This window comes from Pseudomonas sp. PA-1-6B, from assembly GCF_021609545.1.
GTDB lineage: Bacteria > Pseudomonadota > Gammaproteobacteria > Pseudomonadales > Pseudomonadaceae > Aquipseudomonas > Aquipseudomonas fluorescens_BV.
Map to the genome: position 1 here is coordinate 1 of NZ_WJZM01000022.1, position 57,494 is coordinate 57,494.

The 57,494-nt window shown below is 60.8% G+C and carries 49 protein-coding genes, 4 tRNA genes and 1 pseudogene (1 of these 54 running past the window's edge); 22 read left to right on the plus strand and 32 right to left on the minus strand.

What is annotated here, in order from left to right; all coding sequences use genetic code 11:
- Positions 1–296: 296 nt before the first annotated feature.
- From GIV35_RS12670 to GIV35_RS12680, 3 genes are all read right to left on the minus strand, one after another.
- Positions 297–2,171, minus strand: a complete 1,875-nt coding sequence (locus tag GIV35_RS12670) for an MFS transporter (RefSeq protein WP_236264519.1) — start codon at positions 2,169–2,171, stop codon at positions 297–299.
- Between the two features lie 59 nt (positions 2,172–2,230).
- A complete protein-coding gene (locus GIV35_RS12675) occupies positions 2,231–3,379 on the minus strand; it encodes a TDT family transporter (protein ID WP_236264520.1) in 1,149 nt (382 codons plus the stop codon).
- Positions 3,380–3,490: 111 nt separating this feature from the next.
- Positions 3,491–4,678, minus strand: coding sequence for an MFS transporter (locus tag GIV35_RS12680; protein WP_198716217.1), 1,188 nt, complete (start codon positions 4,676–4,678; stop codon positions 3,491–3,493).
- A 91-nt stretch (positions 4,679–4,769) separates the two neighbouring features.
- On the opposite strand from GIV35_RS12680, the gene GIV35_RS12685 reads away from it, so the two are divergent.
- A complete protein-coding gene (locus GIV35_RS12685) occupies positions 4,770–5,309 on the plus strand; it encodes a TetR/AcrR family transcriptional regulator (RefSeq protein WP_213154136.1) in 540 nt (179 codons plus the stop codon).
- A 174-nt stretch (positions 5,310–5,483) separates the two neighbouring features.
- Here GIV35_RS12685 and GIV35_RS12690 read toward each other — a convergent pair whose 3' ends face one another.
- The 4 genes from GIV35_RS12690 to GIV35_RS12705 all read right to left on the minus strand — a co-directional run bounded on the left by GIV35_RS12690 (position 5,484) and on the right by GIV35_RS12705 (position 8,661).
- The gene (locus tag GIV35_RS12690; protein ID WP_005786689.1) at positions 5,484–6,263 is read right to left on the minus strand and encodes an ABC transporter permease; all 780 of its coding nucleotides are present in this window, start codon (positions 6,261–6,263) and stop codon (positions 5,484–5,486) included.
- Positions 6,260–7,192 carry an ABC transporter ATP-binding protein gene (locus tag GIV35_RS12695; protein ID WP_223024396.1) on the minus strand — a complete coding sequence of 311 codons (933 nt, stop codon included), beginning with the start codon at positions 7,190–7,192 and terminating at the stop codon, positions 6,260–6,262. The genes GIV35_RS12690 and GIV35_RS12695 overlap by 4 nt, the downstream gene beginning before the upstream one ends.
- Before the next feature lie 135 nt (positions 7,193–7,327).
- Positions 7,328–7,945: a glutathione S-transferase family protein gene (locus GIV35_RS12700; RefSeq protein ID WP_032892575.1), complete on the minus strand. Its 618-nt coding sequence runs from the start codon at positions 7,943–7,945 to the stop codon at positions 7,328–7,330.
- A 56-nt stretch (positions 7,946–8,001) separates the two neighbouring features.
- Complete coding sequence (locus GIV35_RS12705) at positions 8,002–8,661, minus strand: transglutaminase-like domain-containing protein (protein ID WP_054897863.1); 660 nt, start codon at positions 8,659–8,661, stop codon at positions 8,002–8,004.
- A 191-nt stretch (positions 8,662–8,852) separates the two neighbouring features.
- Between GIV35_RS12705 and GIV35_RS12710 the strand changes: the two genes are divergently transcribed.
- Together GIV35_RS12710 and GIV35_RS12715 are read left to right on the plus strand one after the other, a co-directional pair.
- On the plus strand, positions 8,853–11,300 hold the full coding sequence (locus GIV35_RS12710; RefSeq protein WP_223024394.1) for an acyl-CoA dehydrogenase: 2,448 nt from the start codon (positions 8,853–8,855) through the stop codon (positions 11,298–11,300).
- Positions 11,301–11,375: 75 nt separating this feature from the next.
- Positions 11,376–11,783: a PA2817 family protein gene (locus tag GIV35_RS12715; protein ID WP_003190109.1), complete on the plus strand. Its 408-nt coding sequence runs from the start codon at positions 11,376–11,378 to the stop codon at positions 11,781–11,783.
- A gap of 148 nt (positions 11,784–11,931) precedes the next feature.
- Here GIV35_RS12715 and GIV35_RS12720 read toward each other — a convergent pair whose 3' ends face one another.
- A complete protein-coding gene (locus tag GIV35_RS12720; protein ID WP_236264521.1) occupies positions 11,932–12,864 on the minus strand; it encodes a LysR family transcriptional regulator in 933 nt (310 codons plus the stop codon).
- 89 nt (positions 12,865–12,953) lie between these two features.
- Between GIV35_RS12720 and GIV35_RS12725 the strand changes: the two genes are divergently transcribed.
- The gene (locus GIV35_RS12725) at positions 12,954–13,598 is read left to right on the plus strand and encodes a hypothetical protein (protein WP_105229107.1); all 645 of its coding nucleotides are present in this window, start codon (positions 12,954–12,956) and stop codon (positions 13,596–13,598) included.
- Positions 13,599–13,735: 137 nt separating this feature from the next.
- On the opposite strand, the gene GIV35_RS12730 is transcribed toward GIV35_RS12725, so the two are convergent.
- On the minus strand, positions 13,736–15,310 hold the full coding sequence (locus GIV35_RS12730) for an alkaline phosphatase D family protein (protein ID WP_105226322.1): 1,575 nt from the start codon (positions 15,308–15,310) through the stop codon (positions 13,736–13,738).
- Positions 15,307–15,861, minus strand: a complete 555-nt coding sequence (locus GIV35_RS12735; RefSeq protein ID WP_223024391.1) for a GNAT family N-acetyltransferase — start codon at positions 15,859–15,861, stop codon at positions 15,307–15,309. The genes GIV35_RS12730 and GIV35_RS12735 overlap by 4 nt, the downstream gene beginning before the upstream one ends.
- Positions 15,862–16,051: 190 nt before the next feature.
- Here GIV35_RS12735 and GIV35_RS12740 point away from each other — a divergent pair, with 190 nt between their 5' ends.
- The 6 genes from GIV35_RS12740 to GIV35_RS12765 all read left to right on the plus strand — a co-directional run bounded on the left by GIV35_RS12740 (position 16,052) and on the right by GIV35_RS12765 (position 23,276).
- Positions 16,052–16,459, plus strand: a complete 408-nt coding sequence (locus GIV35_RS12740; protein WP_014717774.1) for an ExbD/TolR family protein — start codon at positions 16,052–16,054, stop codon at positions 16,457–16,459.
- 2 nt (positions 16,460–16,461) lie between these two features.
- Entirely contained in the window at positions 16,462–17,190 is a 729-nt protein-coding gene (locus tag GIV35_RS12745) for an energy transducer TonB family protein (RefSeq protein WP_236264522.1), read from the plus strand.
- Positions 17,191–17,214: 24 nt separating this feature from the next.
- Complete coding sequence (locus GIV35_RS12750; protein WP_236485918.1) at positions 17,215–19,494, plus strand: TonB-dependent receptor; 2,280 nt, start codon at positions 17,215–17,217, stop codon at positions 19,492–19,494.
- Positions 19,495–19,519: 25 nt separating this feature from the next.
- The gene (locus GIV35_RS12755; protein WP_105226319.1) at positions 19,520–20,167 is read left to right on the plus strand and encodes a MotA/TolQ/ExbB proton channel family protein; all 648 of its coding nucleotides are present in this window, start codon (positions 19,520–19,522) and stop codon (positions 20,165–20,167) included.
- A 56-nt stretch (positions 20,168–20,223) separates the two neighbouring features.
- The gene (locus GIV35_RS12760; RefSeq protein WP_236264524.1) at positions 20,224–21,441 is read left to right on the plus strand and encodes a phospholipase D-like domain-containing protein; all 1,218 of its coding nucleotides are present in this window, start codon (positions 20,224–20,226) and stop codon (positions 21,439–21,441) included.
- 95 nt (positions 21,442–21,536) lie between these two features.
- Complete coding sequence (locus GIV35_RS12765) at positions 21,537–23,276, plus strand: dipeptidase (RefSeq protein ID WP_236264525.1); 1,740 nt, start codon at positions 21,537–21,539, stop codon at positions 23,274–23,276.
- A 752-nt stretch (positions 23,277–24,028) separates the two neighbouring features.
- Here the strand turns inward: GIV35_RS12765 and GIV35_RS12770 are convergent.
- Entirely contained in the window at positions 24,029–25,690 is a 1,662-nt protein-coding gene (locus tag GIV35_RS12770; RefSeq protein ID WP_236264526.1) for a M24 family metallopeptidase, read from the minus strand.
- A gap of 77 nt (positions 25,691–25,767) precedes the next feature.
- Here GIV35_RS12770 and pdxR point away from each other — a divergent pair, with 77 nt between their 5' ends.
- A complete protein-coding gene (gene pdxR / locus GIV35_RS12775) occupies positions 25,768–27,258 on the plus strand; it encodes a MocR-like pyridoxine biosynthesis transcription factor PdxR (RefSeq protein ID WP_236264527.1) in 1,491 nt (496 codons plus the stop codon).
- A gap of 5 nt (positions 27,259–27,263) precedes the next feature.
- Here pdxR and gltS read toward each other — a convergent pair whose 3' ends face one another.
- The 3 genes from gltS to GIV35_RS12790 form a co-directional block, all read right to left on the minus strand.
- A complete protein-coding gene (gltS, locus tag GIV35_RS12780; protein WP_198716229.1) occupies positions 27,264–28,475 on the minus strand; it encodes a sodium/glutamate symporter in 1,212 nt (403 codons plus the stop codon).
- Positions 28,476–28,639: 164 nt separating this feature from the next.
- The gene (locus GIV35_RS12785) at positions 28,640–28,927 is read right to left on the minus strand and encodes a hypothetical protein (RefSeq protein WP_234452307.1); all 288 of its coding nucleotides are present in this window, start codon (positions 28,925–28,927) and stop codon (positions 28,640–28,642) included.
- A 22-nt stretch (positions 28,928–28,949) separates the two neighbouring features.
- Positions 28,950–30,053, minus strand: a complete 1,104-nt coding sequence (locus GIV35_RS12790) for a polyamine ABC transporter substrate-binding protein (RefSeq protein ID WP_200649151.1) — start codon at positions 30,051–30,053, stop codon at positions 28,950–28,952.
- 137 nt (positions 30,054–30,190) lie between these two features.
- Here GIV35_RS12790 and GIV35_RS12795 point away from each other — a divergent pair, with 137 nt between their 5' ends.
- Positions 30,191–30,982, plus strand: a complete 792-nt coding sequence (locus GIV35_RS12795; protein ID WP_236264528.1) for a helix-turn-helix transcriptional regulator — start codon at positions 30,191–30,193, stop codon at positions 30,980–30,982.
- Positions 30,983–31,060: 78 nt separating this feature from the next.
- Here the strand turns inward: GIV35_RS12795 and GIV35_RS12800 are convergent.
- From GIV35_RS12800 to GIV35_RS12815, 4 genes are all read right to left on the minus strand, one after another.
- Positions 31,061–31,136 (minus strand) — tRNA-Gly (locus GIV35_RS12800).
- Between the two features lie 3 nt (positions 31,137–31,139).
- Positions 31,140–31,215: transfer RNA gene (locus GIV35_RS12805), tRNA-Glu, on the minus strand.
- A 105-nt stretch (positions 31,216–31,320) separates the two neighbouring features.
- Positions 31,321–31,396, minus strand: a tRNA-Gly gene (locus GIV35_RS12810).
- A 3-nt stretch (positions 31,397–31,399) separates the two neighbouring features.
- Positions 31,400–31,475, minus strand: a tRNA-Glu gene (locus tag GIV35_RS12815).
- Positions 31,476–31,834: 359 nt separating this feature from the next.
- Here GIV35_RS12815 and GIV35_RS12820 point away from each other — a divergent pair.
- Positions 31,835–32,605, plus strand: a complete 771-nt coding sequence (locus tag GIV35_RS12820; RefSeq protein ID WP_034127216.1) for a hypothetical protein — start codon at positions 31,835–31,837, stop codon at positions 32,603–32,605.
- Positions 32,606–32,900: 295 nt separating this feature from the next.
- On the plus strand, positions 32,901–33,713 hold the full coding sequence (locus GIV35_RS12825; protein ID WP_236264529.1) for an alpha/beta fold hydrolase: 813 nt from the start codon (positions 32,901–32,903) through the stop codon (positions 33,711–33,713).
- 36 nt (positions 33,714–33,749) lie between these two features.
- On the opposite strand, the gene GIV35_RS27490 is transcribed toward GIV35_RS12825, so the two are convergent.
- The 4 genes and pseudogenes from GIV35_RS27490 to GIV35_RS12840 form a co-directional block, all read right to left on the minus strand.
- Positions 33,750–34,631: a methyl-accepting chemotaxis protein gene (locus GIV35_RS27490; RefSeq protein WP_370721009.1), complete on the minus strand. Its 882-nt coding sequence runs from the start codon at positions 34,629–34,631 to the stop codon at positions 33,750–33,752.
- Positions 34,608–35,750, minus strand: a pseudogene (locus tag GIV35_RS27495) (HAMP domain-containing protein); the annotation flags it as partial. The pseudogene GIV35_RS27495 and the gene GIV35_RS27490, both read right to left, overlap by 24 nt.
- Positions 35,751–35,830: 80 nt before the next feature.
- Positions 35,831–37,243 (minus strand): aminotransferase-like domain-containing protein, encoded by a 1,413-nt coding sequence (locus GIV35_RS12835; protein ID WP_213153074.1) that lies wholly within the window; start codon positions 37,241–37,243, stop codon positions 35,831–35,833.
- A 200-nt stretch (positions 37,244–37,443) separates the two neighbouring features.
- Positions 37,444–38,205 carry an SDR family oxidoreductase gene (locus GIV35_RS12840; RefSeq protein ID WP_003190072.1) on the minus strand — a complete coding sequence of 254 codons (762 nt, stop codon included), beginning with the start codon at positions 38,203–38,205 and terminating at the stop codon, positions 37,444–37,446.
- A 228-nt stretch (positions 38,206–38,433) separates the two neighbouring features.
- Here GIV35_RS12840 and GIV35_RS12845 point away from each other — a divergent pair, with 228 nt between their 5' ends.
- Entirely contained in the window at positions 38,434–39,441 is a 1,008-nt protein-coding gene (locus GIV35_RS12845; RefSeq protein WP_089042713.1) for an NADP-dependent oxidoreductase, read from the plus strand.
- A gap of 122 nt (positions 39,442–39,563) precedes the next feature.
- Here the strand turns inward: GIV35_RS12845 and pyrF are convergent, their stop codons facing one another.
- Entirely contained in the window at positions 39,564–40,262 is a 699-nt protein-coding gene (pyrF, locus tag GIV35_RS12850; protein ID WP_003190068.1) for an orotidine-5'-phosphate decarboxylase, read from the minus strand.
- A 259-nt stretch (positions 40,263–40,521) separates the two neighbouring features.
- Here pyrF and GIV35_RS12855 point away from each other — a divergent pair, with 259 nt between their 5' ends.
- On the plus strand, positions 40,522–41,286 hold the full coding sequence (locus GIV35_RS12855; RefSeq protein WP_034127268.1) for a response regulator: 765 nt from the start codon (positions 40,522–40,524) through the stop codon (positions 41,284–41,286).
- Positions 41,286–42,317 (plus strand): sensor histidine kinase, encoded by a 1,032-nt coding sequence (locus GIV35_RS12860; protein WP_089042712.1) that lies wholly within the window; start codon positions 41,286–41,288, stop codon positions 42,315–42,317. The genes GIV35_RS12855 and GIV35_RS12860 overlap by 1 nt, the downstream gene beginning before the upstream one ends.
- 156 nt (positions 42,318–42,473) lie before the next feature.
- On the opposite strand, the gene GIV35_RS12865 is transcribed toward GIV35_RS12860, so the two are convergent.
- The 9 genes from GIV35_RS12865 to GIV35_RS12905 form a co-directional block, all read right to left on the minus strand.
- Positions 42,474–43,538 (minus strand): AI-2E family transporter, encoded by a 1,065-nt coding sequence (locus GIV35_RS12865; protein WP_105226306.1) that lies wholly within the window; start codon positions 43,536–43,538, stop codon positions 42,474–42,476.
- A gap of 72 nt (positions 43,539–43,610) precedes the next feature.
- Positions 43,611–44,429 carry a DUF4892 domain-containing protein gene (locus GIV35_RS12870; RefSeq protein ID WP_105226305.1) on the minus strand — a complete coding sequence of 273 codons (819 nt, stop codon included), beginning with the start codon at positions 44,427–44,429 and terminating at the stop codon, positions 43,611–43,613.
- A gap of 102 nt (positions 44,430–44,531) precedes the next feature.
- Positions 44,532–45,386, minus strand: a complete 855-nt coding sequence (locus tag GIV35_RS12875) for an alpha/beta hydrolase (RefSeq protein WP_198716236.1) — start codon at positions 45,384–45,386, stop codon at positions 44,532–44,534.
- Positions 45,383–46,186, minus strand: a complete 804-nt coding sequence (locus tag GIV35_RS12880; protein ID WP_057976723.1) for an alpha/beta fold hydrolase — start codon at positions 46,184–46,186, stop codon at positions 45,383–45,385. Before GIV35_RS12880 ends, GIV35_RS12875 begins: the two co-directional genes overlap by 4 nt.
- Positions 46,187–46,284: 98 nt before the next feature.
- Entirely contained in the window at positions 46,285–46,728 is a 444-nt protein-coding gene (locus tag GIV35_RS12885) for a hotdog fold thioesterase (protein ID WP_014717751.1), read from the minus strand.
- A gap of 30 nt (positions 46,729–46,758) precedes the next feature.
- The gene (locus tag GIV35_RS12890; RefSeq protein ID WP_236264499.1) at positions 46,759–48,411 is read right to left on the minus strand and encodes an AMP-binding protein; all 1,653 of its coding nucleotides are present in this window, start codon (positions 48,409–48,411) and stop codon (positions 46,759–46,761) included.
- A 330-nt stretch (positions 48,412–48,741) separates the two neighbouring features.
- Positions 48,742–49,191, minus strand: a complete 450-nt coding sequence (gene sixA / locus GIV35_RS12895) for a phosphohistidine phosphatase SixA (protein ID WP_200648984.1) — start codon at positions 49,189–49,191, stop codon at positions 48,742–48,744.
- On the minus strand, positions 49,188–49,535 hold the full coding sequence (locus GIV35_RS12900; protein WP_198715458.1) for a DUF4389 domain-containing protein: 348 nt from the start codon (positions 49,533–49,535) through the stop codon (positions 49,188–49,190). The genes sixA and GIV35_RS12900 overlap by 4 nt, the downstream gene beginning before the upstream one ends.
- A 10-nt stretch (positions 49,536–49,545) precedes the next feature.
- The gene (locus GIV35_RS12905) at positions 49,546–50,571 is read right to left on the minus strand and encodes an NAD(P)H-dependent glycerol-3-phosphate dehydrogenase (RefSeq protein WP_116667546.1); all 1,026 of its coding nucleotides are present in this window, start codon (positions 50,569–50,571) and stop codon (positions 49,546–49,548) included.
- A gap of 193 nt (positions 50,572–50,764) precedes the next feature.
- On the opposite strand from GIV35_RS12905, the gene GIV35_RS12910 reads away from it, so the two are divergent.
- The 5 genes from GIV35_RS12910 to fabB form a co-directional block, all read left to right on the plus strand.
- Positions 50,765–52,885 (plus strand): TonB-dependent receptor plug domain-containing protein, encoded by a 2,121-nt coding sequence (locus GIV35_RS12910; RefSeq protein WP_202691398.1) that lies wholly within the window; start codon positions 50,765–50,767, stop codon positions 52,883–52,885.
- Between the two features lies 1 nt (position 52,886).
- Positions 52,887–53,816, plus strand: coding sequence for an ABC transporter substrate-binding protein (locus GIV35_RS12915; RefSeq protein WP_105226297.1), 930 nt, complete (start codon positions 52,887–52,889; stop codon positions 53,814–53,816).
- Positions 53,813–55,714 (plus strand): ATP-binding protein, encoded by a 1,902-nt coding sequence (locus GIV35_RS12920; RefSeq protein WP_054899022.1) that lies wholly within the window; start codon positions 53,813–53,815, stop codon positions 55,712–55,714. Before GIV35_RS12915 ends, GIV35_RS12920 begins: the two co-directional genes overlap by 4 nt.
- A gap of 249 nt (positions 55,715–55,963) precedes the next feature.
- Positions 55,964–56,479, plus strand: a complete 516-nt coding sequence (fabA, locus tag GIV35_RS12925) for a 3-hydroxyacyl-[acyl-carrier-protein] dehydratase FabA (RefSeq protein ID WP_003190035.1) — start codon at positions 55,964–55,966, stop codon at positions 56,477–56,479.
- Positions 56,480–56,490: 11 nt separating this feature from the next.
- Positions 56,491–57,494 carry the 5' portion of a beta-ketoacyl-ACP synthase I gene (gene fabB, locus GIV35_RS12930; RefSeq protein ID WP_003190033.1) on the plus strand. Its footprint extends 217 nt past the window's final position, so 1,004 of the gene's 1,221 nt are visible here — the first part of the coding sequence; its start codon is at positions 56,491–56,493; its stop codon lies beyond the right edge, outside the window.

The window sequence follows — 57,494 nt, forward strand, 5'->3', positions numbered from 1 at the left end:
CGTGTACATATCCATTCCTGCGGTAACGGCCACTTAGGGTTCCGCCCTGACGGCGGCTCACTTTCGAAAAGCCGGAATGCCGGCCCAGACAAAAGTAAGCAAAGCGCTCTTGCCCCACCACTCGGCATCTCGCTTAGGCTCGGTGTGCCCGTAATCCGCCAGTGATTTGGGGGGTCGCCTAAGATCAAAAGCAGATCAAGATCAAGAGCGGCTCGCTTCGCATCGTGGTTACCGTTGAGCTAACAGAGTTATGTAGATACCTATGCTGCGATGAGGCCCTGATAAACAACAAAAAACTACCTGGCACTCCCCCGCAAACCGCCCACCACAGCGTGCAACTGCTCAGGCGTTGCCGCCTCCACAGCCACCGGCTCGCCCGCCACCAACACCACCCGCGACCAGATCCGATGAAACACACCCTTGTTCGGATCACGGCTGAAGAAACTCCCCCACAACCCCTGCAATGCCATCGGGATCACCGGCACCGGCGTCTCCTCCAGGATGCGCGTCACCCCACCGCGAAACTCATTCATCTCGCCATCAGCTGTCAGCTTGCCTTCCGGGAAGATGCACACCAACTCGCCATCCTTGAGGTACTGGGCAATGCGCGCGAACGCCTGTTCGTAGATCTGAATGTCTTCATGGCGCCCGGCAATCGGAATAGCCCCGGCGGTGCGGAAGATAAAATTGAGCACCGGCAAGCGGTAGATCTTGTAGTACATGACAAAGCGAATCGGCCGACGTACTGCGCCGCCAATCAACAGCGCATCGACAAACGACACATGGTTGCACACCAGCAACGCCGCGCCTTCATCCGGAATGGCTTGCAGGTTGCGATGCTCCACGCGGTACATGGAATGGCTGAGCAGCCAGATCATGAAGCGCATGGTGAACTCGGGGACGATTTTAAAGATGTAAGTGTTAACCGCGATGTTGAGCAGCGACACCACCAGGAACAACTCGGGGATCGACAGCTTGGCCACGCTCAACAGCAGAATGGACACGATGGCCGAGACCACCATGAACAGTGCATTGAGAATGTTGTTCGCCGCGATCACCCGTGCCCGTTCGTTCTCGGCGGTACGCGACTGGATCAGCGCATACAGCGGCACGATGTAAAAGCCGCCGAACACACCCAGGCCGAGGATATCGAGCAGCACCCACCACGCCTGGCCGTAGCTGAGCACAGCGAGCCAATCGTTGGCTTGCACGTTCTGCGGGAAGCCGCCGGAGTGCCACCACAGCAGCAAGCCGAACACGGTCAGGCCAAATGAGCCAAACGGCACCAGGCCGATTTCCACCTTACGCCCGGAGAGCTTTTCGCACAGCATCGAGCCCAGGGCGATGCCCACCGAGAACACCGTGAGGATCAAGGTCACCACGGTTTCGTCGCCGTACAACCATTCCTTGGCATAGGCAGGGATTTGCGTGAGGTAGATCGCGCCGACAAACCAGAACCATGAGTTGCCGACAATCGAGCGCGACACCGCCGGCGTCTGCCCCAGGCCCATGCGTAAAGTCGCCCAGGACTGAGTGAAGATATTCCAGTCCAGGCGCAGCTGCGGTGTCGAAGCCGCTGCGCGGGGGATGCTGCGGCTGGCCAGGTAGCCCAGCACCGCCACGGCCACAATCGCCACCGCCACCACCGGCGCGTAATGGGTGGAAGACATCATGATCCCGGCACCGATGGTGCCGGCCAAAATTGCCAGGAACGTGCCCATCTCCACCAGGCCGTTACCGCCGACCAACTCATCGTCGTGCAATGCCTGGGGCATGATCGAGTATTTCACCGGGCCGAACAACGCCGAATGAGTGCCCATGGCAAACAGCGCCAGCAGCATCAGTTCAAGATGATTGGTCAGAAAACCCGTCGCGCCCACTGCCATGATCACGATCTCGCCGATCTTGATCGCGCGGATCAACGCGTCCTTGTTGAATTTCTCACCAAACTGCCCGGCCAACGCCGAGAACAGGAAGAACGGCAGGATAAACAACAAAGCACACAGGTTGACCCAGATGGAGCGGTCGCCCTCGATGGTGAGCTTGTAAAGGATGGCCAGGATCAGCGACTGCTTGAAGATGTTGTCGTTGAACGCGCCTAGCAACTGGGTGATGAAAAACGGCAAGAAGCGCCGCGTGCGCAGCAAGGTGAATTGGGAAGGATGGCTCATCGTCGTCCGTGTTCCTGCGTGGCCTTTATTTATCAGGCCACGACTTTACCTAATCCTGCTTACTTATTCGCTAGCCCGGCAATACAAGGCGAAACAAAAAGCTCGCCTTTATAAGCACCCTGCACGGTGCGCTTGGCCACGATCAGCCACATCAGCGCCAGCGCAACCACCAGCACACTGCCAAACACACTGAAAAACGCCAGCTGCAACAGGCTCGCCAATTTAAGCGTGGCCAAGGCGTAAACCCCCAATGGGAAGGTGAAGCCCCACCAGCCCAGGTTGAACGGGATACCGGCGCGCAGGTAACGCAGGGTGATCAACACCGCAATCAACATCCACCACAAGCCGAAGCCCCACAGGGTGATGCCCGCAATCAGGCCCAGGCCGTGGGCCATTTCACCGACACTGGCCAGGCCATTGGCGGCAAAGATCCCAGGGGCATCCGTACCGAGCAGCAACATGCCCAGGGCACCGGTACCGATCGGGCCTAGGGCCAACCAGCTCGACGCTGCCATATTGGCGTGAGGCAACTTATGCAAGGCCATGCGCAGCATCAGGATGGTCAGGATGCTGAACGCTACCGGCAGGGAAAACGCCCACAGCACGTAGCTGGTCACCAACATCACCAGTTGCGAATGGGCATCGGCCAAGTGCGGCGCGAGCAAGCCGCCGCTGGCCGCCGCCACTTCGGCCGCCACCACAGGCAACAGCCAGACAGCGGTCATCTGGTCGATGCTGTGCTCCTGGCGGGTGAACATCATGAACGGGATCAGTACGCCGCAGGCCAGGGACATGGCGACGTCCAGCCACCACAAGGCCTCGGCCAACGGGATCACATCACCGCCCCAGCGCGGCAGGCCGAACAGCAGCAAGCCGTTGAGAATGGTCGCCAGCCCCATGGGGATGGTGCCGAAGAACATCGAGACCGTTGAGTGCCCGAAGATGCGTCGCGCCTCGTGGAAAAACATCACCCAGCGGGCGGCATACAGCACGCTGAACAGCACAAACAGGCCAATGGTGAACAGCCACAGGCCCTCGGCGACGGCATGCAAGCCAGGCAGGTTGACTGGCAGCTGGGCCAAGGCCAGGGCCAGCACACCGGTGCCCATGGTCGCGGCAAACCAGTTCGGGGTGAACTGGCGAATCACTTCCCGGGGACGGGCCAGGTGACTGAAGGGTTTGTAGCGGTGAGTGGTCGAGCAGGTCATGGGTTAATCCTCTTCCTCATTTGAGGTTGAGGCCATGATAGAACCTGATCGAATATCTATATAACGGGTAATATCTCTAACTGTTATCTGTTTCATCTATATTAACCACGATCATGCCCTCGCCCTTGCTGGCGCCGAGTCCCGCCACCACAACCCACCAAGGGCCCCGAGAGACAGCAAGATAAGCACCGCACCGTAGCCGTCCGTGGTCGCGACCAGGCCAAACACGCGGCTCAGGTTACCCGCCAACAACGCCGGCACGCAGAACGCCAGGTAGCTCAATACATAGAATGCCGACATCAGGCCCGCCCGCTCATGGGGCAACGCCAGGCCCACGATGCTGCGCACACTGCCCATGAAGCCGCCGCCGAACCCCAGGCCTGCGATCACACTGGCGACAAAGAACAGCCACAGGCTAGCGGTGTTTACGGCAACCAGCAGCAACCCCACGCCCACGGCCAGCAGTGCAGCCGACACGCTCATGACCCTGTCAGCCGCGTAGTTGCGCAGACTGTAGATCATCACCGCGCCGCTCAAGGTCACCACCGCCACCAGCCCGCCGCCGACCAAGTGCGAGGTCGACCCGGTGGCGACACGCACCAACGACGGTGCCAACGAGGAAAAGAACCCACCCAGCGCCCACACGGCCACATTCAATGGCATCGCAAGCCACAACGCGCGGCGCGCCTGCGGCGGCACATGCAGGGTTGGCGCCAGGGACTTCAAGGCGCCGGGTATGCGACTGACCGTTTCAGGCAGGCGCCACACATACAGAGCCTGCAACACCATCAAGCCCAGCAGGGTGTAATAGATCAATTGGGTTGGCCACGGCGCGAACTCCACCAGCAGCCCGCTGCCCAGGCCACCACTGGCCATGCCGAGCATCGGTGCAAGGCTGTTGAGCATCGGGCCGCGGACGCGGTCGGTATCGAGCAGCGTCGCACTCAATACCGCTGTGGCAGTGCCAGTCGCGAAACCCTGCAGCGCGCGGGCGGCCAGCAGGCAGGCGGTGCTGTCCGCGTGGATAAACAGCAGCATCGCCACACTATTGAGCAGCAGCGCGGCGAAGATCACCGGCTTGCGCCCCAGGTAATCCGAGAGCGACCCCACCGTCAGCAGGGCCGCCAGCAGGCTCACGGCATAGACACCAAAGATGGCCGTGAGCATGGCCGCCGAAAAATGCAGGTGGTCTTGATATACCTGGTACAACGGCGTCGGCGCGCTGGAGGCGGCGAGAAAGGTCAGCACCATGATCACTAGAAACGCCAGGCTGGACCGCTGAGAGATGACACTGGACATGGGCACGCTCCGCTAAAGCTAATATTTTGCTTTTATGCAGTGTGCTATTCGCTGGCGCTTAAAGCAAATTCTTTGTGTTAAGGTCTTGCCCATGGCGATCAAAGAAGGCCTTCGCCCGGGGGGCCGTAGTGCCCGGGTACAAGAATCCGTCCACAGGGCGGTGCGCGAATTGCTGCAGGCCCATGAGCGTTCCAGCGTCACCGTGCCGATGATTGCGGCATGTGCAGGCGTCACGCCGTCGACCATTTACCGGCGCTGGGGCGATCTGTCAGTACTGCTCGCCGACGTCGCCCTGGCCCGTATGCGCCCCGATACCGAACCGGCCAACACCGGCAGCCTGCGTGGCGACCTGCAAGCCTGGGCCGAGCAATACCTGGATGAGATGAGTTCGGACGTAGGCCGCAACATGATGCGCGACGTGCAAAGCAGCCCGACGCCAGGGTATTGCGTGAGCATCCTGAGTGGGCAGTTGCAGGTGATTGTTGACCGCTACCCGCAGGAACAGCCTCCGAGCGTTGACCATCTGATCAACCTGCTCGCCGCACCGACGGTGTTTCGTATTCTATTTTCGGCAGAGCCTTTGGCGGTAGAAGAACTGCATGCCCTGATCGAACTGGCACTGAAAATCTAAGGCACGTGCGCCGACCAGAATGTGGGAGCTGGCTTGCCTGCGATGCAGACACCTCCGTACACCCGTCAAGCGAAGTCGATACCATCGCAGGCAAGCCAGCTCCCACATTTGTTCTGTGTGCATCCAATAAAAAACGGCCTCTGATGAGGCCGTTTTGTTATTTCCAATCCCACATCATGTACGCATCCCACGCCCACTCACCAGCAATCGCGCACAACCGATATACAGCACCACAGTCGCAACGATCATAAAGGTGATCGCCACACTGATCTTGATATCCGACACGCCCAAAATGCCGTAGCGGAAGGCGTTGACCATGTGCAGTACCGGGTTAGCCAGGGACACCGTCTGCCAGAACGGCGGCAGCAAGGTGATGGAATAAAACACCCCGCCCAGGTAGGTCAACGGCGTGAGCACGAAGGTCGGGATGATGGAAATATCATCGAAGTTGCGTGCGAATACGGCGTTGATAAAGCCCAGCAGCGAGAAGATTGTCGCCGTCAGCACGACCACCAGAATGGTGACCCCCAGGTGATGCACCTGCAGGTGGGTAAAGAACAGCGACAGCAGCGTCACGATCACTCCCACCATCAGGCCACGCAACACGCCGCCCAAGGTGTAGCCGATGAGGATGGTGTGCGGTGACACCGGCGAGACCATCAGCTCTTCAATGGAGCGCTGGAACTTGCTGCCAAAGAAACTCGACACCACGTTGCCGTAAGAGTTGGTGATCACCGACATCATGATCAGGCCCGGCACGATGTATTCCATGTAGGTGAAGCCACCCATGTCGCCGATCTGCCGGCCGATCAGGTTACCGAAGATCACAAAGTACAGGACCATGGTGATCGCCGGTGGCAGCAGGGTCTGCGGCCAGATCCGGGTAAAGCGCTTCACTTCGCGATAGACAATGGTTTGCAGCGCGACGAGGTTGGGTTGCAGTTCGGAACTCATAACGCCACCTTCGCCAGATTTTTCTCCACCAGGGACACGAACAACTCCTCCAGGCGATTGGTTTTATTACGCAGGCTCAGCACTTCGATGTTCTGAGTCGCCAACTGGGTGAACAGCGCGGTAATGCCCATGGCCTTATCCACCTGCACCTCCAGGGTGTGGCTGTCCACCAGCCGGCTTGGGTAGCCGAGCAACTGGGGCGCCACCGACAGGTTGTTCTTCAGGTCGAGCAGGAAGGTTTCCACATGCAACTGGCCCAGCAGGTTGCGCATGCTGGTGTTCTCGACAATGGTGCCGTGGTCGATGATGCCGATGTTGCGGCACAGCTGCTCAGCCTCTTCCAGGTAGTGGGTGGTGAGGATGATGGTGATGCCCTTCTCGTTCAGTTCGGTGAGGAAGGTCCACATCGAGCGGCGCAGCTCGATGTCCACGCCGGCGGTAGGTTCGTCGAGGATCAACAGGCGCGGCTCATGCACCAGGGCGCGGGCGATCATCAGGCGTCGCTTCATGCCACCGGACAGCGAGCGCGAAGGTACGTCACGCTTGTCCCACAGGCCCAGTTGAGTCAGGTACTGCTCGGCGCGTTCCTTGGCGACTTTCGCCGGAATGCCGTAGTAGCCGGCCTGGGTCACGACAATGTCGAAGGTCTTTTCGAACTGGTTGAAATTGAATTCCTGGGGCACCACGCCAATGGATCGCTTGAGCGCCGCCGGGGATTTGTCCAGGTCATGCCCGAAGATATTCACCGTGCCGCTGGTCTTGTTGACCAGGGTGGAGAGAATGCCGATGGTGGTGGATTTGCCGGCACCGTTGGGGCCGAGCAAGGCGAAGAAGTCACCTTCGGCAACGTCCAGATCGATACCACTCAGGGCCTGGAAACCGTTGCCGTAGGTTTTGGTTAGCTGCCGGATGGACAGAGCGGAACTCATATGGAAGTACGCACCAAAGAAGGGAATAGAAAGAATAGATGAAGGCACACCGCAGGTAGTTCAACCTGCGATGCAGTGCGAGCATGGTGCGTGCCCATGCCGCACAAGTACAGTCACCCGTATTAATAGTGTGTATTAAGTCAACGCGGTCATCACCGCCTTGCGGTAGGCCGGGCGCTGTTGCAAGCGCTGGTACCAGGCCTCCAGATGGGGCATGGCAGGGCGTTCGATGGGCATCTCGAACCAGGCGTAGATGAAGCAGCCCAAGGGAATATCGCCCATGCCGAACGCCTGGCCGGACAGGTAGGGTTGCTCGGCGAGGGCTTGTTCGACGGTTTTGAGCGCGTCGATACAGGCTTGGCGCCCGGCATTGATGCTGTCCCAGTTTTGCTGGTCAGCCGGGGTGCGCACGATGCCCCAGAACACCGCTTTGAACGGATCGGCGAGCGTGGAAGTGGTCCAGTCCATCCACTTTTCGGCGTTGGCCCGGGCTTGCAGGTCGCTGGGGTAAAAGTCCGATGCCTGCTTGGCGCACAGGTAACGCACGATGGTGTTGGATTCCCACAGCACAAAGTCGCCATCTTCGATCACCGGCACCCGGCCATTGGGGTTCATGGCCCGGTATTGCGGGGTATCGACCACACCAAAAGCCCCGCCCGCATCAATTGCTTCATAGTCCAGGCCGAGTTCCTCGGCGCACCACAGTGCTTTCCTGACGTTTGATGAATTTTTACGCCCCCAGATCTTCAGCATGACCGCGCCTTATCGTTGATGAACATGGCTTGATGAACGCAGCAGCATACGCCGGTTCAGCCGCGGCTTAAATCGCCCTGCATATCGCCGAGCAAGGTGGGCGCGTCGTCGCCAAACAGGTGCGGGTAGCACTGGCGGATATGCCCGAAGAAAAATGCTTCGGGCACGTCAGCAAATTGCCCGTGGTCCACCACGTACTCCATAGAACGCTGGCCCTGGCGATTGAACGCGTGGAACACGCTGTCGTGCAGGCCATCGAATTCCAACGGCGGCACGTCGAACACTTCGCACAGTTGCTGGTTGAACGCCGGAGTGGCCTTGACCCAGCGGCCGTTCAGGTAAAGCTCGGTATAACCGTGCATGGCGAACACGTCACTTTTGAGCAGAGCGAGCAGTCGCGGTGTGGACAGGTGGTTGCGCACGTCCGCCAGGCCAATGCGTGCGGGAATGCCGCAGTGGCGCGCGCAAGCGGCGAGCAACGTAGCTTTGGGCACACAGTAGCTTTCGCCGGCCGCCAGGGCGAAGCTGGCGCTCAAGGTGTTGGGGTCACGGCTGAAGGTATAGGGGTTGTAGCGAATGGCCTCACGCACCGCGTAGTAAAGACTGACTGCCTGGTCACTTAAATCCGGGCGGGTTCCGCGATGTTTCTCGGCGAACTCCACCACCACAGGGTGGTCACTATCGATGAAGCGGCTGGGACTCAAGTACGTATTCATGAGCTTGATCTCCGAGGGGAGCCTGGAGTTTAACCACCAGGCCCGCCAGAGAGATAACGACGATTCGGCCAAATGCCGGCGCCGGCTGATGGGTTGCCCAGTACACCTTGTTACACCCTGATCACCCGGCTTGTTCGGATGCCGACTAAGCTCCCTGGTGGTTTCGCCCCTGGTTTCACGGAGGATTGCATATGCTGTTGTTGTGGATACTGGTGCTGGTGGTCGGCATTGCCTACCTGGCACACCGCCGAACTGCCCCCCTGCCCGCCCTGGGCGTGGTCGCCGTCTACCTGCTGGCGATGGGCGCCTGGAGCCACGCACCGGGCTGGCTGCTGCTGATCTTCTGGGTACTCCTGGCCGTGGTGGCCGCGCCTTTGCTGCTGCCTGACCTGCGCCGCCAATACTTCACCAAGCCGCTGTTCAGCTGGTTCCAGAAAGTGCTGCCGCCGATGTCCGAGACCGAGCGCGATGCGATTGATGCCGGTACCGTGTGGTGGGACGGCGAGCTGTTCAGTGGCCGCCCGGACTGGGACAAATTGCTGGCCTACCCCAAGGCGCAATTGACCGAGGAAGAGCAGGCGTTCATCGACGGCCCCACCGAAGAACTCTGCGCCATGGTCAGCGACTGGGAAATCGGCCAGGCCATGGACCTGCCGCCGCAAGCCTGGGAACACATCAAGACCCATGGCTTCTTCGCCCTGATCATTCCCAAGGAGTACGGTGGCAAGGGCTTTTCCGCCTATGCCCACTCCCAGGTTGCCATGAAGCTCGCGACCCGCAGCGGTGACCTGGCCTCCACCGTGATGGTCCCCAACTCCCTCGGCCCCGCCGAACTGCTGCTGCACTACGGCACCGACGAACAACGTAATCACTACCTGCCGCGCCTGGCCCGTGGCGACGACATCCCGTGCTTCGCCCTCACCGGCCCGCTGGCCGGCTCCGATGCGGGCGCCATGCCCGACACCGGCGTGATCTGCAAAGGCGAATGGGAAGGCAAGGAAACCCTCGGCCTGCGCCTGAACTGGGAAAAGCGCTACATCACCCTCGGTCCCGTCGCGACCTTGCTCGGCCTGGCCTTCAAGGCACATGACCCGGACCACCTGCTGGGTGAAGAAGAAGACCTGGGCATCAGCCTCGCGTTGATTCCTACCGACACCCCTGGCGTGGAAATCGGCCGTCGTCACCTGCCGCTTGGCGCTGCCTTCATGAACGGCCCCAACTCCGGCAAAGATGTGTTCATCCCCCTGGAATACCTGATCGGTGGCCAGGAAATGCTCGGCAAGGGCTGGATGATGCTGATGAACTGCCTGTCGGTCGGCCGTTCGATCTCGCTGCCCGCCGTCGGCACCGGCGCCGCCAAGTTCACCAGCCTGGTGACCGGCCAATACGCCCAGGTGCGCGAACAGTTCAACGTACCGCTGTCGGCCTTCGAAGGCATCCAGGAAGCCCTGGCACGCATCGGTGGCAACGCCTGGCTGATGGACAGCGCGCGCATGCTCACCGCCAACGCCGTGGACCTGGGCGAGAAGCCGTCGGTGTTGTCGGCGATCCTCAAGTACCACCTGACCGAACGCGGCCGTGAGTGCATCAGCCACGCCATGGACGTGCACGGCGGCAAGGGCATCATCATGGGCCCCAACAACTACCTGGGCCGCAACTGGCAGGGCGCACCGATCTTCATCACCGTGGAAGGCGCAAATATCCTCTCGCGTAACCTGATGATCTTCGGCCAGGGCGCGATTCGCTGCCACCCCTTCGTGCTCAAGGAAATGGCCCTGGCCGGCCGCGAAGACCATGACCAGGCGTTGAAGGAATTCGACGGCCTGCTGATGCAACACATCGGCTTCGCCGTCAGCAACGCCGCCAGCACCCTGGTGCTGAACCTGGGCTTCGGGCACTTCGAAAAAGCCCCGGGCAACCGTTTGAGCCAGGGCTACTTCCGTGCCCTGAACCGCCAGGCGGCTGCGTTTGCCCTGCTGGCTGACCTGAGCATGATGTTGCTGGGTGGCGAGCTCAAGCGCCGCGAACGCCTGTCCGCCCGCCTGGGTGATGTGCTCAGCCACATGTACCTGGCGTCGGCGGCGCTCAAGCGTTATCACGACCTGGACTCGCCGGACCATCTGGAGCCGCTGTTTGCCTGGGCCATGGAAGAAAGCCTGGGTGAATCGGAACGCGCATTGGATGAGCTGCTGAGCAACTTCCCGAACAAGGTGCTGGGCTGCCTGCTGCGAGTGATTGTGTTCCCGCTCGGGCGTCGTCATACCGGGCCGTCCGACGCGCTGGATGCCGAAGTGGCAGCCGTGATCGGCCGCGCCAAGGGCGACCCGACCCTGGAAGAATTGCTGGCCGGCTGTTATCGCCCGCAATCAGCAGAAGATCCCGTGGGCGCCCTGCAACATGCCTACGACCTGCTCGGTGCCAGCCACCCCTTGCAGAAAAAACTCCACAGCGCGCTCAAAAGCGGCCAGGTCAAGCCGGCTGCCGGCGAGCATGCCATCGACGCGGCCCTGCAGGCCGGCGTGCTGCAACCAGCCGAGGCACAAACCTTGCGCGATGCCGAGGCTGCGCGACGCAAGGTGATCGACGTGGATGATTTCAGCAAGGAAGAGCTGATGCAGGCAGAAGGTAAAGTCCGCTGAGTCGAGCGGTCATATAAAAACGGGCGCGAGAGGCTTATACTCTCGCGCCCGTTTTTGCTTTAGAGGCCTTATCTCGTGTCCAACGTCGTTGCCGATCATCTTGTCTTGCTCGACCACTTGCGCAGCATCCTGGTTGCCGTCGGCGAAGCCGAACAGGTACCCGAGGAAAGCCACTCGCTGTTCCTGGAGCGTTTCGACGAACTGCGCGCCCTGTTGCCAATCGACCCGATCGAAAGCCAGTACCTGGGCCAGGACCTGATGAGCCAGGTCATCCTGCGCTACCCGCAAATCGCCCACCTGGTGCCCCGTGACCTGCTGTGGTTCTTTGGCGGCGACTGCCTGCACTTCATGCCCGACGAAGAACTGGACCTGTACCAGGCCCTGGAAGAACGTCGCTATGAAGCCGAACAGAACGACGAACCGTTCGACTGGAACCAGGAAAAACAGCTGCTGGCGATGCCTCAGGACCAGAGCAAACACTGACGCCAATATGTAGGAGCGAGCTTGCTCGCGAAAAACGTCAACGATAACGCGTGCTTTCTGAATAAACGCGGCGCCTGTGAGTTTTTCGCGAGCAAGCTCGCTCCTACAGTATTAAGGCTTACCCCTCCCACATTTCCAAACCGCGCTCCTACCGTCGGTGCAGCGTGGGCTCCTTGGCCATGCACTCCACCAGATAATCGATAAACACCCGCAACTTCGGCGGCAGGTAACGTGTGGGCGAATGCAGCAACCACGCCTCGCCATGGTACGACGCAATAAAATCCCACCCTGGCAACACCTGCACCAACTCCCCCGCTTCCAACGCATGCCGTGCGGTGAAATACGGCAAGCTGGCAATCCCGACATGCTGCAACGCCGCCTCCAGTCGCACCCCGGTGTGGTTCGCCGCATACCGGCCGCGTACGCCGACCGTTACCGCCTTGCCAGCCTGGCGGAACTTCCAGCGTGAATCTCCCGGTGTCTCACCCAGATAAATGCAACTGTGCCCGAGCAGATCATGGGGATGGCTCGGTGTACCGTGCTCGGCCAAGTACTGTGGCGTCGCGCACAGCAAATGTTCGATGGGCAACAGCTGGCGCCCGACCAAACCTGGCGGTGGGCTGTCGGTGATGCGGATGCTCAAGTCGACGTTGTCGTCGATCAAATCCACATGCCTATCTTCCAGGATCAATTGCACATCCACCTTGGGATAGCGCCGCAAAAATTCCGGCATATGCGGGTGCACCACGAATCGCCCCACCGCCTTGGGCACACTGACCCGCACCAGGCCCTCGGCTTCATGGGTAAATTGCCCGCTCACTTCCATCACCGAGCGCGCCGCATTGACCATCTCCTGGCAACGCTTGAACACCTCCTCGCCGCCCTCGCTCAGGCGCAGCTTGCGCGTGGTGCGTTGCAGCAGGCGCGTGGCCAGGGCTTGTTCCAGGCGCGAGATGCTGCGGCTCACCGCCGAAGGTGAAACGCTGAGTTGCCGCGCCGCTTCGGAGAAGCTGCCGGTTTCCACGACCTTGACGAAAATCGCCATTTCACCCAATAACGGCAAAGGAAGATTGATGCTCATGACGCACAGGTCCATTGATAATTGAACGGATTATCACCCATCTGCGCACTATTTATACTGCCCACAGAACCCTGATGCGGATGTAGATGATGACCGAGCGCCTGTTTTTTACCCACGACCACCTGACGGCCGAGCTGGAAGTGCTCAGTTGCACCCCGTACGAAGAGCAATTCGCCGTGATTGTGCAGTCGACCATTTTCCATCCTCAAGGCGGAGGCCAGCCGTCCGACACCGGCTGGCTCGGCGACAGCCAGGTGCTGCGAGTCATGCAGGAAGCCGGACAGGTGGTGCACTACGTCGACCGCCCCCTGGAACCTGGCCTCGTCGTTGCACGAGTCGACGCACAGCGCCGCGCCTTGCATACGCGTCTGCATTCGGCGGGGCACTTGATTGGCAATGCCGGCGAACGCCTGGGCTGGATGCCGATCAAGGCCCACCATTGGCCCGGCGAAGGCAAGATCACCTTTATCCGCGGCCAGACCGCGCAAGACATGGATGCGCAGGCGCTCCAGCAGTGGGTCAATACATGGATCGCCGCCGACTATTCCCGCCATATGACGCTGGAAGACGGCACCCGCGAAGTCGGCTTCGGCGAATTACCGGCGTACGCCTGTGGCGGCACTCATGTTCAAGCGTTGAGCGAACTGGGCCAGGTAACGATCCTGGCGTTGTCGGAGAAAAAAGGCGCGCTCTCGGTACGCTATGAAATCAATGTGGGAGGAGGCTTGCCTTAATGCCATTCAGTTAAGCTCAGTTCCCTGTGGGAGCTGGCTTGCCTGCGAAAGCGTTAGTGCAGTAGCAGATGCAGTGACTGACACACCGCTATCGGGGGCAAGCCCCCTCCCACATCGGATCGCCCCAGAGAAACAGGCTACACGGCAATAGCCCCCGCCCTGCTCGGCTCAACCACGAACGACTTCAACGTCGACACCGTCGCCGCCGGGTCACGCGGATCACTGATCGCCCGAAAATTCGTCAACATGGTGTTGGCCGCCAACTCCACCGACACGTACCCACGCTGGCGACTGTCGAAAAACTTCACATGCGGGTTGAGCGGCATGATCTTCATGAACGCGTCGTAGGGAGGGCCATCTGAGGTGACCGACGAGCCGACGAACTCGGTGGCGACCACCGCCGAGTCTGGCCTGTCGGCGTCGAGATGCAGGTCGGTGGCCCAGAACGAATGTATATCCCCTCCCCAGAACACCGGGTTCTTCACGCGATTGCGCACGATCGACGCCAGCATCCGTGAGCGGTTCGCCATGTAGCCATCCCAACCATCGGTCCAGCGGCCAAGCTTATGGTTGGTCAAGTCACGCTGCATCAGCGGCGCCACCAGCAAATCCTGGGCGATGACATTCCACTGCGCACTGGACTGGGCAAACCCCTGGTCCAGCCAAGACTCTTGCTGCCAGCCGAGCAACGTGCGGCCAGGGTCACGCAGGCCGTTGCAAGGGGTGGTGACAATATGCCCTTGGTGGCTGCCATTGGCCGCGATGCAGGGTTGCTCGGAACGGTACTGGCGACCGTCGAGCACATGAAAACGCGCGAGCCGCCCATAGTCCAGGCGCCGGTAGATGCGCATGTCCGGCCCCTTCGGCACGCTGCTGGCACGCAGGGGCATGTGTTCGTAAAACGCCTGGTACGCCGCGGCCCGTTGCTTGAGAAACTGCGCCACCGCCACCTTCGGGTCCTGGGACCAGCGGTTGGCGTAGTCATTCTGTACTTCGTGATCGTCCCAGGTTACGACGCTGGGAGCCGCGGCGTGCAGGGCCTGCAGGTCTGGATCAGTCTTGTACAGTGCGTAGCGGTTGCGGTAATCAATCAGGCTTTGCGCATTGCCGCTGCCGTGAGAACGAAACACCTTGCCCGAATCCGCAGCATAGGAACTGTCGTAAATATAATCACCGAGGAAAAACACCAGGTCAGGCTGCTCGGCAGCAAGGTGTCGGTAGGCGCTGAAGTAACCGCGCTCCCAGTGCGAGCAGGACACAAACCCCAGCCGGGCCGAGGCCATGGCCTGCAGCGGCGGCATCGTGCGGGACTGGCCCACCGGGCTCTGCGCACCGAGCCCTTCAAACTGGTACCAATACGGCCGATCCGCCGCCAGCCCCGCCACTTCGACATGCACTGCGTGAGCGAAGCGCGGCGTCGCCAGAACCTCCCCCTGCCTCACAATACGCGTCATCGCCGCATCGCTGGCCACCCGCCAACGCACCGGCACCGAGCGACTCAGGCCGCCACGGCCATCCGCGGCGTTGAATAACGGCGCCAGGCGCGTCCAGATCACAAATCCATCTGGCAACGGGTCGCCGGAAGCCACGCCGAGGGTGAACGGATAATCCACCCCGGCACTGCGCGCGAACGGGCTGAGAATCGAAAACGCGGTAGCGACCGCCAGCCCGCCAAGGACCCGGCGCCGGCCGTGGTCCACTTCGCCGCTCACAGGCAGCGCTCCCAGTCGTCGCGCACGGTGGCAAACCCGAGCATGTCCTCATACACGCCGTTCTTTAAAAACGCCTGGCGCATGCAACCTTCATAACGCAGGCCGATCTTTTCCATGACCCGCGCCGACTCCTTGTTGCGCGCGAAACACTGGCTGCCCACGCGCTGCAACCCTAGCGCCTCGAACCCGAAGTCCATCACCGCGCTCGCCGCTTCAGCCGCATATCCCTGGTTACGGCAGTGCGCCGCCACCCAGCCACCCAAGTGCCCATAGTGATGCCGAGCATTGATACGCAGGCTGACCATGCCGACCAATTCGTCGGTGCCGCGCACATGCATCCCCAGGTTCAGCAGCTCACCGGTGCGGTACTTGTCAGCGATCCCCGCAATAAAATCCTGCGCGGTTTCCAGGGTGTAGGGCGATGGAATGTTCGCCGTGTTGTCGGTAATTTTCGGCCCGTTGGCAAGCGTGAAAAGCACCTGCGCCTGGTGCCTTTGCAGGGCGCGCAACAACAGTCGCGGGGTCGTCAATTGAGGCAATGCAGTAGGCATGGAGGCCGGCTCTCAAGATAAATTTCTCAAGCATGGATGCCCCGAGTGTCAGTTTCATTACGCCCGAAAACTGACCGGTAAGTTTTCCGAAAGACGCGTCCTAGAGCCTCTAAACGGTCAATTAAAGTTAACCAATCGGTCATTTTTGGCTGTTAGCGTTTTGCCCCTAATTCAATGACGGGGTAACGGAATGAGAACCTGGGACGAACCCAAGAAACGCAAGGCGCACATCGAGCTGATCCCGATGATCGACGTGATGATGTTCCTGCTGGTGTTTTTCGTACTGGTGAGCCTGAACGTGATTCCCGCGCTCGGCATGAAGACCCAATTGCCCAGCGCCAGCAGTTCCCAGCAGCTCAAGCCGCAGAACAAATTCATCCTCACCCTGGGCCTGGAAGGCCAGTTGCAACTGGACGGCAAGGACCTGACGGTGGAGGCCCTGGTGCCGGCGCTGAAGGCGGCCGAAAAGCCCGATACCAAGTCGACGATCATCGTCAACAGCGACAAAGGCGTGGAGGTTTCGCGCCTGGTGGAAGTGATGGACACCCTGCGCCTGGGTGGCTTCACCTCCGTGTCCATCGCCACGCGTAAGTCCTGATCATGTACGTTCTGTTTCGTGCGCGTCAGCTGCTGGGCAGTGTTCCGGCCCTGATCGCCCTGGTGCTGATTGCACTGGGTATCCAGTCCCAGACGTTGAAGGTCGAGCCGGTGTATGACGAGTCGGCGGTCGAATTGGCCTTGGTTGAGCCGGAACCGGAAGTCATACCGGAACCGGTGGTGGAGCAAGAACCACCACCGCCGGTGATCGAAGAGGAAGAGGCCGAGCCGGCGCCCCCGCCGCCACCGCCCAAGCCGCTGCCAAAACCCGAACCCAAGCCAAAGCCAAAACCTGTGCCCAAGCCTGCGCCCGTGGTCGCCAAGCCCGTGCCGACGCCGCCACCGGTGGCCGCCAAGCCAGCCCCGGCCGCCGTCACCCAAGCGGCGCCGACGCCTGCCCCACCGGCGCCACCGACGGTCGATGGCCAGGCCCTGGAAAGCGGTTACCTCAAAGGCTTGCGCAACGAACTGGACACCTACAAGCAGTACCCCACCGGGCGCCAGGCGTCCCTCGAACGCCCGAGCGGCGAGGTGGTGGTGTGGCTGCTGGTAGACCGTCAGGGCCGCGTCCTCGACTCAGGTCTACAAACCCAGGCCTCGAGCATGTTGCTCAACCGGGCAGCCACCAACAGCTTGCGTCGCATCAAGCAAGTCAAACCGTTCCCCGAGCAAGCCTTCGGGGGGCGCAATGAGCAGCGCTTCACCGCCACCTTCAACTACAGCGTGCAATAAGCACCCGACACCAGGACGACAGTGATGAAGTTCACCCGTATTCATCTGGCACTTGTGGCCGCGACCAGCATGACCCAGGGAATGGTCATGGCAGAGACCAGCGACGTCGGCACCATTGGGGTACAAGGCAAGGCGACCGCCGGGGGCGGTTACATGGTGCCGGAGGAAAGCATCAAGGGCCGCTCCACGGTGACCAAGGAAGCACTGGATAAACAGGCGGCCACCGGCAATGCCATCGACAAACTCAAGTACACCCCAGGCTTGAACATCTCCAGTGAAGACAACACCGGCCTGTCGGGCTTTCGCTTCACCATGCGCGGCATGAACTCCGACCAGGTGGGCATGTCGGTGGACGGCATGCCGATCAACGACTCCGGCAACTACGCGCTGTATTCCAACCTGCTGGGCGACCCGGAAAACATCGATCAGATCTTCGTCACCCAGGGCGCTTCGGAATCCGACGGCCCGCACATCGGATCCAGCGGCGGCAACATTGGCATCGTGACCATTCGCCCGACCAAGGAAACCGGCGCCTTCGTCAAACAGATCGTCGGCAGCAATGCCACGCGCAAGACCTTTGCCCGCCTCAATACCGGAGAAATCAACGGCCTGAGCAACTGGCTGTCGGTGTCCCATACCGAAGGTGAGATGTGGCGCGGTTCGGGCGCGGTACGCGCGGACAAGGTGGAGTGGAACAGCTTTTTCGACGCCGGCAATGGCAACACCGCCAACCTGATCCTCAAGTATCACGAGCAAGACAACAACAGTTACAGCCAGTTGACCAAGGCGCAATTCCAGCAGAACGGCCGCAAGTACGACCCCTACCCGGCTACGCCGACCGTGGGCAGCAACGGCAAATACAACAGCTACTACGGCCTGGCGCAGAACCCGTTCCAGACCTTCACCGCCGTACTCAACACCCAGTTCAAACTGGCCGATAACCTGGCGCTTTCGGTGATCCCGTATTACTACTGGGGCAATGGCAGCGGCGTCGGCTCGTCCGCCTACGCACTCAACCGCGGCTCGAACCAGGGCGGCGTGTTCGACCTGGGCAACTTGCCCACCGCCGCCCAATACAACGCCGACGGCACACCCAACAGCGGCGTGTACTACCGCCCTTCACGCACGCAAACCTGGCGTCCGGGTATCACCACCAAGCTGACCTGGGACCTTGGCGACCACAGCCTGCAATTCGGTTACTGGTACGAGCGCGCACGCCAGAGCCAGACCCAGCCGTTCATTCCGCTCAAGAGCAACGGCAAGCCAGTGGACACCTGGCCAGATTCCAACAGCGCCATCGTCGATGCCAACGGCAACACCGTGCAGGGGCGCGACCGTTTCACCGTGACACCAGCGCAAAAGGTCTGGGCCCAGGACACCTGGTACATCAACCCGGACTGGACCCTCATCGCAGGCCTGGCCTACATGAACGTCGAGCGTGAAGGCACCAACCACGGCAGCCTCAACGAACGCCCGGAAAAACGTAACCAGACCTACAACAAACTGCTGCCCAACGCCGGCCTGAAATACCAGTTGGACGAGCGTGACCAGTTGTTCTACAGCCTGTCGCGCAACATGCGGGTACCGCAGAACTACGTGCTCTACGACAAAGGCGCCGGCTCGATCGATGCCGAACCGGAAACCAGCTGGAATCATGAACTGGGCTGGCGCTACAGCGGCGACGACATGAACCTGGCCGCCACCCTGTTCTACATGGACTTCAAGAACCGCCAGGTTTCGTCCCGGGACATCAACGGTGACTTTGCCGACATCAACGCCGGCTCCGTGGTCAACAAAGGCCTGGAGCTGGAGTGGAGCGGCCAGTTGCCCCACCACTTCAATTACTACACCTCCTACACCTACACCAAGGCCGAGCAGCAGGATGACCTGACCGTCTACAACGCCGGCAAACCCATCGTGCTGCCCACCAGTGGCAAGCAGTTCGCCAACGTGCCCAAGAACATGCTGGCGGCCAACATCGGGTATGACGATGGGCGCTTCTACGGCACCTTCGGTGGCAAGTACACCAGCGAGCTCTACGGCGACCTGACCAACGACGAGGCGATTTCCGGTCGCACCGTGTTCAACCTCGGCGCCGGTATTTACCTGCCGGTGGACAAGAAAGTGGTCAAGGACGCGACCCTGCGCCTGAACGTCGACAACCTGTTCGACAAGAAATACCTGGACGGCGTGTACACCACCAAGACCAACGCGGCCAGCTACAGCGGTTTCCGCGATGGCGACCCCGCGTACATCGTCGGCCTGGACCGTACCGTCACGGTTTCGCTGGAAGCGAATTTCTAAGACTCACCCCAAGAGGAACACCATCATGGATATGAACCTGCTCCACGACGTCACCTTCTATGTGATGTACGCGGCGATGGCCATTGCGATCTTCATCGCCATCGAACGCGGTATCTACTTCGCCTACGTGCGCCGCCAGGCACGCGCATTGATCGACGCCCTGGGCGCCAATGTGCACAGCGAGCGTGACCTGCCGGACAACCTGACCCGTCGCGACAGCCTGCCGCTGAACATGATCTTGCCGGTGCTGGCCCAGAAGGCGACCCACGGTTCGCGCAAGGACCTGGACGACGAAATCGACACCCAGTACCTGAAGACCCGCGCCCCACTGGCCCGCAGCCTGTGGATCATCGAGACCATCACCACCGCCGCCCCACTGCTGGGCCTGCTGGGCACCATTCTCGGCATCATCGACACCTTCAAGGCACTGGCCACCGCGGGCGTATCGGACCCAGGGCAGATTTCCGGGGGTATCGGTACGGCGTTGTTCGCCACGGGATTAGGTATCGCCATCGCGCTGTTTTGCGTGGTGTTTCACAACTTTTTCCAGGACAGCCTGGAGCGCATCAACGACCAGTTGAAGATCCTGTTGATCCGCGCCGCCACCGGCGCCCGCGCACAGGATGAAGTGCCCCATCGCGTGCCCACCCCGCTGCACAGCCGCACAGCCTGACCTGCAGGGCGGGCGCCTTGGGCGCTCGTCTTTACCTTTGGTGCGATGAGACGCTTATGTCCCTTTCGATAAAGTTGCGTATTGCCGGCCTGACCGGCTTGCTCCTCAGTCCGCTGGCCCAGGCGGACTTTTCCATTCCAGGTTTTGAATTGGTGCATACCGTGCCTGTGGACACCGCCCTGGGCACCGACGATCTGCGCCAGCCCGGCCCGGTATGGATCGAGCTGTTCGACGGCGCCAAAAGCCACATTGACATCGGCCAGTTCTACGCCGCGGACCACCCTGGCTCGGTGATGAATACGGTGCTTGAACATCTGGAAGCCGCCGGCAAACGCGGCGTGAAGATTCGTTTCCTGCTCGAAGAAAAAGGCATCAAGCTGTCGGATGCCACCACCCTTGAACGCTTGCGCGCCATTCCCAACCTGACCTTGCGCGTGCTGCCCTACGGGCAACTGAGCGGCGGCATCATCCACGCCAAATACCTGCTGGTGGATGGCAAGCAGGCGTTTGTCGGCAGTCAGAATTTCGACTGGCGCGCCTTGGAACATATCCACGAAACCGGGCTGCGGATCACTGACAAAACGGTGGTGGGCCAAGTGCAGGCGATCTTCGAGCAAGACTGGCAAGCCCAGGCCGCGCTGGCGGGTAAACACCCGGTGCCGCTGCCCGCCAGCGGCCCGGCACCCGCACGTACCGGCAACTATCTGGTGGCCAGCCCGCAACGCTACAACCCGCCTGGCGTGGGCGACTCACAGCTGGAACTGCCGCGCCTGCTGGGCGAAGCCCAAAAAGAGGTGCGCGTGCAATTGCTCGACTATGCGCCGCTGTCCTACGGACCGGATCGAACCCGACCGTACTACGCAGTGATCGACAACGCCGTGCGCGCCGCCGCAGCCCGTGGCGTGTCGATCAAACTGATGGTGTCCAACTGGAATACCGACCCGCTGGAACTGCCCTACCTCAAGAGCCTGGCGGTGCTGCCCAATGTTGAGATCAAGATCGTCACCCTGCCCGAAGCCAAGCAAGGCTTTATCCCTTATGCGCGGGTGATACACAGCAAAACCATGGAGATCGACGGGCAAGTGGCGTGGGTCGGCACCAGCAATTGGTTGGGCGGCTACCTGGATAATTCGCGCAATCTGGAGGTGGTGATGCGCAGTGAGGCGATGGCCAGGCGTGTAGGCCAGTTGCATGAACAACTGTGGGATGGGCCTTACGCTAGAGCCTTGAGCGTGACGCAAGAGTATCCCGCCCCCCACCCTGGCCAGCATTGACCTTGGGCACCTGAGTAATGGTAGTGTGTGGAAATGTTTCTGTCTCTTCCGTCAGAAATCTCCTACTCACTACCTGCAAAGGAATGCCTTCAACCATGCACTTTCCACTTAAGCAATTGGCGGTTGCCACCCTGTTCGCCGCCAGCCTTTCGGCCGTCGCCACGCCCGCTTTCGCCAACATCAGCGCAGACCAGAGCACGGCAATCCTGAAGCAGTTCAACGAGACCTCGGTTACCGATTTCCGCGGTTTCCTCGGCACTCTTGCCCAAGGCGAGCTGGGCAAAACGGCCGACACCGGCCCGGCTATCAGCGCGTTTGTGGGCAACAAACCCCTGAGCGCCGAGCAGCAGAACGAGATCAATCGCCTGCTGGGCATTTACACCCGCGTTAAATATGGCAAAGCCGCGCTCGAAACCCTGCGTGAACTAGTGGAAGTCCCGACGTTCAACGTAGACGGTCTGCCACAGTACAAAAACCCGGAATTCCTCAAGATTGCCGCGAAGATCGAGGCCCTGGCCAAGTCCTTCAACCTGAACTTCCGTAACGTCGACAACCGCGTGTACGAAATTTCCTTGGAAGGCAGCGGTGATGAAGTCGTGGGTGTGCACGCCCATGCCGATGTGGTGCCCGTTACCCCGGAAAACTGGGTGCTGCAAGACGGTACCAAACTCGACCCGTTCAAGGTCACGCTGATTGGCGACCGCATGTATGGCCGCGGTACCGAGGATGACAAGAACGGCATCGTGGTGGCGATGTACGCCATGAAAGTGATCAAGGAAGAAAAACTGCCACTGGCGCGCACGTTCAAGCTGCTGGTGGACACCACTGAAGAAACCGCCGGTGATGCCATTCCTTACTACTTCGAACGCAACCCCGTGCCGCAATACAACCTGGCGCTGGATGGCGGTTACCCGGTGGTGATCGCCGAGAAAGGCTCGGGTACCGTGATGGCCACCTTCCCGGTGCGCAAGGGCGAAGGCAAAGGCGCAGAAATCATCGCGATGACCGGCGGCAAGGCGAACAACCAGATTCCATCGGCCTCGGTGGCCACGCTGGTCAGCGACAGCCCCGCCGAACTGGCCGCCAGCCTGCAACAGGCCGGTGCCGACTATGCCAAGCGCAACGGTGGCGACTTCCAAGTGACGGCCAAGGTCGATGGCAAGGATGTCAAACTAACGGTTACCGGCGTATCCGCTCACTCTTCCGAGCCTGAAACCGGGGTCAACCCGGTGGCGCGCATGCTGGACCTGATCCACAGCCTCGACGGCAAGGTCGCCCTCCAGCACAACCACATCACCGATGCCGCGCGCTATGCCGCCGACAACTGGGGCCTGGATTACCTGGGCGGCAAATTGGGTGTGGGCTACGCGGATGATTTCATGGGGCCGTTGACCACCTCGCTGACGTTTGTGGGGCAGGATGACAAAGCCTTCAAACTGGCCGTGAACCTGCGCGCACCGAAAGGTAAAACCCCGGAGGCGCTCAAGGCGCAAATCGAGCAGAAGCTGAACGCCTGGGACAAGAACGCCAAGGTCAACGTGAGCTTCACTTACTCGTTGGACACGCCGATGTACCGCAACCCTGAAGGCGAATGGGTAAAAGCCTTGCTGGCAGTGGCCACTGAAAACCTGGGCATGGCGCACAAATTCGGCACCTCGGCCGGCGCAACCTCGGTGCACGACCTGCCCAACGGCGTGCAATTCGGCCTGGCCCGCCCGGAAGAGAAGTACACCGGGCACACCGACAGCGAATTCAAGACCGTCGACCAGTTCCTGCTGGACCTGCAGATCGTCACTGAAATGATGGGCCGCGTCGGGCAATTGCCGAAGCTCTGACCCATCTGGTACCCAAGCGAGGCTGCGAAGGCAGCGGCACAGGCACCCTCTTCAGCGCCTGAACCACCGCTTTCGCAGCCTCGCTAAAGCTCGACAGCTCCCACAGGGGATCGGCGGCGCTGGGTTGATCTCGATTCGCAGGGCTATCGCGCCAAATACAACTTCCGACAACAACACCGCCCAACTGTGGGAGCTGTCGAGCCCCGGCGAGGCTGCGATGGCGGCGGTACAGGCAACATTTTCATCGCCTGAACCACCGCTTTCGCAGCCTCGCTGAAGCTCGACAGCTCCCACAGGGGATCGGCGGCGCTGGGTTGATCTCGGTTCACAGGGCTATCGCACCAAACACAACTCCCGACAACAACACCGCCCAAATGTGGGAGCTGTCGAGCCCCGGCGAGGCTGCGATGGCGGCGGTACAGGCAACATTTTCATCGCCTGAACCACCGCTTTCGCAGCCTCGCTGAAGCTCGACAGCTCCCACAGGGGATCGGCGGCGCTGGGTTGATCTCGGTTCACAGGGCTATCGCACCAAACACAACTCCCGACAACAACACCGCCCAAATGTGGGAGCTGTCGAGCCCCGGCGAGGCTGCGATGGCGGCGGTACAGGCAATATCTTCAGCGCCTGAACCACCGCTTTCGCAGCCTCGCTGAAGCTCGACAGCTCCCACAGGGGATCGGCGTTGTGGGTGAGATCTCGCTTTGCAGGGCCATCGCGTCAAACACAACTCGGCAACAATGACAGCTCTTCAGCCTTGCAACATCAGCATGTCTTCAAAGAACCCACCCACCGGCTCAGTGGGATGGCACAGCTGGATCTCCAATACCCAGGCCATTTCACTCGGTGGGATCTCCAGGTCAGCCAACTCCTTGCTTTCGAACAATGCATGGGGAAAATCCGCAAGGCGGTGCCCCGCCAGGTTGCGCGTCAGCCTCCAGCCCTTTGACGCAGCGCTCTGCTCGGCGAAGTCGTAGAGCTCACGCCCGGTCAGACCACGCAGCCACGCCTGGCGTGTTTCATCGAAGACTTCATGCAAGGCCGTCGTACAGGCCTGGTGCAACGGCCCATCGCCAAACACAAACGTATCGCCATAGTCGCCTTCGTAGCCATCCCACACCGGGCCAAGATCGACCACGGCAATGTCATTAGCGCGCAGCCTGCGCTGACGATCAATACCCTCGCGCGGTGGGCGCACAGTGTCGGCGCCAAAACGAATGTAGGTCGGATGCCAGGTATGCGAAGCGCCCATGGCCTGCAGTTGCCGGGCGGCCATCTCAAGGGCCTCGCCGGTGGTCATGCCGACTTTCAACTGGCTGGCAATCGCCGCCAGGGCACGTATGGATTTTTCCCGTGCAGCCAGCATGCCGTCCAAGGAATAACGCGGGCCGACTTTCTCCCACACCGGGTCAAACGATAGGGAGACTGCTCCAGCACTTGACCGACCACTGGCGACAAACGCCTCTGCGATAAACCGGTGGCTGGGCAACCCCGCTTCAAGGCAGTGGATGCGTACCTGGCCGAGCATTGCACCGTTGCCGCACGCATAGACCTGGGCCTGTTCCCACTGATGCCCATGACTCATTGCAACCTCCTGAACCCTGCCCTCGGAGGACCGCACGGGATGCCAGCGAAAACGGGGATGCTCAAGCATCAGGTGGTCGAGGAAGGCGCTGTCATAAAAGTCCGCCGATTGCGCACCGCCCCAATACAACGTCACGTCGACATCGCGCTTGAGCGCGGTCAGCAAGATAGGCTTGATGCCCGCGTAACCAGTACCCGTAGCGAATAGCACCACGGGCGCCGCCACATCGTCCTGCCAGGTACAGGCACCAAACGGCCCCTCCACGTGCAGACGCTCACCCACGGCGAGACCACCTAGGATACCCTCGGAAAAATACCCGCCACTTACCCGGCGAATCTGGAAGACCAAGCGCCCATCGTCCTCATCGGGCAGGTTGGCAATCGAGAAGCAGCGCGTGTCACCGTCCGCCAGGTGGAACTTGAGGTATTGGCCAGCCCGCACCGCCACTGGGGTTTCGGGCATCAATACCAACTCGATCACATCGGGGCCCAACGCACGCTTGCTGTGAACCTGCGCTGCCACTACCAGCGCGGGCGTATCCAGCGACCAGCCGGGAATATGCAGGCGCATGTCGCCACAGGCGTGGCTCTGGCATAACAACATCTCATTGGCTGCCAAAGGATAAGAAGGCTGCGACGTACCCGGCGCCAGGCGTTTGGCCCGGTACGCACCTTCGGCGACCACCACCTTGCACGAACCGCAGGCGCCACGGCGGCAGGAGAACGGCACGGCCAGGCCGCTGGCGAGCATGGCGTCGAGCAAGAGTTCGTCGCCCGCTTCAAAGGTTTTCCCCGAGGGCGACAGTTCGATGACATGACGTGTATTCATAAAGACCTCGGGATAAGTAAGGCTTGATTGTTGCGCTAGACTAGGCCCATTAAAACCTCCAGATTTGGATACTTCAGATGGTCCAGATGCGTAAATGGCGTCCACTGCTCCGGCTTGAAGAAGGTGCAAGCCAGGCGTCTTACCGCAAGATCGCCGAAGGCTTGGTCAACGCTATCCTCGAAGGCCGCCTGCCGCCCGGGACGTTACTGCCGGGCACGCGGGAAATGGCACACTTGCTCGACGTCAACCGCAAGACGGTGATCCTGGCCTACGAAGAAGCCATGACCAAGGGCTGGCTGACCAGCGAGCCGCGCCGTGGCACCTTCGTTAATGTAAAGCTGACACCCAAACAGCTGCCCAGCGTTACGCAACCGTCATTCGCGCCGTCGTTACTGGAGCAACCGCTGGTACCCTATTTCACCCATAACGCCCAAGTGGTCGCTCTAAAGCATCGGCGCGATGCGCTGTTTTTCGACAACGGCACCAGCGACCACCGCCTGCTGCCCCAGGCCGTTTTGCACCGTTACTATCGCCACGCACTGCGCAACAGCTTTGCCTCCAATACCGTGCGCTACGGCAGCGAAGGCACCGGCTATCACTTGCGCTGCGCCCTGGCCGAGATGCTGCGCAACAACCGTGGGCTGACGGTCACTGCCGAAAATATCTGCCTGACCCAGGGCACCCAGATGTCCCTGTTCCTGAGCGCCAGCCTGCTGCTCAAGCCCGGCGACGTGGTCCTGGTGGAACGTCTGAGCTACCCACCGGCATGGGAAATCTTCCGCAAGCTCGGGGCGAAGTTGGTCACGGTCGACATCGATGATGAAGGTTGCCGCACCGACCAGGTCGAGCGCTTATGCCGTGAGCACAAGGTGCGCATGATTTACCTCACGCCTCATCACCAGTTCCCCACCACCGTGAGCTTGCACGCTGCACGCCGGCAGCACTTGCTGACGTTGGCCGCGCTGCATGACTTCTGCATTATCGAAGAGGACTACGACCACGAATACCATTTCAGTGGCCGCCCTTACCTGCCGCTGGCCAGTGACCGCGCCCAACGCCATGTGCTCTACATCGGCTCGTTGTCAAAGGTGCTGGGCTCGACGTTCCGCTGCAGCTATATCGTGGCGCCCACCTCTGTGATTGAAGCCCTGCAACGCAATGCCGCGCTGATGCTGGGCGATACCGACGCGGTCGCTCAAGCCATGCTGGCAGACCTGATCAATGACGGGGAGTTGAAGAAGCATTTGCGCCGCGTGTCGAAAGAATATCGGGCGCGCCGCACGGTATTGCAAGATTGCCTGGATCAGGCGTTTGGTGCTCGCATACAAGTGCGCGAGCCCGAGGGTGGCTTGGCGCTATGGGTACGTTTGGAGGAAGAAATAGACGTCGATAAGTTGGCAAGCACCGCACTGGAGCACGGCGTTGTGGTGCGCAGTGGTCGTCAGTTTTCCCCCAACGACCAACCGGTAAACGCGCTGCGCCTGGGCTTTGCCTCCCTCGACCGGGACGAAATCCAGCAAGCCACTCAGCGCCTGGCCCAGGCGATGAACGCCATGGGCAAGCGCTGAAAAACTTACCCTGTGGCCCCTAGGAATGGCAGCGCCAGGTACAACTTGATCACCACCGCGTTAGCGATATCGATGAAGAACGCGCCCACCATCGGCACCACCAGAAACGCGATCTGCGAAGGCCCGAAGCGCTGCGTCACCGCCTGCATATTAGCGATCGCCGTGGGCGTGGCGCCTAGCCCGAAGCCGCAATGGCCTGCCGCCAGCACCGCCGCATCGTAGTTGCGGCCCATCACCCGGAACGTCACGAAAATCGCGAACAGCGCCATCAGCAATGCCTGTGCGGCCAGCAGAACGACAATCGGCAAAGCCAGTGCCGCCAAGTCCCAGAGCTTGAGTGACATCAGCGCCATCGCCAGGAACAATGACAAACTGACATTGCCCAGCACCGAGACTTCGCGCTCGAACACCTGATGCCAGCCGAGCATCGACAGCCCATTGCGCAGCACCACACCCACGAACAGTACGCACACAAACGTCGGCAATTCGAATGCGGTGCCCTGGATGGCGGCATTCAACAAGTTGCCGCCCTGCAGGCTGATCGCCACCAGCGCCAGGGTCTCGATAAACGAAAACGCGGTGATCAGGCGCTCTTCGTTCGGTTGCTCGAACCCCTTGGCCAGGTTCGATTGCGGATGCCCAATACCTGGAACCTCGACCCGCTTGATCAGAAAACGCGCCACGGGCCCGCCGATCAGGCCACCGAGCACCAGGCCAAAGGTCGCCGAGGCAATCGCCAATTCAGACGCAGACGCCACGCCATACTGCTCACTGAACACCGCGCCCCAGGCCGCACCGGTGCCATGCCCACCGGACAAGGTCACCGAGCCCGCGAGCAGGCCCATCAATGGGTCAAGCCCGAGCGCCGAGGCCAGCGCGATACCCATGGCGTTTTGCACCACCAGCAAGCCCGTTACCACCAACAGAAACACCGCCAGGATCCGCCCGCCTTTCTTCAGGCTGGCAAAATCGGCGTTCAAACCGATAGTGGCAAAGAACGCCAGCATCAACGGGGTTTGCAATGAAGGATCGAAGCGTACTTCGATATCGGCAAACGCGCGCAACGCCAGGAGCAGCATGGCGACCAACAGGCCACCGGCTACTGGTTCCGGAATGTTGTAGGTACGTAAGAAGCCGATGCGAGCCACAAGCCCGCGCCCCAGCAATAGCACCAGTGAAGCGGCAACGAGGGTTGAATAGAAATCGAGTTGAAGCATCCGGTCAGTTCTCTGAAGTGGACAAGGAGAATGGGTGGCCAGAGTAGAGAGCACAGGGCGAAAAGGTATCGCCCCCACAAAAAACACAGACTTTCCCTACAAGCCTCACAATAATAACCTACAACCGCCTGCACCTCGCCCCTCCAGAGATACGCAGAGTAGACTTATCGACGACGCCTTCGCAGCAGAGGCCAGTTGGAGGCGATCTCCCCCGGCTCAGCGTCACGCCCTACGACTCGCACCAGGTCTGGAAACTCAAGCAACAGGGCACGATTGCCCCGGCCAATGTGCTCCATCACGGCCAGGGTAATGTTTTCACGCACCATGCCCGTCGAAACGTAATACATGGCCCAGGCTTGCTCTGGCGTACAGAGGCCGATCTGTTCTTCAATCTCTTTGTAGGCCTTGTAGTCGTCCGACTCTAAATAACGCTGATCACGACCCTGGCGCATGCTGTCTCCCTCCCCGACCGCGTCACGTACCGCTTTTGACCTTGGTCCAGACCCGTGTGCGAATGCGCTCCGCCTTCAGCGGCAAGGGCTCAAGCGGAACCAGTGTGGCCATAGTCTTTTTATCGGGATAGATCCAAGGGTTATCCCGCAACTTTTGCTCGACGAACTCAGTGGCATCTTTGTTGGCGTTGGGATAGAGCATGTAGTTGGACGTCTTGGCTATCACCTGTGGCTGCAGCATGTAGTTGATGAACGCCAGAGCGGCCTTTGGGTGGCGAGCATCCTTGAGCAACACCCAGTTTTCAGACCAGACCAAGGCGCCTTCGCGCGGCAGGCTGTAGGCAATCTTGCGACCGCTGTTGGACTTTTCATTAATCGCCTGAGCGGCCAGCGCACCATTGGCCCAGCCTACGACCGCGCAGATGTTGCCGTCGGCCAAGTCGGTGTCGATCCGGGAAGAGTCGAAATAGAGCACATAGGGGCGGATTTTCAACAGCAGCGCCTGGGCCTTCTGGTAATCCTCTGGATCGGTACTGTTGCTGGGCAGCCCCAGGTAGTGCAAGGCGATCGAAATGATTTCGCTGGGGGAGTCGAGCATGGCGACGCCACAAGACTTGAGCTTGCTGATGTTTTCTTCTTTGAAGATCAGGTCCCAACTGTCCACCGGGGCGTCATCGCCCAGCGCCGCCTTGACTTTATCCACGTCGTAGCCAATGCCAGTGGTACCCCAGACATAGGGCACGGCGTAGCGATTGCCTGGGTCATTGACCGCCAGCAGGGAGAGGATGTCAGGGTCGATGTGCGAAAGGTTACTCAACTGCGCGCGATCCAGCGGCTGCAGCACCCCAGCCTTGATCAAGCCGGGTAATACATTGGAGGTGGCCACGACCAGGTCATAGCCGGTGCGCCCAGCCATGACCTTGCTCTGCATGATTTCGGCGCTGTCGAAAGCATCCATGTGCAGCTTGATGCCGGTCTCCTGCTGGAATTGCCTGGGCGTCTGCGGTTCAAGAAACCCGAACCAGTTATACAGATACACCGAAGATTCAGCGGCGGCTGCGGGCGTGCTGGTTGCAGCCCCCAGGAGCGAAGCTAAAAAAATAGCTCGCAAGTGTGCTCGACTCATATGACTATCCCTGTCCACACGACACGCCTTCATGGCTATCGTAAGCTCGGGGTGAATATACCGAGCATCAACGAATAGTAAATACCTACAAGTACTTAGCTCTGGCCTGCAAAGCCCTAACCCTAAAGGGGTAGAACATGTCGCTTGACCTTCATAGCCTGGCTTGGCACCGATCGGTTGGAAAACTGATCATGCAGCTCAATCGCCCGGAGTTCTGGAGTTCTTTGATTCGCGTATTGAATGAATATGTGCAGATAGACAATTGGGTGGTGCTGGTTTTTGGCGACCACGCGGTGCGCGTGATCAGCCTGCCCGAAGTAGCAGACAGTGAAGAAATCGACGCCTTTATTCACCGCTATGTGAAAGGCCTGTATCTGCTGGACCCGTTCTATATCGCTGATCGAGAAAACCCACAGAGCGGGTTCTTCCATCTGCTCGATATTGCGCCGGAACACTTCCGGGAAACCGAGTACTACCAACAATATTTCGCGCAATACATCTCGGTCGATGAGGCGCAATACAATGTACGGCTCGATGCCGGCACAACGCTGTGCATGTCGTTTGGCAGCAACCTGCGATTCACCCAGGCGCAGATACCAGTATTGGACCTGATCAAGCCGTGGGTGACGGCATTGATGCATCAACGCATGTTTTTTGAAACTGACCCGACGAAAAACCTCGCCGAGCCGGCCCCATGGGCCGAGGCACTTACTCAGTTGGAAACACAAGTAACGGCACGTGAAAAGGACGTGCTCAAGTTACTCCTCAGTGGGTTCTCCAACAAAGAGATCGCCGGCAAGCTGTCGCTGTCGACAGAAACCATCAAGGTCCACCGCCGCAACATCTACAGCAAGCTGAATATCAAATCTCAGTCCGAACTGTTTGCGCGTTTTTTCATGCCACGGCAAGAGATCCCTTCGACGCTTTGAACGGGGTGGTGCGCTGGCGAAGTAAATTGCGCACAAACAAAAACGCCGATCATCACTGATCGGCGTTTTCGTTAAATATGGAGCGGGAAACGAGACTCGAACTCGCGACCCCGACCTTGGCAAGGTCGTGCTCTACCAACTGAGCTATTCCCGCAAATGGCGTCCCCTAGGGGACTCGAACCCCTGTTACCGCCGTGAAAGGGCGGTGTCCTAGGCCACTAGACGAAGGGGACACGCTACTGAAACACATGGTGTGTGTTCCAGTGCCCAGAGGCCTTGTCCGAAGACTTGGTCCTGGTTTCACTCAATGCCGCCCGAAGGCCACACTGCTTGTAAATTGGAGCGGGAAACGAGACTCGAACTCGCGACCCCGACCTTGGCAAGGTCGTGCTCTACCAACTGAGCTATTCCCGCATATGGCGTCCCCTAGGGGACTCGAACCCCTGTTACCGCCGTGAAAGGGCGGTGTCCTAGGCCACTAGACGAAGGGGACACACCTACAACATTCACTCCCTACCGCGTTTCGCTGTGTGCTTTACGCTGTAAGTGGCGCGCATTCTATGGATGGATTGAAAGGTCGTCAACCCCCAAGGATAAATTTATTTAAATCAATGACTTCGCCATGGTTTCACGGCCTTCGCGGGCATTGGCACCGTCCGAGCCTTGGCGCCTATATTCTGGCGTTCGACAAGACGCTATAGTTCACCCTGACAAATGATGGCAATGTGCATCTATTCAGGAAGCGCCTACCTATATAGAAGAAATCACCTGGGCAACTGGTCGATCGGTCCTATCCGCCGGATGACCCAGTCACTACACTCCACAGCACACCCTATTAAAGAGGTCACACCGGTGACACCACTCATGATCACCCTGCTGGTAATAGCCGGGATCGTAATACTGATCGCCATTGGCTACATGAACCACGTGGTGGAAAACAACAAGCTGGAAAAGAAGCGTACCGAGATCGAGCTTAACGATCGGCTGCGTCGCTGCGGTGAAATCACCGAGACCTTCCCCGGCCAACTGATGACCCCAGCGCTCAAGCTGTTGCTGGCTCGCCTGGAACTGAACGTCAACCAGCGCCTGTTGAACCTCAACAAGTCCAGCACACCGCTCAAGGCCCGCATCAACGAACTGAATGCGCTGATCGCCCAAGGCGAATCGATTCCGGTGCCCAACCCACCGGCCCCGATCCAGACCGAAGCCAAGGCCAAGGACGTGCGCTTTTTGCTCGAAGCCCTGCACGGCCAAGTCACCCGCGCCGCCCAGGACGGCTTCCTGCCGACCAACGAGGCCAAGCACTGGATCAAGGAAATCCGTCATATCCTGGTGCTGCTGCACATCGAGTTTTTCAACAACCTCGGCCAGCACGCCCTGCTACAAGGCCAACCCGGCCAGGCACGCCTGGCGTTCGAGCGCGGCGTGCAGTACCTGCGCAAACAGCCAGAACCGGTGCTCTACAGCGCCCAGTTGCAACTGCTGGAGTCCCAACTGGCGCGCGCCAACTCCACAGTGCTGACCAACAGCAAGCCGGCCGAAGACGAAGTCAACGAGCTGACTGAAGGCTTGAAAGTCGTCGACGCCGATGCCGAGTGGAAGAAGAAAGCTATTTACGATTGATGGCAACGCGACGCAATGCTCAAAGCAACGACGATCAAAGGTGGAAGCTGGCTTGCCTGCGAAGACGTCGGCCCAGCAAACATTGATGTTGACTGACACACCGCTTTCGCGAGCAAGCCCGCTCCCACAGTGGGATTGTGGGGTGTCAGGTAGGTGAGCATCGGCTGGCAGGCCTTCATCGCAGGCAAGCCAGCTCCCACAGTGAAATCATCACATGCCATCAATGTGCACCTATCCTCCCGCCCCCGACTAGCGTAAAAAAGTGCCCCTCACTCCGTGAAATTAGAGGCCTGTTATGCCTGTCGCCGTGATTGATGGACAACCGCTGCACTATATCGACCAGGGCGCCGGCCCTGTCGTGCTACTGGGTTCGAGTTACCTGTGGGCCAGCGACATGTGGGCGCCGCAGATTGAAGCACTGTCGCAGCAATACCGCGTGATCGTCCCCGAGTTGTGGGGCCACGGTGAGTCCGGGCCGTTGCCAGCACCCACCCATTCCCTGGATGACCTCGCCCGCCAGGCCCTGGCGCTGCTGGATCACCTGAGCATCGAGCAAGCCAACCTGGTGGGCCTCTCGGTCGGCGGCATGTGGGGCGCACGCCTGGCATTGCAAGCTCCCGAGCGCATCAACAGCGTAGTGCTGATGGACACCTACCTCGGGGCCGAACCCGAAGCAACGCGCCAGTATTATTTCTCGCTGTTCAAGATGATTGAAGACGCCGGGGCGATCCCCGAACCGTTGCTGGATGTGATCGCACCGATCTTCTTCCGCCCGGGCATCGACCGCGAATCCGCGCTGTACCGGGACTTTCGCCAGTCACTGCAAGACTTCCCCAGAGAACGCTTACTGGACAGCATTGTGCCGCTGGGCCGCCTGATCTTCAGCCGCGAAGACATCTTGGCGCACTTACCTGCATTGGACTCCGACACCACCCTGGTGATGTGCGGCGAGCAGGACAAACCCCGGCCACCCGCCGAGTCCGAGGAAATGGCCGACCTGATCGGTTGCAGCCTGATCCTGATCCCCGAAGCCGGGCATATCTCCAGCCGCGAGAACCCGGATTTCGTCAACGAGACGCTGCTGACCTTCCTCGCCAACCACGCCTGATCGCCCAGCCCTCAGATCGCAGCGTCTACGCTGCGATCAAAGGCGGAAATGCCCCACCATCCCCTTGAGTTGCGCACCCAACTGCGCCAACTGGATGCTCGAGGCGGCATTGCCTTGCATGCTCAACGCAGAATGATCGGCACTCGCCCGAATACTGGTGACGCTGCGGTTGATCTCTTCGGCCACCGAGCTTTGCTCCTCGGCGGCGGCGGCGATCTGTTGGTTCATCTGCTGGATCAATGAAACAGCCGCCGCAATGCTGCCCAAGGCCCCTTCGGTTTCCAGCGCATCACTGACCGCCAGCTTCACCAGCTCGCCACTCTGCTGGATCTGCTGCACCGAGGACTGCGCCGCACTGCGCAGCGTGCTGACCAGCCGTTCGATTTCCTCGGTCGATTGCTGGGTGCGCTTGGCCAGTGCCCGCACTTCATCGGCCACCACTGCGAAGCCACGCCCCTGCTCACCGGCACGCGCCGCCTCAATCGCAGCGTTCAAAGCCAGCAAGTTGGTCTGTTCGGCCACGCTCTGGATCACGCTCAAGACGGTACCTATATTCTGGATTTGCGCGCTAAGGCTTTCGATACTGGCGCTGGCACTGTTGCTGGATGTGGCCAGCAACTCGATCCGCTGCAGACTCATGCGCACCACCTGCTGGCCGCTATCGACCTTGGCATCCGCGGTCTGCGCGGCTTGGGCCGCCTGCTCGGCATTGCGTGCCACATCGTGCACCGTGGCGGTCATCTGGTTCATCGCCGTAGCGACTTGCTCGGTTTCGTCCTTCTGGTTGCTGACTTCGGCAGTGGTTTGCTCGGTGACGCTGGACAATGAATGCGCGGAGCTGGCGAGCTGTTCGATCCCCGCCTGCAACCCGCTGACCATCTGGCTCAAGCTGTTGCCCATCTGCTGCATCGCCTGCATCAGTTGGCCGATTTCATCACGCCGGCTGATCTCCATGCGCCCACTCAGGTCACCCGAGGCGATCTGCTGGGCCACGGCGATCACTGCCCGCAACGGCGTAACAATCAAGCGGGTGATCACCCATGCAGCGATCAAGCCCACCAGCAGCGCCAGGGCAGATGAACCGATGATCAGCAGCGTGCTGTGCTGCAACTGCGTTTGCATGGACTGGTCTTCGGCGGCGTACGCCTGGTTGACCCTATTCACCACTTGCTCGGCGCGGTCATGCAATTGCGTGTAGACCACTTTTTCCTGGGCCAGCAGCCCGGTGTATTCGCCGAGCTTTTCACTGAACGACGCGATATGCCCGGAGACTTCATTGAGCACTGTCTGGTAGCCGGGGTCCTTGACCGTGGTTTTGAGTTTCTCGACTTCAGCCAGGGCCTGGTCGGCTTGCTCGATCTTGCCCTGCCCGGCGTCGTCTGCGTCCGCCCTGCGGCTCTGATCCAGGCGCACCCGCGCTTCGTTCATGGCCTGCAACATCAGCCGCGACACCTGGCTGACCTGCCCTGCCTGCTCGATAAACTCCGCGCCCTCCTTGCCTTGGCTTTCCTTGAGGCCATAGGCGCCGTCGTCCGCCAGCCCGGCTTGCAGCACATCCAGGTTATTGGCCACGCTGGACACCGACCAACTGGCCATTTCCAGCGCTAGGTCTTTGGTCTGGGTCAACTCGACGAACTCATCGAATGCCTGGCGATAGGCGACCAAGGCTTGCTCAACGTCACCCATCACTCGCTCGTTGCTGGCAGACCGAGCCTTGAGACGCGTGGCCTGGGCCAGCAGCGCATCGACACTGGCATGCAGGGCATCAACGGCCTTGGGGTCGGCGTGCAACGCATAGTCTTGCTCGATCACGCGCACCTTGAGCAGGTCGCTGTTGAGCGTCGACATCGACGTAAGGCCTTCGAAGCGCTGGCCGATGGTCTGCAGGGACCACACACCGATGGCCGCTACCAAGGCCGTCAGCAGCAGTACCAGGGTAAACCCCAAGCCGAGTTTTTTTGCCATACCGAGGTTGGCGAAACGTCGTTGCACGCCCGAAATCATTGCACTTGATCCTCTTGCAATGGCAAATGCCATAAGCCAGGTTTACAAGCAGCGAGATTCGCAACCCCGAGGCACTGAGCACAAGCCGCTGGCGCCGGAATAATGGCAAAAAGCTACATGCGCGTCGTTTTCAGAATGGTTGAGGTCGATCTTGCCGCGCCCATGGCTCGGAACAGCGTCAATGCGCGTTGATCAGCCGCGTAGGCCACATTGATGCGTAACCATTCGCTGCGCTCACCCGTGGGGCTGAACAGTGCGCCGGGCGACAGCAACACACCCAGCCGCTGGGCGCAGGCTTGCAATTGCAAGGGGTCGGCCATGCCTGGTCGTGCCCACAGGAACATCCCGCCCGCGGGTGCGGCAAATACCTGCCACTCTTCATCCTCCAGTACCTGCAACGTGGCGGCCATCTGCGCATTCAAGCGCTTGCGCAGGCGCTGCACCCACTTACGGTAAGTGCCGTTACTCAGCAACGTCGCCACCATGGCTTCGGCAAACCGTGAAGTGCCGATGCCTGTCAGGGTCTTGAGCTGGGCCAATTGCGTAATGATCGCAGCACTGGCACACAGGTAACCCACGCGCAGGGCGCTGCTCAGGGTCTTGGAAAAGCTCGACACATAGATCACCCGGTCATCATGGGCCAGCGCTGACAAGCGCGTGCAACTGGCATGCTGCAGGTCGCCGTACACATCCTCTTCGATAATCAGGAAGTCGAGTTCGCGGGCCAGCTCCAACAACCGCTCCGCCACCGGACGGCACAGGCTGGTGCCGGTGGGGTTGTGATACAGGCTGTTGATGAACAGGCACTTGGGCCGATGGGTTTGCAGCAGCGCTTCCAATGCCGGGATATCCGGGCCGCCATGGGCACGTGGCACTTGCAGCAGCGTGACCCCCCGAAAGGCCAGTTGGCGGTAGAGATTGCCATACCCGGGTGTTTCGACCACCACCTCATCACCGGGCTTGAGCAACGTGCGTATCAGCAGGTCCTGGGCATGGCTGGCGCCATGGGTGGTGAGGATACAGTCCAGGCTGGTGGGCACGTGAATCTGGGTCAGGCGCTTGAGCAGTTGTTCGCGCAACGCCGGCAGCCCCAAGGGTGTGCTGTAGTTGAACAGGCCACCAGTGTCGGTACGGCTCAGTTCACGGATCGCGTAGCTGATGTCATCGCTTTCGCGCCAGGTGTCGGGTAACCAACCGCAGCCCAACTTCAGCTCGCCCAGCGGGCTATCGGTAAATGCACCCCAGCCTTGTTCCGCACCTTCATACCAATGGTTTTCGTGGGCCGTGGCGGGATGCGCCACCACGAACCCCGAACCCTGCCTGGGAGCCAGCAGCCCCTGGGCCACCAAGCGCTCGAATGCCTCGATCACGCTGGACTGGCTCAGCAGGTTATCGAGGGCCAATTGGCGAATGGACGGCAAGCGTGTGCCAGGGCTCACCCCCTCCTTGCGAATCCATTCTGCCACCGCGCCGACGATCTGCTGAACAACCGGTACCAGGGCTTGTCGATCGATCCCTAAATCCATGAGCCACTCACTTAAACTGTCTGTTAACCCAAAGCAGTTAAGCACAGAAGCCTGGTAAAGCCGGCCGCAAACTTTTATTAAATTATTGATTTTATTAGATTATTTACCTGAAGAAACATATTCAGCCACGGCACTCTGCCAGCTATGGAAACGCCCCACATCACCCCGCGCTCTTTTCAAACAGCATGCCAAGCGCGGTCCTAGATCGCCGTCGCGCCACCGTCCACCGCCAGGGCCTGACCGGTGGTAAACGCTGCGCCATCACTGCACAGGTACAACACGGCGCTGGCGATTTCCTCAACCTTGCCAATGCGTCCCACCGGGTGCATGGCTGCGGCAAACTCAGCCTTGCGTGGGTCGGCCTCATAGGCGCGACGAAACATGTCGGTATCAATCACGGCCGGGCAGACGGCATTCACGCGAATTTTCTTCTTCGCGTACTCGATGGCCGCCGATTTGGTCAGGCCAATCACCGCATGCTTGGACGCCGCATAGATGCTCATCTTCGGTGCCGCCCCCAGCCCCGCCACCGATGCGGTGTTGACGATGGCCCCACCGCCCTGAGCCAACAGCAACGGCAACTGATACTTCATGCACAGCCACACGCCTTTGACGTTAACCCCCATGATCGCATCGAACTCATCGAGACTGCCGTCAGCCAGTTTGCCCTTTTCGATTTCGATGCCGGCGTTGTTGAAGGCGTAGTCCAGGCGCCCATAGGTGGCGACGGTCTGTGCCATCAATTGCTGCACGTCCGTGTCGAGCGTGACGTTGCAGCGCACAAATATCCCTTCGCCACCGGCCTGGTGGATCAGTGCCACAGTACCCTCGCCGCCTGCCACATCAAGGTCCGCGACCACCACCTTCAAGCCTTCGGCGGCGAATGCCAGCGCGGTGGCGCGGCCAATACCAGCAGCGGCGCCGGTCACCAAGGCGACCTGGCCGGAAAACGTCATGCTCATGGGAACTGTCCTGTGGGGTTAGTAACGGTGGAGCGAGTCTAGCCAACGCCGGGAGCCGTGCGTCAGCACTATCAGAAGGCCGGTTGGCGCTGCATGAATCGCAGTGATAAAGCCGCCCGGCTGATTATCAGCGAGGCCTATTGCCGGGCATTCGCCTGCTTTGCACACCCTTGCCCTTCTGCCACTGAGGGTCTATCACTCATGTTCCATTTCTAAAGAGTCCTTGCCATGACCGCCCAGACCAACCGCCAATTTCTGCTCGCCAAACGCCCGGTCGGTGCCGCCACGCGCGAGACCTTCACTTACCAGGAAGTGCCGGTGGGCGAACCCCAGGACGGCCAGGTGCTGGTGCGCAATGAATACCTGTCCCTCGACCCGGCCATGCGTGGCTGGATGAATGAAGGCAAGTCCTACATCCCACCAGTAGGCATCGGCGAAGTGATGCGCGCCCTGGGCGTAGGCAAGGTGATTGCCTCGAAGCATCCGAACTTCGCGGTGGGGGACTACGTGAACGGTGCACTGGGCGTGCAGGATTACTTCCTTGGCGAGCCCCGTGGTTTCTATAAAGTGGACCCCAAGCTAGCGCCCCTGCCCCGCTACCTGTCCGCCCTGGGCATGACCGGCATGACGGCGTACTTTGCCCTGCTGGAGACCGGCGCCCCGAAAACCGGTGACACCGTGGTGATCTCCGGTGCTGCCGGTGCCGTGGGTAGCATCGCCGGGCAGATCGCCAAGCTCAAAGGCTGTCGCGTGGTGGGGATCGCCGGTGGCGCCGAAAAGTGCAAGTTCCTGGTGGATGAGCTGGGCTTCGACGCCGCCATCGACTACAAAACTGAAGACGTGCCCGCCGCCCTCAAGCGCGAGTGCCCCAAAGGCGTGGACGTGTATTTCGATAACGTCGGCGGCGATATTCTCGACGCCGTGCTCAGCCGCCTGGCGCTCAAAGCCCGCGTAGTGATTTGCGGCGCAATCAGCCAGTACAACAACAAGGAAGCGGTCAAAGGCCCGGCCAACTACCTGTCATTGCTGGTCAATCGTGCGCGCATGGAAGGCTTTGTGGTGATGGACCACGCGGCGAACTTCGCGGCGGCGGGCCAGGAAATGGCCGGCTGGATGGCCCAGGGCAAGCTCAAGAGCAAGGAAGATATTGTCGAAGGGCTGGAGACATTCCCGGAAACGCTGATGAAGCTGTTCAATGGCGAGAACTTCGGGAAGTTGGTGCTCAAAGTCAGCTGACACACCACAAAAACAGATGTGGGAGCTGGCTTGCCTGCGATGCAAGCAACTCGGTCTCTAAGTGATACCGAGTTGATACTATCGCAGGCAAGCCAGCTCCCACATTTTTGCCGCTCTAAAAATCAGGCGATCTCGGCGACGACCGCTGCCAACGCCTTGGCAGGATCCGCTGCCTGGCTGATCGGACGGCCAATCACCAGATAGTCAGAGCCCGCATCCAGGGCCTGGCGTGGGGTCAGGATGCGGCGCTGGTCATCCTGGGCGCTGCCGGTAGGACGGATACCCGGTGTCACCAGTTGCAGCGAGGGGTGAGCGTTCTTCAGGGCCTGGGCTTCCAGGGCTGAGCACACCAGGCCGTCGAGGCCGGCTTTCTGCGCCAGGGCTGCCAGGCGCAACACCTGAACCTGCGGCTCGATATCCAGGCCAATGCCCGCCAGGTCCTCGCGCTCCATGCTGGTGAGCACGGTTACACCGATCAACAACGGTTTTGGGCCGCTGCGCTGTTCCAGCACTTCGCGGCAGGCGCTCATCATGCGCAGGCCACCGGAGCAGTGCACATTGACCATCCACACGCCCATCTCGGCCGCGGCTTTGACGGCCATCGCAGTGGTGTTGGGGATGTCATGGAATTTCAGATCCAGGAACACTTCGAAGCCTTTGTCACGCAGGGTGCCGACGATTTCCGCCGCGCAACTGGTGAACAGTTCCTTGCCGACTTTGACCCGGCAAAGCTTGGGGTCCAACTGGTCAGCCAGCTTCAGTGCGGCGTCACGGGTGGGGTAATCCAGGGCGACGATGATAGGAGTCTGGCAGACGGACATTGGAATGGGCTCTCAGGCAAGTCGAAATCGGCGCGGATTGTAGCGCAAGCAGCGCCGTTGCGGGATCCGATGATCGGTAAATACCGATCAAGCGCCCAATATAGGCGATTCAGGGTGATTGTTTCAGCGCCGATACATTCACGACATGCCCTCAATACGCCGTCCGGCTAGCCTCGCGCACATGACCGCCCGCCCAGCACTTCCAGCCCTGGAACTGGGCGCCTATGCTGACAGCCACAACCAGGCAGATGACCTCGCTATGCATACCCCTTGCGACCCTGTAAACGAAGCGCCAAAAGACGCGGTGATCGCCGAAGACAAGCGCTGGAACACCCGCGCGCTGATTGTCGACGACGACGTGCCGATCCGCGAACTGCTGATCGACTACCTGGCACGCTTCAATATTCTCGCCTCAGGCGTCACCGACGGCACCGCCATGCGCCAAGCCATGCAAGCGGAGACCTTCGATGTGGTGGTGCTCGACCTGATGCTGCCGGGCGAAGACGGGCTGACATTGTGCCGCTGGCTGCGCGCCGAGTCGGACATTCCGATCCTGATGCTCACCGCCCGCTGCGAACCCACCGACCGCATCATCGGCCTGGAACTGGGGGCAGACGACTATATGTCCAAGCCGTTCGAACCCCGGGAACTGGTCGCGCGTATCCAGACAATCTTGCGCCGGGTGCGTGATGACCGCACCGAACAGCGGGCCAATATCCGTTTCGACAATTGGCGCCTGAACAGCGTGCTGCGCCAGTTGGTGGCCGATGATGGCCTGGTGGTGCCGCTGTCCAACGCCGAGTTTCGTTTGTTGTGGGTGTTCATAGAACGCCCGCGCCGTGTGCTGAGCCGCGAACAGCTGTTGGACGCGGCCCGCGGGCGCTCTATCGAGGCCTTTGATCGCAGCATCGACTTGCTGGTGTCGCGCCTGCGTCAGAAACTGGGGGATGACCCCAAGGCTCCGCAACTGATCAAGACCGTACGCGGCGAAGGCTACCTGTTCGACGCCCGGGATATCGGTTGATGCGCGCCCCCTTCAATACGCTGTTCGGGCGACTGTTCGGCCTGTTGCTGGTGGCGATTGTGCTGGCCCATGTGCTGGCGTTCTTCTGGTTCCACCACTACGGCCCACCGCCACCGCCCCGCGCGGCGTTCGTCGAACAACCGGACGGCAGTCTCACGCCCTTGCGCAAGGCGCCTCGCCCCTGGTTTGGCGGCCCGGTGGTGCCCCTGACATTTCAATTTATCTCGCTGATCATCGCCGCCTGGTACGGCGCCAAACTGCTGAGCCGGCCGATCCAGCGCCTGAGCGCGGCGGCCGAGCGCTTGAGCGTCGACCTCGACAGCCCGCCCCTGGTGGAATCCGGGCCTCGCGAAGCACGCCAGGCGGCCTCGACCTTCAACCTGATGCAAAAGCGCATCCGCGAACAAGTCAGCCAGCGCGCCCGCATGCTCGGCGCGGTCTCCCATGACCTGCGCACCCCACTCTCGCGCCTCAAGCTGCGCCTGGAACAGATCGAAGACCCCAAGTTGCAAGGCCAGATGCGCCAGGATCTGGACGACATGATCGGCATGCTGGATGCCACCTTGAGCTACCTGCACGAACAGCGCACCAGCGAGACGCGGCATTGGCTCGACGTACAGGCATTGGTGGAATCCCTGAGTGAAAACGCTCAGGACCAAGGCCGCGACGTGAAATTTTCCGGCACCTGTACACCGTTGCAGGTACAGCCGATGGCCCTGCGTTCATGCCTGAACAATTTGATCGACAACGCCCTGCGCTATGCCGGCACCGCCCGGGTAGAACTGGCTGACAGCCGCGGCGCCCTGGTGATACGGGTGATCGACCACGGCCCGGGAATCGCCGCCGATAAGCGCGAAGCGGTGTTCGAGCCGTTCTTTCGCCTGGAGGGATCGCGCAACCGCAATTCCGGAGGGGTCGGTTTGGGGATGACCATTGCCAGGGAAGCCGTCGAGCGACTCGGCGGCCACCTGAGCCTGGAAGATACACCGGGCGGTGGGTTGACGGCGGTGATGTGGTTGCCGAGGGTTTAAGCACTCCCATTTACCTGACGCGCCGCGATTTAAATGTGGGAGCTGGCTTGCCTGCGATTGCGCAGTGTCAGTCGATGAAGTGTTGGCTGGCCCACCGCTATCGCAGGCAAGCCAGCTCCCACAAGTACTGCGGCGCACCACAGTTAGGTACACCCATCAGTTACAGGGTTTGTCTTCACGACGCACTTGCGCCTGGCTCGCGCTCCAGTCTGTCAACAGGCTGTAGGCCACCGCCAGCAACGTCGGGCCAATAAACAGGCCGATAAATCCGAACGCTATCAACCCACCAAACACACCCAACAGCACAATCACCAACGGCAGGTTGCCGCCACGGCTGATCAGGTACGGCTTGAGCACGTTATCCACGCCGCTGATCACGAACGTGCCCCACACGCCCAGGAATACCGCGTAGGTGTAATCGCCCTTCCACACCAGCCACGCCGTGGCCGGAATCCACACCAGCGGCGGCCCCATGGGAATAAGGCTGAGCAGGAAAGTCACGATACCCAGCACCAGCGCGCCCGGTACGCCAGCGATTAGAAAGCCGATCAGCGCCAGCAGCGCCTGGGCCGCAGCGGTGCCGATCACACCATTGACCACCCGCTGCACCGTGCCGGCCACCAGTTCGATGTAATAGCCAGCGCGCTCGCCAATCAGGCGCTCCAACAGGCGGTGCACAAACATCGCCAGGCGCGGCCCGTCACGGTAGAAAAAGAACACGAAGACCAGGCTCAGGGTCAGCTCAAGAATGCCGCCGCCAATTTGCGCACTGCGCGCCAACAACCAATTGCCGACCTGACCCAGGTACGGCTTGATGCTCACCATCAGCGCCGCGCCTTGTTGATCAATGCTGTCCCAGGTCGCCACCAGGCGCTCGCCTACGAAGGGGATCGACCCCAACCAGGTCGGCGCCTCGGGCAAGCCGTCGACCTGGATGTCCTTGATCAGCGCCACCGCATCACGCACATGGTCAGCCAGGTTGAACCCCAGCCATACCAATGGCACCGCCACCAGCAACATCCAGCCCAACGTCAGGATGCCAGCGGCCAGGGATTCTCGGCCGCCGAGCCAACGGGTGAGCAAACGCATCAGCGGCCAGCTGGCAAATGCCAGCACCGCGCCCCAGAACAGCGCCGACCAGAACGGCGCCATGACCCAGAAGCTGGCACCAAACAGCACCAGCAGCAGGATTTGCACCAGCAGGCGATCGTTATTGAGCATCGGGTATCTCGAAAAGAAGGCTGTAGAAAGAGAGCTTAGGCGAACGGCGCGGGTCCGTTCGCCCTGTGGTGCTTAGCGTATCAGATGCAGATGCAGCCCTTGGGTTTCACCGGTGCCGGTTTCCAGACGGGCGGTGCGCACGCCCTTCTCCACCAGCGCCTGGCGCCAGGCCTCGGCCTGCGGCCCGCTCAGGCTCACGCGCAGGGTGGTGTCGAGGTTCAAGGCTCGGGATATCAAGGTCAGCCAGGTGTCATCCGGCTTGGCAACCAGCGCGGGAAAATCCAGCTCGCCGGTGCTTTTGAGTTCACGCAGCAGGGTGGCCGAGGTGGGCAGCAGCTCGCCCAAGGGCGCGCTGGCGTCGAGTTGCTCCACATGCAGGTAGGCGCGGCGGTTACCACGGGTGATGCCGTACAACGCGATCAGGGAATTGTCCTGCGGGGCGGCCAGGCGTAGCAGCAGGTATTCCTGTTGGCCGTCAGCGCCCACCAGCTTGGCGTTGCCAAACACTTCGTTGGCCCACAGGCTGCTTTCGCCACAATCGCGGGCCTTGCACCAGAACAACAACTGCGCCCCCTTGGCCTGCAAGGCTTCGCGCGTTGCGGTAAAGGCGGCGCTGGAGCTGTGTTCGGCGGGCAATTCATAGGTGATTGCAGTGGCTGGGCCGCGTGCGATGGCCTGGCCTTCATAACGCAACTGGCCGCTGATCTTGCGGATCGCGCCCATGGGGTAGATGCGTTCCTTGTCTTCAGCGGGGCGGTAATCGACGATTTGCGCATCAACCTGGCGGGCTACCGCCGGTAGATCCTGGCTGCCGGGCAGATCGGCGGCAAATACCAGGGGGCTGAAACAGCAAAGGCCAAGGGCACGGATACGTCCTTTACCCAGGCTCATCGGATCAGTGAGCCCTGGCCAATGTTGGTCACAGCGATATCGAGTGTGTTCATGGTTGACTCCCTTTCAATCCGCCCAGCCTCGGCAGTTGACCCCGCCAAGTCAAGGCGTGGAGAAGAACCGATTGAAACAGTCTGCAACAAGAGCCGCACCGGGCTCGTCATTCAGGTGTAAATGATGGCCGCCTGGCAGCGTGGTAACCGTGAAGGGTAGCTGAGAAAGCAATTCGGAATGTTTCGCCAGCATGCCGTCAGCCGCGACCACCAACTGGGTAGGGCACCCTACCCTTCGCACGAAGGCCATGGCTTGTTCGTCGGTCAGGCGCATCGGCGACGCCAGGGTCAGGCGGCTATCGCTGCGCCAGGTGTAACCGCCCGGTACGGGCATCAAACCGCGCTGGGCCAGGAGCTGCGCCGCTTCACGGCTGACCGCCACCACGCCTTTCATCCGCGCCTCGACCGCTCGATCAAGGCTGTTGTAGACCGGCTTGCGCTTGTCCTGCAGGCTCAATTGCGCCTGCAACGCCATGCCCAGGCGCTCGGCCGCGTTCTCGCCGCTGGCGGTCGGTGGGATCACGCCGTCAATCAGGCCCAGGTGTGTCACCCGCTCCGGCAAGGCCCCGGCCACTACCAGAGAGACGATGGCGCCCAGGGAGTGGCCAAGTAATGCAAAACGTTTCCAGCCCAGTTGCTCAGCCACCTGCAGCACGTCGTAGACGTAATCCCACAAGGCATAACCGGCGCCAGCCGGGCGGTGCGCCGAATGCCCATGCCCCGCCATGTCCAGAGCGACGATGCGCAACCCTCGCAGCCTGGGCGCCAGGCGCGCAAAGCTGTTGGCGTTGTCCAGCCAACCATGGAGGGCAATTACCGGCAGACCGTCCTCGGGCCCGAACAGATGCGCGGCCAGTTCGATGTGCGGCAGGCTCAGGCGTACCTCTTCGACGGGCGTACTCATGCGCAACTGCGCTCACGGGCCTGCCAGCGGGCGAACAGGGTCTTGATCAAGGCAGCAGTGTCCTGAGGGCGTTCGAGGGGAAACATATGGCCGCCGGGCATGGTGAGCATTTCGCCCATGGGCAAGCGGTCGACACCGCTGGCATGGTGACGCATCACCACCCGGCTCTGGCGGCCACGCACCACGGCCAGCGGCACCTTCAACTGGCGCACCTGGCCCGGGCTGGTGTGGGGCACGCCGCGATAGATGCTGATTTCGGTGGCAGGGTCGAACCGCAGGCGCAGGCGGTCGCCCACTTGCTGCAGGCCATGTTGCAGGTACGCGTCAAAGCAATCGGGATCAAAGCCACGGAACAGGGTCTTGCCGGCGAAATAGCTGCGCGCGGTGTCCAGGTCGGTGAATTCTTCGCGCCGGCCAAGCGTGCGCCCAGCCGGGGTGAGGCGGTCGATAAAACCAAAGCGCTTGGCAGCGCGGATCACCCAGCGGTCTGCGCGGGTGAGCACCGGCGAATCCAGCATCACCACGCCCCGGTACAGTTGCGGGCAGCGCATGGCCGCGTGTAAATGCAGCACGCCACCCAGGGAATGGCCCACGCCCCATACAGGCTCTGGCTGCTGCTCCAGATGATGGATCAGCTCGTCCACCAGGTTCTGCCAGTTATCATCCACCGGGAACCTGGGGTCGTGACCGTGCTGTGGCAGATGGGCCACCGCATATTCCGGGGCCAGGGCGGCAAACAGCTTGCCGTAGGTGGCCGAAGGGAAGCCATTGGCGTGGGTAAAAAACACGTGCTGCGACATACAGGTTCCATCAACAAAAACAGAGGGGGATTGTCACCATGCCCGGCCCCTACAGCAATGACTGTAACTGCCAGGAATGATGACACTCACGCCACGCGCTATCGCGCCGGCGGTTGTTCACCCAGCGGCACCACGGCCATGGTCAGGCGCGAGACACAACTGGCCTTGCCCTCGTCGCTGCTCAGGCGGATGTCCCACACCTGGGTGGTACGCCCGATATGAATAGCCTTGGCCACCGCAGTTACCCGGCCGCTGCGCACGCCGCGAAGGTGGTTGGCGTTGACCTCCAGGCCCACGCAATAGAACTTGCTTGCATCAATGCACAAGTAGGCGGCCATGGAGCCGACACTTTCGGCCAGCACCACCGAGGCGCCGCCGTGCAGCAGGCCGTAGGGCTGATGGGTGCGGTGGTCGACCACCATACTGGCGGTAAGGGATTCGTCGTCGAAGCTTTCGAAACGAATATCCAGCATTTCACCGATGGTGTTTTTCTGGATCGCGTTGAGGTGTTCGATATTCGGTTGGGTACGCCACAGGCTCATACGGTTGTCCTTGTTGGTTTTATTACGACCCTAATCCTGCCACAGAACGGTTTCGGCGCGCGCGCTCCATGCTTGCAATTGTGGCCCGTACGTCGACTCGATCACGTTGCGTTTGATCTTCAAGGTCGGCGTGAGAAAACCATTTTCCACCGCCCAGTGGTCTTTCACCACCACCAAGTGCCCCATGCGTTCATGCTTGTCCAGGCCCGCGTTCACCTGTGCCAGCCAGCGCTCAAGGCCGCTGCCGAGAGCTTGGCGGTCCTCGCCGGGTGCCGACAACACGCACAGCCCGATCGGCGCGCTGAGCCCCTCGCCGACCACACACACCTGTTCAATACGTGCATGTTCGGCCAGGCGGTTTTCAATCGGCGCCGGGGCTACGTATTTGCCTTTGCTGGTCTTGAAAATTTCCTTGAGACGTCCGGTCAGGCGCAGGCGACCGTCCGCGTCCTGCTCGCCCTTGTCACCCGTACGCAGGAAGCCATCTGCGGTGAGCGTGTCCGCGGTTTTCTGCGGGTCCTTGAAATAGCCCAGCATGGTCGCGCCACTGCGTACCTGCACTTCGCCTGACGGGTCGATACGCACTTGCACGCCTGGGCAGGGCTGGCCGATCCAACCGAGCGTTTGCCCACCTGGGCGACACACATGGGAATAGCCGCAGTTTTCGGTCATGCCGTACACCTCCAGCACATCCAGGCCCAGGCGCTGATACCAACGCAGCAACGCCTCGGGCACCGGCGCGGCGCCGGACAGGGCGATGCGCAGCGCATCCAGCCCCAGGCCGGCGAGAATTTTATGGCCGACGCGTTTGCCGATGAAAGGCAGGCGTAACAGAGTATCGAGGCGTTTTTCCGGGATTTTGGCGTAGACGCCCAGTTGGAATTTGGTCCAGATGCGCGGCACGCCAAACAAGGCCGTCGGCCGCGCCCTGCGCAGATCGGTGAGGAAGGTTTCCAGGCTCTCGGCGAAAAAAACGGTTTGCCCGGTATAGATCGAAGCCATTTCTACAAACATCCGCTCCGCCACATGGCATAGCGGCAGGTACGACAGCAACCGGTCGCCCTCCCCGAGGCCAAACAGCTCAGTACCGCCCGAGGCAGCAAACCCCAAGGCGCCGAAACTGTGCATCACCCCTTTAGGCAGGCCGGTCGTACCGGAGGTGTAGATGATAGTGGCCAGGCTGGCGGCATCCGGTAGCGGGTTGTCCTGGATCGGTAAACAGGCTTGCAGGTCCGCCCAAGTGAAATCGAAAGTCTCTTCAGGAGGGCACAGCGGCAGGCTGACAGTCGGCACATCCGCAGGAACGCCAGGCGCCATTGCCGACCAATCATCCAGCTTGCCGATCAGCGCCAACCGCGCCTGCGAATGGGTCAGCACATGGGCGACTGAGTCCGCGGTGAGGTTGGGATAAAGCGGCACCGACACGTGCCCGGCCATCCAGATCGCCAGGTCGGCGATGATCCAGTGGGCGCAGTTTTTTGAAATCAAGGCAATGTGCGAACCCTGGGGCAACTCCCGCGCACGCAGCCAGTGCGCGGCGCAACGGGCCTGGTGGCCGACCTCGCCCCAGGTGAGGGCCTGCACCTCACCGCCGCCGATGGGCTGAACGAGGAAGACTTTGCGCGGGTGCCGCGCTTCACGCTCGAAGAAGACCTGCAACGGCAAACGAAAAGCGACAGGCATGGGACGCGCTCCTTTGTGATCCGAGATACAGCCAACCAAGCACTTGCTTGGTTGACTGTATAGCACAGACGAAGGAAACGGCCTGCCGCTAACCACGATGCGAAGCGAGACGCTCTTGATCTGCTCTTGATCTTGATCTGCTTTTGATCTTAGGCGCCCCATCAAACCACGCTGGCCGTAATTCGACAGGGAGTGGGGGGTAAACCGGCAGGGATGCCGTCATCGCAGGCAAGCCAGCTCCCACAATTGGATCGCGGGCGTCAGCGAGATAGGTGTCGGCTGGCAGGCCGTCGCGGGAGCAAGCTCCCTCGCCACAGCGTCGCACGATGCCTAGGGATTCTTCACATCCACCAGACTCATCAACCCCGCCAACGGAAAATCACCCTCAAGCTCCGCCAAACTGGCCGTGTACATCGGCTGTGGCTGGCGCTGGTGCCCATGCTGCAGAAAACTGATCAGGCTACCCACCAGCGGTTGGTGGCTAACCAACAGCACGTTGTCATCGGTATCGAGTTTCTCCAGCACTCGCTGGACATCCCCATCGGGCGTCAGCCACGGCACCGTGCGGATCTCAGGCTCAAACCCCAGCACATCGCGCACCAACTGCGCCGTCTGCTGCGCCCTAACATAAGGGCTGGCAATGATGGCGCCCAAGGGCTGGCCAATCAGGTGCGTAGCACTGCGCAATACTTCAGCACGCCCATGCTCGGTAAGGTTGCGTTCAGCGTCCGTGCGCGCATGCGCTTGGGCCTCGCCGTGACGCAGAATCCATACCTTCATAGCTTCGGCTCTTCATCACGCACCGGGTGCGGTGCCGGCGGTACGCTGTGGGCCGCTTCGCCTTCGGGCGCGCGCGGGGTTGGCCAATCGGCGAACGGCCAGGGCTTTTGTTCGGTGTGGAAGCTGCCGAAGCGGCCAATCTGCGCCAGGAACTGGCTGAGGCTGTCGCCAAAGTTCATCAGGCCCAGGTTCGGTGCGCCGTAGATCAGCCGGTAAATCAATTGCACCACCACCAGCGCACCGAGCAGGAATTGGGCTACCTGCCACACCAGCACAAACACCAGCATCCACAGGATGCGCAAGCCAATCGACTCGTATTGGGGGGCAGCTTTGGGATCGTTCATGACGCGTTCCTCAGTTGAAACCACTGGTGGAAATAAAGTCGACATCGGTCTTGGGCTCGGCCCGCATCAGCAACTCGATGACCTGGTTCAGGGTGCGCCCTTCGAACAGGATCGCATGCAGGCCGGCGACCAGCGGCATGTACACGCCCACTTCCTGGGCCTTGGCCTTCAAGACCTTGAGGGTGTTGACCCCCTCGGCCACTTCGCCCAGACGCGTCACCGCTTCCTCCAGGCTCAGCCCTTGGCCTAAGGCGAACCCGACCTGGTAGTTGCGGCTTTTGGGCGAAGAACAGGTGACGATCAAGTCCCCCACGCCCGCCAGGCCGAGGAAGGTCATCGGGTTGGCGCCCTGGTTCACCGCAAAACGTGTCATCTCGGCCAGTGCGCGGGTAATCAGCATGCTCTTGGTGTTTTCGCCCATGCCCAGGGCCACGGCCATGCCAGCAATGATCGCGTAGACGTTTTTCAAGGCCCCGCCCAATTCGACGCCGAAGCGATCGGCGCTGGCGTAGACCCGGAAGGTACGGCCGTGCAGCACGGCCTGGACGCGCTCGCACAAAGCCTCGTCTTCACTGGCGACCACGGTGGCGGTCAACGCGTGCTCGGCGACTTCCCGTGCAAGGTTTGGCCCGGACAGCACGCCAATGCGTGCCTGAGGGGCAATTTCGGTGAGGATTTCACTCATCAACTTGAAAGTATGGGCTTCGATGCCCTTGGTCAGGCTGACCAGTAACTTGCCGGCCAAGCGTTCAGCGTGTGGCGCCAGTACCGAGCGCAAGGCGCTGGAAGGCAGCGCGACAAAGCACAGGTCGCAGGCCGTGAGGGTTTCCAGCAGGTCGGTCACCGGCTCGACGGCGGGATGAATCTTGATACCTTTAAGGTAACGAGGGTTTTCGCGATGCACGCGAATGGCTTCGGCCTGCTCGGGATCGCGCATCCACTGGCGCACCGCGTGACCGTTCTCGGCCAGCAGGTTAGCCACGGCGGTACCAAAACTTCCGCCTCCCAGGACCGCAATAGGGCGCTGTTCAGTCATATGCAATCCGTTAATCCATACCAGTGGCGATGGCGGCATTATACGGGGCGCCCCGCTTGCGGCCAGCCCCCGTATCAATTCGCGCGAGTCAGAAAATGCCAGAGGCGTGCGAAGTAAATGCAAGTCCGACGACTGGCAAACAGCCGCACCTCGGTTAACATGGGCGGCTATCCGCAATTAACAAGGCCGTGCCGTGTATCTGGGCCCTCCTCCTCGCTCATCATTATTGTTGCTGCTGTTGTGTGCTACCTGCGCGCAGGCCGACGATCTGTTCCTCGACAGCCAGCCGCTGCCCCAGGTCTTGACCGCCACGCGCCTCAAGCAATCGGCCGCCGCCGTGCCCGGCAGCATGACGGTGATCGACAGTGAGCTGATCAAGGCCAGCGGCGCCCGGGACATCTCGGAACTGCTGCGGCTGGTCCCGGGGATGATGGTCGGCTACACCAGCGGCAACCAGGCGTCGGTGAATTACCATGGCACCAGCGCCAGTGACGCACGGCGCATGCAGGTGCTGATCGACGGTCGCTCGGTCTATCGCGCCGGCCTGGCCACGGTGGATTGGAGCGATATCCCGGTGGCCATGGAGGACATCGAGCGCATCGAAGTCTTTCGCGGCCCCAACACCGTCAGCTACGGTGCCAATGCGCTGATGGCGGTGGTGAATATTCTCACCCGCTCGCCAGCCAACAGCCACGGCTCGCGGGTAAAGGTCATCCGTGGTGAGCGTGGCATCAATGACTTCTATGCCAGCCAGGGTGTGGGCTGGGAGACCGGCAATTTGCGCTTGTCTCTGTCCGGGCAACAGGACGATGGTTTTGACAGCGACGCGGTCGGCGCCGACCGCCGTGACGGGCGTCGCCTCAACCGTTTCAGCCTGGCGGTGAGCCAGGCCTTGAACGCGCAACAAAGTCTCGATTGGCAACTGAACGTCAAGGAAGGCACCAACCAGCGCCCTTATACCTACACCCCGGTGTTTGCCGGAATTACCGAAGGCGGCACCAATTCTGATGTCACCGCCAAGGACTACGCAGGGTCCCTGCGCTGGAACTTCGACTTCAACCCCGACCACAGCCTGTATATCCAGGGCTCGGCACAGCAATGGGACCGCAAGCAAATCTGGAAAGCCTGTGACGCCAAGGCCTCGTTCAGCCCTGAACTGACCCAGCTATGGCAGCTCAACCCCAACTATGCCGAATTGCTGGCACGGCACATGGACACCTACAGCCAAGGCTCCGCCCCACCGGGTAACGCCGCCGAACAGGCCTTGGCCAACCAGGTGCTGGACCAGTGGCGCAACGGTGCCAACCAAAGCGTGTGCGGCGATATCGACCAAAGCACCCGCGAAAGCCGCTACGACGTGGAGATCCAGGACACGCTCAGCCTCTCCGACAGCCTGCGCCTGGTCAGCGGCATGAATTACCGCTATGACCGCGCCGACTCCGAAACCTACTTCAATGGCACCCTGGACGACACCACCTGGCGCCTGTTCGGCCACCTGGAATGGCGCGCCAGCGAGCACTGGCTGCTGCAAGGTGGCGCCATGTACGAAGACACCCACCTGAGCGGCAACTCGCTCACGCCGCGTGTGGCGGTCAATTACCTGATCAATCCCCGCCACGGCTTGCGTGCGGTGTACTCCGAGGCAATCCGCTCGCCGGACATGTTCGAGAACAACGTCAATTGGAGCTACCGCGTCACCAATCTCAGCTCCCCGACCTACGGGCAAAACGCCGGTCAATATTTTGTCGTGACGCGCGGCCCCGGTAACCTCGACAAAGAGTTGATGCGCTCGCGCGAGCTAGGCTACAACGGCTTCTTTGCCGAGCTGGGGCTGAATGTCGACGTGAAGCTGTTCTATGACGAAATCACCGACATGATCAGCTCGCCGCTGCGCAACAACCAATACATCGCCAGCAACGCCAACAGCTCGCGCTTTAGCGGTGCCGAGTCGCAGTTCGACTGGCGCGTGAGTAACGCCGACCGCCTGCGCCTGACCTATGCTTATGTAGACGCCACCTCCAGCAACCCGCTGGACAAAGCGCAAACCGCGCGTAACAGTGGCTCGGCCGGTTGGCTGCGTGAGTGGGGCCAGGGTTGGTCCAGCGCCTTGTTCTACTATGGCGACGACGCACTCAACCAATATCGCTTCCAGCGGGTCGACCTGCGGGTGGCCAAGCGCATTGCCGTAGGCAAAGCCAATGTGGAGCTGGCGGGCATGTTGCAGCAACGCCTGGATGACCAGCCCACCACCTGGGCCGACAACAACTACGACCATCGCCACGTTCTCTACTTCAGCGCCGAGCTGGACTTCTGACATGGCCGACCAGTCACGGATGACCCTCTTCTTGGCTTCACGGTTTTGGCGCCGCGCCCTGCTGCTCGCGTGCCTGTTGCTGGCGGCGCCGGCGTGGAGCGCAAACATCCTGCTGACGGCCGCCGAAGACAGCACCGGCGTGCGCGCCTTTACCCAGGCCCTTGCCCAACAACGCCCCGAAGACCAGGTGAGCTTCACGCCACTCAAGCAGTTGCCAGCGCCCAGTCACCTGCCTGCCAGCACACGCCTGATTCTCCTTGACCTGCCGAGTCTGGACTGGCGCCTGCAGGATGCTCAGGGGCCACCAACCCTGGTGCTGCGCATCAGCCGTCTGCAGGCCCGACAACGCCTGGGCAACTTGCACCCGGCAAAAATCAGTCTGCTATGGAGCGACCCGCCGCTGGAACGTCAGTTGCGCCTGATCGCCAATATCCTGCCCCAGGCCCGGCGCGTCGGCGTGCTGTACGGCGTCGATAGCGAGTTCCTGCTGCGCGAACTGATCCAGTTCGCCAAACCCATGGGCCTGGAAATCATGCCCCAGCTCTGGGACAACACCAGCGACAGTCGCCCACTGCAAACCCTGTTCAAAAACAGCGACGTGCTACTGGGCCTCGACGATCCGCAGCTGTACAACCCCAAGACCGTAAAAAACCTGTTGCTGAGCAGCTACGCCCAACAACTGCCGTTGGTGGGGCCCAACGCTGGGTTTGTGCGGGCCGGCAGCCTGGCCAGCACCTACAGCGATCAATCCGACTGGCTCGCGGTACTGGACCAACTGCTGGACCAGCCGCCGGCCAGTTGGCCCAGCACGCTCTACCCGCAGTACTTCAAAGTCGTGGGCAACCCACAAGTCGCGCGCTCACTGGGCATCGAACAGGTCGATGAAATCGCCGTTGCCGCCCGCCTGGCCGAAGGAGAACAACGCCCATGACCTTGCGCCGTCGTTGGGATATCAACACCCGCACCCAGCTCATTACCCTGGGCCCTGCGCTGCTGTTGACCCTGCTGCTCATCACCTTCTTCACCTTCGTGCGCATCCAGGACTTGCGCCAGGAGCTGGACCACACCGGTCAATTGATCGCCAACCAGCTGGCGCCTGCCACCGAGTACGGCGTGATTTCCGGCAACAACGATGTGCTTGAAACCCTGCTGCGTGCGACCTTGGCCACACCCCATGTGCGCTTCCTGGAGATCCAGGACAGCGCCGAGAACATTTTGGTGTATGTGGAGCAGCCGTCCGAGCGGCATGACCGTTCGCTGTCGGTGAAGGTGTTCCAGGCACCGATCCGCCTGCAACACATCCAGCTCAACAATGACTTTTTCCAGGACAACCTCAGCGAACCCAAGGCCCCCCGCGCGGACTACCTGGGGCGGGTGATTGTGGGCATGTCCAACGACGCCTTCAGCCAGCGCCAGCAGGAAATCCTGTTCAAGGCAGGGGTACTGGCGCTGTTTGCCCTGCTGTTTACCTTCCTGCTGGCGCGACGCTTGTCGGCCAGCCTGTCACAGCCGATCAGCGCCATGGGGCACGCGGTCAAGGCCATCCAGCAAGGCGATTACAAGACGCCACTGCCCATCGTCGATGACTCGGAATTGGGCGACCTCTCGCGGCATATCAACAACCTGGCCGAGGGCCTTCAACAGGCCAGTCGCGAACAGCAACAAGCCATGGCCCAGTTGATCCAGACCCGTGAAGAAGCCGAGCGGGCGAACAACGCCAAGTCGGATTTTCTGGCGATGATGAGCCACGAACTGCGCACGCCCATGAACGGCGTGCTGGGCATGCTGCAACTGCTGGAAACCACGGAGATGACCGAGGAGCAGACCGAGTACGCGGCGCTGGCGTGCGAGTCCACCGAGCATTTGCTCAAGGTGATCAATGACATCCTCGATTTCTCACGCATTGAACGCGCCGCCCTGGAACTGGAACATATTCCGTTCAACCTGGCCGATCTGATCAACAGCTGCGCCCAGGCTTTCCAGCACAGCGCCCAGCAGCGCGGGCTGAGCCTGGAACTGCCCATTCCCATGGGCATGGAGGCTCTGCGTGTGCGCGGCGACCCGACGCGGATCCGCCAGATTCTGGTGAACCTGATCGGCAATGCATTGAAATTTACCGAACATGGCAGCGTGACCGTGGAGCCCCACTGGCAAACCCTGGACCATGAGTTGGTGTGGTTCACCTGCACCGTACGCGACAGCGGTATCGGTATTTCCGCCGAACGCCTGGATTTGATGTTCGATGCATTCCAGCAGGCAGACAGCTCCATTTCCAGGCGTTACGGTGGCACGGGCCTGGGCCTGCCGATTGCGCGCACCCTGGCCGAACGTATGGGTGGCACCTTGCGCGCCCAGAGCGAAGAAGGTCGAGGTTCAGTGTTCACCTTGGAGATTCCGCTGGCCATTGACCAGCAGCATGCGCCGGTCACCGCACCTGACGCGCTTGGCAAAGCCAGCGCCGGCGATGGGCGCCATGTGCTGTTGGTAGAGGACAACCCGGTCAACCGCACCGTGGTCGAAGCGATGCTGCGCAGCCTGGGCTTTGAAGTCAGCCTGGCCACGGACGGCGCCGAAGCGATCCGCAGCGCCGAGAGCCTGATTTTCACCGCTATCCTGATGGATTGTCGCCTGCCCTTGATCGACGGCTACGAAGCCACACGGCAGATTCGCCAACTACCCGGTTGCGCCGATCTGCCCATCATCGCCCTGACGGCCAACGCCTTGCAGGGCGATCGCGAAGCCTGCCTGGCAGCCGGAATGAACGATTACCTGGCCAAGCCGTTCAAACGCACGGATTTGCAGCAAATCCTGCAGCGCTGGGTGCAATAGCGCCGCGCCATCAGCCAACTGCGACTGGCGTGAAAGACGAAAGTGCGGCAGTCTTAGGCACCCGAACGGGCTGATAAACAGGCCCGGTTTAAAATTTCAGTGAACAAGTGTACATTCAGTGCCTTGCCGCTGTGACTTTCACTACAACGCAATAGTCTATGTGTAGGCTGCCGCTATGAGGCATGAACGCTTCATTCGGTTCGGGAAGATTTGCCCTACCCTGCCGCATGGGATTATTGAGGAGCTCGCATGACCAAACAAAACGCCTTTACTCGGGAAGACCTGCTGCGCTGCAGTCGCGGTGAGCTGTTCGGCCCAGGTAACGCGCAACTGCCCGCCCCGAACATGCTGATGGTGGATCGCATCACCCATATCAGCGAAGAGGGTGGCAAGTACGGCAAAGGTGAATTGGTCGCCGAGCTGGATATCACCCCTGACCTGTGGTTCTTCGCTTGCCACTTCGAAGGCGACCCTGTGATGCCAGGTTGCCTGGGCCTTGACGCCATGTGGCAACTGGTCGGCTTCTACCTGGGCTGGCAAGGCCTGCCGGGCCGCGGTCGCGCCCTGGGTTCGGGCGAAGTGAAGTTCTTTGGCCAGGTACTGCCGAGCGCCAAGAAAGTCACCTACAACATTCAAATCAAGCGCGTCCTCAAGGGCAAGCTGAACCTGGCCATCGCCGACGGTTCGGTGACTGTCGACGGTCGCGAGATCTATACTGCCGAAGGCCTTCGGGTCGGCGTATTCACTTCCACTGACAACTTTTAAGGGTTATCCGCATGCGCCGCGTCGTTATCACTGGTCTGGGCATCGTTTCTTGCCTGGGCAATGACAAAGAGACCGTCACCGCTAACCTGCGTGCAAGTCGCCCTGGCATCCGCTTCAACCCGGAATATGCCGAAATGGGTCTGCGTAGCCAGGTTTCCGGCTCCATTGACCTGCCCCTCGAAGAACTGATCGATCGCAAGATCTATCGCTTCGTCGGCCACGCTGCCGCTTACGCCTACCTGGCCATGAAAGACGCGATCGCCGACTCCGGCCTGAGCGAAGACCAGGTTTCGAACGTACGCACCGGCCTGATCGCCGGCTCCGGCGGCGCATCGACCCTCAACCAGATGGAAGCGCTGGACATCCTGCGCGAAAAAGGCGTGAAGCGCGTCGGCCCTTACCGTGTCACGCGGACCATGGGCAGCACCGTTTCCGCCTGCCTGGCTACGCCGTTCCAGATCAAGGGCGTGAACTACTCGATCTCCTCCGCATGCGCCACCAGCGCCCACTGCATCGGGACTGCCGTTGAGCAGATCCAACTGGGCAAGCAGGACATCGTGTTCGCCGGCGGCGGTGAAGAAGAGCATTGGAGCCAGTCTTTCCTGTTCGACGCCATGGGTGCCTTGTCCACCCAGTACAACGAAACCCCGGAAAAAGCCTCCCGTGCCTACGACGCCAAGCGTGACGGTTTCGTCATCGCCGGTGGTGGTGGCATGGTGGTGGTCGAGGAGCTGGAACACGCCCTGGCCCGTGGTGCCAAGATCTACGCGGAAATCGTCGGCTACGGCGCGACGTCCGACGGCTACGACATGGTTGCGCCAAGCGGTGAAGGCGCCATCCGCTGCATGCAGATGGCAATGTCCACCGTCGACACCCCAATCGACTACCTGAACACCCACGGCACTTCGACCCCGGTCGGCGATGCCAAGGAAATGGAAGGCGTGCGCGCGGTATTTGGCGACAAGGCTCCGAAGATCAGCTCCACCAAGAGCCTGTCGGGTCACTCCCTGGGCGC

Coding starts and splice junctions, on each gene's coding strand:
- GIV35_RS12670 (WP_236264519.1), bottom strand. CDS start 2,171: ATGAGCCATCCTTCCCAATTCACCTTGCTGCGCACGCGGCGCTTCTTG.
- GIV35_RS12675 (WP_236264520.1), bottom strand. CDS start 3,379: ATGACCTGCTCGACCACTCACCGCTACAAACCCTTCAGTCACCTGGCC.
- GIV35_RS12680 (WP_198716217.1), bottom strand. CDS start 4,678: ATGTCCAGTGTCATCTCTCAGCGGTCCAGCCTGGCGTTTCTAGTGATC.
- GIV35_RS12685 (WP_213154136.1), top strand. CDS start 4,770: ATGGCGATCAAAGAAGGCCTTCGCCCGGGGGGCCGTAGTGCCCGGGTA.
- GIV35_RS12690 (WP_005786689.1), bottom strand. CDS start 6,263: ATGAGTTCCGAACTGCAACCCAACCTCGTCGCGCTGCAAACCATTGTC.
- GIV35_RS12695 (WP_223024396.1), bottom strand. CDS start 7,192: ATGAGTTCCGCTCTGTCCATCCGGCAGCTAACCAAAACCTACGGCAAC.
- GIV35_RS12700 (WP_032892575.1), bottom strand. CDS start 7,945: ATGCTGAAGATCTGGGGGCGTAAAAATTCATCAAACGTCAGGAAAGCA.
- GIV35_RS12705 (WP_054897863.1), bottom strand. CDS start 8,661: ATGAATACGTACTTGAGTCCCAGCCGCTTCATCGATAGTGACCACCCT.
- GIV35_RS12710 (WP_223024394.1), top strand. CDS start 8,853: ATGCTGTTGTTGTGGATACTGGTGCTGGTGGTCGGCATTGCCTACCTG.
- GIV35_RS12720 (WP_236264521.1), bottom strand. CDS start 12,864: ATGAGCATCAATCTTCCTTTGCCGTTATTGGGTGAAATGGCGATTTTC.
- GIV35_RS12725 (WP_105229107.1), top strand. CDS start 12,954: ATGACCGAGCGCCTGTTTTTTACCCACGACCACCTGACGGCCGAGCTG.
- GIV35_RS12735 (WP_223024391.1), bottom strand. CDS start 15,861: ATGCCTACTGCATTGCCTCAATTGACGACCCCGCGACTGTTGTTGCGC.
- GIV35_RS12740 (WP_014717774.1), top strand. CDS start 16,052: ATGAGAACCTGGGACGAACCCAAGAAACGCAAGGCGCACATCGAGCTG.
- GIV35_RS12745 (WP_236264522.1), top strand. CDS start 16,462: ATGTACGTTCTGTTTCGTGCGCGTCAGCTGCTGGGCAGTGTTCCGGCC.
- GIV35_RS12750 (WP_236485918.1), top strand. CDS start 17,215: ATGAAGTTCACCCGTATTCATCTGGCACTTGTGGCCGCGACCAGCATG.
- GIV35_RS12755 (WP_105226319.1), top strand. CDS start 19,520: ATGGATATGAACCTGCTCCACGACGTCACCTTCTATGTGATGTACGCG.
- GIV35_RS12760 (WP_236264524.1), top strand. CDS start 20,224: ATGTCCCTTTCGATAAAGTTGCGTATTGCCGGCCTGACCGGCTTGCTC.
- GIV35_RS12765 (WP_236264525.1), top strand. CDS start 21,537: ATGCACTTTCCACTTAAGCAATTGGCGGTTGCCACCCTGTTCGCCGCC.
- GIV35_RS12770 (WP_236264526.1), bottom strand. CDS start 25,690: ATGAATACACGTCATGTCATCGAACTGTCGCCCTCGGGGAAAACCTTT.
- pdxR (WP_236264527.1), top strand. CDS start 25,768: ATGGTCCAGATGCGTAAATGGCGTCCACTGCTCCGGCTTGAAGAAGGT.
- gltS (WP_198716229.1), bottom strand. CDS start 28,475: ATGCTTCAACTCGATTTCTATTCAACCCTCGTTGCCGCTTCACTGGTG.
- GIV35_RS12785 (WP_234452307.1), bottom strand. CDS start 28,927: ATGCGCCAGGGTCGTGATCAGCGTTATTTAGAGTCGGACGACTACAAG.
- GIV35_RS12790 (WP_200649151.1), bottom strand. CDS start 30,053: ATGAGTCGAGCACACTTGCGAGCTATTTTTTTAGCTTCGCTCCTGGGG.
- GIV35_RS12795 (WP_236264528.1), top strand. CDS start 30,191: ATGTCGCTTGACCTTCATAGCCTGGCTTGGCACCGATCGGTTGGAAAA.
- GIV35_RS12825 (WP_236264529.1), top strand. CDS start 32,901: ATGCCTGTCGCCGTGATTGATGGACAACCGCTGCACTATATCGACCAG.
- GIV35_RS27490 (WP_370721009.1), bottom strand. CDS start 34,631: ATGCAGGCGATGCAGCAGATGGGCAACAGCTTGAGCCAGATGGTCAGC.
- GIV35_RS12835 (WP_213153074.1), bottom strand. CDS start 37,243: ATGGATTTAGGGATCGATCGACAAGCCCTGGTACCGGTTGTTCAGCAG.
- GIV35_RS12840 (WP_003190072.1), bottom strand. CDS start 38,205: ATGAGCATGACGTTTTCCGGCCAGGTCGCCTTGGTGACCGGCGCCGCT.
- GIV35_RS12845 (WP_089042713.1), top strand. CDS start 38,434: ATGACCGCCCAGACCAACCGCCAATTTCTGCTCGCCAAACGCCCGGTC.
- pyrF (WP_003190068.1), bottom strand. CDS start 40,262: ATGTCCGTCTGCCAGACTCCTATCATCGTCGCCCTGGATTACCCCACC.
- GIV35_RS12855 (WP_034127268.1), top strand. CDS start 40,522: ATGCATACCCCTTGCGACCCTGTAAACGAAGCGCCAAAAGACGCGGTG.
- GIV35_RS12860 (WP_089042712.1), top strand. CDS start 41,286: ATGCGCGCCCCCTTCAATACGCTGTTCGGGCGACTGTTCGGCCTGTTG.
- GIV35_RS12865 (WP_105226306.1), bottom strand. CDS start 43,538: ATGCTCAATAACGATCGCCTGCTGGTGCAAATCCTGCTGCTGGTGCTG.
- GIV35_RS12870 (WP_105226305.1), bottom strand. CDS start 44,429: ATGAGCCTGGGTAAAGGACGTATCCGTGCCCTTGGCCTTTGCTGTTTC.
- GIV35_RS12875 (WP_198716236.1), bottom strand. CDS start 45,386: ATGAGTACGCCCGTCGAAGAGGTACGCCTGAGCCTGCCGCACATCGAA.
- GIV35_RS12880 (WP_057976723.1), bottom strand. CDS start 46,186: ATGTCGCAGCACGTGTTTTTTACCCACGCCAATGGCTTCCCTTCGGCC.
- GIV35_RS12885 (WP_014717751.1), bottom strand. CDS start 46,728: ATGAGCCTGTGGCGTACCCAACCGAATATCGAACACCTCAACGCGATC.
- GIV35_RS12890 (WP_236264499.1), bottom strand. CDS start 48,411: ATGCCTGTCGCTTTTCGTTTGCCGTTGCAGGTCTTCTTCGAGCGTGAA.
- sixA (WP_200648984.1), bottom strand. CDS start 49,191: ATGAAGGTATGGATTCTGCGTCACGGCGAGGCCCAAGCGCATGCGCGC.
- GIV35_RS12900 (WP_198715458.1), bottom strand. CDS start 49,535: ATGAACGATCCCAAAGCTGCCCCCCAATACGAGTCGATTGGCTTGCGC.
- GIV35_RS12905 (WP_116667546.1), bottom strand. CDS start 50,571: ATGACTGAACAGCGCCCTATTGCGGTCCTGGGAGGCGGAAGTTTTGGT.
- GIV35_RS12915 (WP_105226297.1), top strand. CDS start 52,887: ATGGCCGACCAGTCACGGATGACCCTCTTCTTGGCTTCACGGTTTTGG.
- GIV35_RS12920 (WP_054899022.1), top strand. CDS start 53,813: ATGACCTTGCGCCGTCGTTGGGATATCAACACCCGCACCCAGCTCATT.
- fabA (WP_003190035.1), top strand. CDS start 55,964: ATGACCAAACAAAACGCCTTTACTCGGGAAGACCTGCTGCGCTGCAGT.